Here is a 55603-nt window from a genome sequence, read left to right on the forward strand (position 1 = left end):
GTCGGCGAGCAGGCCGACGCGCAGCGGATCCTGCTCGCGCCCCGACTGCGCACCAGCGCCAGCGACAGGCTCGTCCTCATCGGCGACGCGGCCCACGCGATGAGCCCCAACCTCGGTCGCGGCGCCAACGAGGCCATGGAGGACGCCGTCGCCCTCGCCGAGATGATCCACCGCCACGGGACGAAGGGAGCGCCCCGCGCCTTCAGCAGACGCCGCCACCTGCGCGGCCAGGTCCTGCGGACCGCCGCCTCGATCGGGCTCCGCGCCGCGACGACGCGCCATGCCGCTCCGGCGCGCGATGCGCTGCTGCGCACCGTGGCGACCCTCTCCTGAGGGAGAGGACACAGGTGGAGCACGAGGAGCCCGCCAGCGGTTAGGTTTGCCGACATGCGACGACGTTCACTCCTTGCCGCCGTGCCCCTCGCCCTGACCCTCGGCCTGGCCGCCGGGTGCTCGGGGTCCGGCGACGCGACCCCACCGAAGCAGGCCCTCGAGACGGCCCGCACGACCTTCGTCGAGGCGGGGACCGTGGGCTTCGACCTCAAGCAGTCGGCTCTGCCCAAGGGCCGCAACGGCGTCAGCGCAGCCAGCGGCTCCGGCGTCATCGACAAGACGACCCCCAAGTTCCAGGGCCAGGTCACCGGTGTCATCGACGGCAACTCGGCCGGGGTCGAGATCATCGCCATCGACGCCAAGACGTGGATGTCCTTCTTCACCAAGGACTTCAACCCGGTCGACATGAAGGACCTCGGCGCACCCAACCCGGCCGAGTTCTTCCGCACCGGCAGCGGCGTCGACCAGATCATCGCGCACACGACCGACCCGGTGGCGGGCGAGCGCACCCGCAGCGGTGACACCGTCCTGCAGGAGTACACCGGCAAGGTCCCCAAGGCGGACGTCAAGCGCCTCTTCGGCCTCGGTGAGGGCGGGGACACCTTCGACGTCACCTATGCCATCGAGCCCGACAGCGGCGAGCTGCGCACCGTGAAGATCTCCGGTGACTTCTACAAGGAGGCACCGACCACCTTCACGCTCAAGCTCAAGGACTACGGCAAGAGCGTCACGATCGACAAGCCCGCCACCTGAGGTGGGCGGCCCCATGACCGGGACCAATCCCCGGACCCTGCTCGCGCTCGCCTCCACGGCCGTGGCGCTGGCCGCGGCTGACACCTATGTCGTCGTGCTGGCGCTCACCGACATGATGAGCGGCGTCGGTCTCGGCCTGGACAACCTGCAGCGCGCTGCCCCGATCATCTCCGGGTTCCTCCTGGGCTACATCGCGGTCCTGCCCCTCATCGGGCGCCTCGCGGACGTCATCTCCCGCTCGCGCATCCTGCTGGGCTGCCTCGTCGTCTTCGTCGTCGGCTCCGGGATCACCGCGCTGGCCGTCGACCTCGACATCCTCGTCGCCGGCCGCGTCGTCCAGGGCATCGGTGGTGGGGGACTGGTCCCGGCGACCCTGGCGCTCGTCGCCGACCTGTGGCCCCCGGGGCGACGTGGCCTGCCGCTCGGCATGGTCGGCGCCGTCCAGGAGCTCGGCTCCGTCCTCGGCCCTCTCCTCGGTGCGGCCGTCCTCGCCGTCGCCGACTGGCGAGCGATCTTCTGGCTCAATGTCGTCCTCGGCCTCCTGCTCTTCCTCGCGATCGCCCTCGTGACCCGCGGCGCGGCCTTCGAGACGGCCGCGGGTGGCCTCCGGGTCCTGAGGAGGCCGTCCGCGGCCGTCTCGAAGGGCAGGGACCGGGGGCGCGTGGTCACCACAGCGCTCGGGGTGCTCACCGTCGGCCTGCTCTGGCTGACGCTGGCGGCACCCCCTTCGCTCGCGTCGGACGTCTATCTCGGGCTGCCCTTCGTCCCCTTCGCCGGGGACAGCCGGCTGGTCACACCGATCGGTGTGGTGACGCTCGCCCTCGCCGTGCTGCTCGTCGTGCTGACGATCCGCCACTGGTGGCCGCCGCTGCGGGAGAGCGACCTGCCCGGCGCGCTGCTGCTCGGCACGGTCCTCGGGTGCATCGTGCTCACCTTCGCCTCGGCCGACCCGGAGTCAGAGGTCGTCGGCCCGCTCGGGTATGCCCTGCTGCCCGTCGCGGGCATCGCCGCGCTCGGTTATGTCTGGCGGCACCGCACCGCGGCCTCGCCGCTCGTCCCGCGCGGCACCGTCCGTGGCCGCACCGGCTGGGCGTTGGTCGTCTCGCTGCTCGTCGGCGTCGCACTCGTCTCGGTCGTCGTCGACGTCCCGCTGTTCTCCCGGCTGACCACGTCCGGGTCGCAGACCGATGCGGCGATGGAGCTGGTCAAGTTCCTCGTCGCCGTGCCTGTGGGCGCGCTCTTCGGCGGCTGGATCCTGCGCTGGGTCGGCGACGGTCTCTCCGCGGGTGTCGGGTTGCTGCTCGCCACCGGCGGCCTCGTCGTCATGTCCGGATGGGACCGCGGCTCGCTCACCGAGATCACCTCGACGATCACCCTCGCGGTCGTCGGTTTCGGCCTGGGCATGGCCCTCGCGCCGGTCAACGACGCGGCGCTCGCGGACTCCCCGCAGCACGCCCACGGGACGGCGTCGAGTCTCGTCGTCGTCGCGCGGATGGTCGGCATGGTCGTCGGCCTCGCCCTGCTCACCGGCGTCGGGCTGCACCGCTACTACCAGGCCGTCGAGGCGCTGCCGCGTGAGCAGCAGACGAGCGGTCAGGCTCTGCTCGATGCTGCGCTGCTGCAGGTGCAGACCGTCTTCGTCGGTGCTGCCGGGGCTGCGTTCGTGGGCGCGCTCGTCGCCTTCGTCTTCCTCGGTGTGCGTCGCCGGGAGGGCTCAGGCTCGCTGGCTCGTGGGTTCGGCGTCGAGGAGTAGCTCGATCTTGTCGGCGACCGTCGCGCTCGCCTCGTAGGTGATCATGTGGCCGACCCCGGGCACCATCCAGAAGTCCGACCCAGGGATGAGCGCGGCAAGGCGGCGCCCCGCGGAGACGGGGGTGAGCCGGTCCTTGCGGCCGGTGAGGACCACAGTGCGCACGTGGGCGAAGGGGGCGACCCCGGTCCGCAGATCGAGATCACCGATCGCGCGGTACCAGTCGGCGACCACATTGGCTCGGGTCTGGCTGGTCTGCTGGACCGTGGCGCGCACCGCCTCGGGGTCCGGGTTGTCCCCGAAGAGGTTGGCAGCCGTGAGCCGGGCCGTCGTCGGTAGGCCCGGGAAGCGTGCGGGGGCCTTGGCGAGCAGGCCCATGACGAGCACCTCGCCGGGCACGCCCCGACGGCCGGGCAGGTGTGCGGCGGTGCCGACGAGCGCGACGCCCCGCACCCGGGCGAGCACGAGGTCGGGGTCGACCTCGCCGAGAGCCATGACCGTCATCCCGCCCATCGAGTGGCCGCCGAGGACGACATCGCCCTCCGGGGCCGTCTCTGCAAGGACCTCGCGCAGGGCCGCGCCGAGGTCGAGCAGGGACACGTCGCGGTCGAGACCGGAGCTGGAGCGTCCGTGGCCGGGCTGGTCGTAGGTGACGACCCGCAGATGGGGCCGGCGCTGCTGCAGGTCGACGACCACCGGGTCCCACACCTCGTGGGTGCCGCACCAGCCGTGGGCGAGGACGAGTGTCGGTCCCTGCGCGAAGCCGCTGGGAGCCGGGTGCTCGAAGACTGCGAGGCGGGCACCGTCGGGAGCGGTGACCGTCCGTCGGGTGCCCGGGGCGGGGTGGGCCAAGGGGCTCACAGGTTGGTCCGCGAGTCACCGATGTCGCCGTCGAGGCCGACGATGACGGGGGCGTGGTCGCTGGCGCCCTTGCCCTTGCGCTCCTCGCGGTCGATCGACGCGCCGCTCACGCGAGCGGCGAAGGAGGGCGAGCCGAGGACGAAGTCGATGCGCATGCCGCGCTTCTTGGGGAAGGCGAGCTGCTGGTAGTCCCAGTAGGTGTAGGTGCCCGGCCCGGGGGTGTGCGGGCGGGTGACGTCGACGAAGCCGGCGTCGAGGAAGGAGTTGAAGGCTGCGCGCTCTGGCGCGGAGACGTGCGTCTTGTCGGCGAAGTACTCCATCGACCAGACGTCCTCGTCCTGGGGCGCGACATTCCAGTCGCCGCACAACGCGGTCGGGGTGCCGTCTGCGGTCCACTCGAGCGCACGCTGCTTGAGCTGCTCGAGCCAGGCGAGCTTGTAGGTCATGTGCGGGTCCTCGAGCGTGCGGCCGTTGGGCACGTAGAGCGACCAGACACGCACGCCACCGCAGGTCGCGCCGATCGAGCGCGCCTCAGGGGCGACGGGGTCGCCGAAGCCGGGGTCGCCGTCGAAGCCGATCGACACGTCCTCCAGACCGACGCGGGAGAGGATCGCCACGCCGTTCCACTGGTTGAGGCCGTGGTGGGCGACCTCGTAGCCCAGCTCGGTGAAGCGGTCATACGGAAACTGCTCCTCCTTGGCCTTGGTCTCCTGGATGGCCAGGACGTCGACGTCGCTGCGCTGCAGCCAGGCCTCGACGCGGTCGACGCGGGAGCGGATGGAGTTGACGTTCCAGGTAGCGATGCGCACGGCGCCACCCTAGCCATCGGGACTGACACCCTTGAGCCCATGGCCGACTTCGAGCTGTCCCGCACGACGCATGTCGTCGCCGACCCCGGGACCGTGCACGCCCTGATCGACGACTTCCGGCAGTGGACGCGCTGGTCGCCGTGGGAGGGCGCCGACCCCGACCTGCGGCGCACCTACGCAGGACCCGACCACGGCGTCGGCTCGACGTACCAGTGGTCCGGCAATGCCAAGGCCGGTGAGGGGCGGATGGAGATCGTCTCCTCGACGCCGAGCGAGGTCGTCGTCGACCTGCGCTTCGTCAAGCCCTTCAAGGCGACCAACGTCACGACCTTCTCCCTTCGTCCGATCGGAGGGGGCACGGACGTCACCTGGACGATGACCGGGCAGCGCAGCGCGGTGATGGGCCTGATGGGCACGCTGTTCTTCGACAAGGCGATCGGCAAGGACTTCGACAGGGGGCTCGCCGCGATGAAGCGGACGGCTGAAGCAAGCAGACCTCCCCGAAGCCATGCCCCCGGGAGCTACCGCTACGGCCTTGGCTGGAACGCCAGGCTGAAGAAGCCCAAGGAGGAGATCGACGAGCCAACGGCCAGGCAGCGCTTTGCGCAGGGCCCCATGTTTGCCGTCAGCAGGGTGGCCGAGGGGCAGGCCGTGGCTGACTTCACCCTGTACGTTGCGGCCGAGGGCTCCCACGTGAGGGTCCAGCGCTATGACGCGAACGGCTCCGTCGTGGAGGTCTACGACTTCGCCGTCGTCGAGGGTGACGACCGGCTGTTCATGGACAACTACACGGTCTACGTCTACGCCGACGATGCGAGGACGACGCGGACATTCAGCCAGTCCGTCGCCCACAAGTCGTGGGTCTTCCGCCAGGACGGCACCGCGACCTGCCGCGATGTGGTCACGTCCATGCCGGACGCCAGGATCTCGGAGTACCGCGACCTCGACGTCTCGGGGCACTGGCGGGCGCGACCGAGCTTCGGCGACTGGGACGGCTACGGCGAGCATCCCGAGCCGAGCGACGCGGGCTGAGCCCGCGGGTCTGGCCATGGCCGCGGCGGGTCGTTAGCGTCGGGCAGCATGCGACCCCTCATCGAGATCCCTGCCGCCGACGGAACCGCCGAGGCGCTCGTCGCCCGGCCCGACGACGGCAACCACCCCGGAGTCCTGCTGTGCATCGACGCCCTCGGCCTGCGCCCACGCATCCAGGAGATGGCTGATCGCATCGCCTCCTGGGGCTACATCGTCCTCGCGCCCAACACGATGTACCGGTCCGGGACCGCGGCGCAGACCACTCCGACGACTGACCTGCGCATCCCCGAGGAGCGGGCTGCCTACGGCAAGAAGGTCGGCCCCTACCTCGCCCTGCTCACGGGTGCGGCGATCGATGCCGACCTGCCCCACTACCTGTCCGCGTTGCGCGGTCTCGACGGGGTGGGCGAGGGCCCCGTGGGCGTCACCGGCTACTGCATGGGTGCCAAGCTCGCGACCCGGTGCTCCGGGTTGGACCCGAGCGTCGCGGCCTGCGGTGGCTTCCACGGGGCCATGCTCGCGACGGACGACGACGACAGCCCGCACCTCACCCTCGGTGGCGCGCAGGCGGAGTTCGTCTACGGCCATGCCGACAACGACCAGGCGATGACCCCGCAGATGGTCGAGCGGCTCGACGCCGCGCTCGCCGAGCACGGGCTGGTCGCCCAGAGCGCCGTCTACCCGCAGGCGCCCCACGGCTACACGATGAGCGACACCTCGAGCCACCAGCAGGCCGGCGAGGACCGCCACTGGAGCGAGCTGCAGGCCCTCTTCGCCCGGACCCTCGGCGCGTGAGCACCGCCCTCGTCACCGGAGCGACCGCCGGCATCGGCCGCGAGTTCGCCGTCCAGCTCGCGGCGAAGGGGGACGACCTCGTCCTCGTCGCCCGCGACAGTGCGCGCCTGGACGCGCTCGCCGCCGAGCTGGGTGGTGCTCACGGCGTCGCCGTCGAGGTGATCTGCGCGGACCTGTCCGACCGGGCCGCGCTGGAGCGGGTGGCCGAGCGGCTGCGCGACCCGGCCCGGGCCGTGGACCTGCTGGTCAACAACGCGGGCTACGGGCTGGGCTCTCCCTTCGTCGACACGACGGTCGAGGACGAGGAGCGGCTGCTCGACGTGCTGGTGCGGGCGGTCCTCGTGCTCAGCCATGCCGCGGCCGGGGCGATGGTCGTGCGGGGGAGCGGACGGATCATCAACGTCTCGTCCGTCGCCGGGCTGCTCACGAGCGGGACCTATGCGGCATCCAAGGCCTGGGTCATCACCTTCAGCGAGTCGATCGCGGCACAGCTGGCGCCGCGCGGGGTCGGGGTCACCGCGCTGCTGCCCGGGTACGTGCGCACCGAGTTCCACGAGCGCGCGGGGATCGACAAGAAGCGCAACGGTCCCTTCTGGCTCGACGCGCCGGACCTCGTGCGCCAGGCCCTCGCCGACTCCGAGCGTGGTCGCGTCGTGTCCGTCCCGAGCCCGCAGTACAAGGCGGTCGTCGGCGTCGTGCGCCACCTGCCCCGGGTGCTGCTGCGCAACCCGCGGGTGACCGCGCTGCACCGCAAGAACCCGAGTCCCTGACAGGCCCTCCCGCAATCGCCGTTCGTCTGCATTGCCCTATGGCAATGCAGACGAACGGTCACCCGGGTTGCATTGCCATAGGGGAATGCAACCTCAGAGGGGGCCGAGGGCGTCGGCTGGGTCCGCGTCGAGGTCCAGCGTCTCGAGGATCCGCAGCAGCGCCCGCTCCTCGAAGCGGAAGTGCGACTCCATGATCGCGCCGAGCCCGTCGAGGTGGGAGTGCACCCGCTCGGGTGGGTCGTCTCGGTCGAGAGCTGCCTCGAGCCCGCCGACCAGGTGACTCATCATCGAGTGGTCCTGGCTCAGCCGGCGCAGGGTGTCGGCCAGCTCGGGGTGCTCGGAGGCGATCGCGGGGAAGAGGTGACGGTCCTCCCCTTCGTGATGGCGGGTGAGGGCCGTGCAGAAACCGCGGCAGTACACCAGCAGGTCCCGGGCCACCTCGGGGTCTTCGCCGGCCGCCCGCACGAGGTCGAGCGCCTCGCGCAGGCGGGCGTGCACCGCCCGCAGCTCGTGTGCCCAGGCCACCAGCCTGGTCTGCTCGCCCTCAGTCACGAGAGGGCGAAGGGTGGGAAACGTGCATGACACGTCCTCCTTCGATCCGGCGCCTCCATGCCTGACACGGTCTGCCACCGGCACGCGACGCTGCGCCCAGCGTAACTCTGTCTTGGCGAAGCTACTTGCGGGTATGACGTGCAGTTGGCGAAGTGCTTCGGACGAGAGAGCTGATTTTCCGGGATTCTCCTACGCGTCGGGCGTGCACGTGCACGTCGTACCCGCAAGTAACCTCTGGCCACGGGCCGGCACCGCGCGCCCCATAGAATACGACTCGTGACTGACATCGCTGCCGACCGCGCCCGCCTGCTCGAGATCGTCAAGGACAAGGCCATCGTCCACGGACGGGTGACCCTCTCCTCCGGCGCCGAGGCCGACTACTACGTCGACCTGCGCCGCATCACGCTCGACGGCGAAGCCTCCCCGCTCGTCGGCCGGGTCATGCTGGACCTCGTCGCGGACCTCGACTTCGACGCCGTGGGCGGGCTGACGCTGGGTGCCGACCCCGTCGCCACCTCCATGCTCCACGCCACCGCGGCGAAGGGGGAGCGGCTGGACGCCTTCGTGGTGCGCAAGTCCGGCAAGGCCCACGGCCTGCAGCAGCGCATCGAGGGTCCGTCGATCAAGGGCCGTCGTGTCCTGATCGTCGAGGACACCTCCACGACGGGCAACTCGCCGCTCGAGGCGGCCACCGCCGCCCGCGAGGCGGGTGCCGAGGTCGTCGCCGTCGCGACGATCGCCGACCGGGCGACCGGTGCCGCCGACAAGTTCGCCGAGGCCGGTCTGGAGTACCGCCACGTCTTCGGGCTCGAGGAGCTCGGGCTCGCCTGAGGGCCTCCACGGCAACCGGTTTAAGTTAGGCTCTCCTAAGTTCAGCCGTCCCCGGTGTTAGGAGAGCCATGAAGATCGCCGAGCTCAAGGACCGCGTGGTCCTGGGTGCCGCCCGTGTCTACGCCCGTCGGACGATGGCCGACTACGCCGAGCGGACGGAGGAGTCGCAGTTCGAGGTCACGGTCGCCCGGGTCGTCGAGCTCAACCCGGTGATGCGACGAATCACCTTGGCAGCCCCCGAGATCCGCGACTACTCGCTGCTCGGCCCTGACGAGTTCTTCGGCCTGCTCATGCCGGGCGCCGACGGCCACCTGCACCTGCCTGACCCGGGGCGCAGCAATGTCCGTGCGGCCATCAGCGAGATGTCCGAGGACGAGCAGCCCGGCCTGCGGTGGTACACGATCCGCAGCATCCGCCGGCGCGAAGGGGAGGTCGACGTCGACATCGTGACCCACGGCGACTCCGGTCCGGGGTCGGCATGGGCGACGTCCGCGCAGGTGGGCGATGTCGCCGGGTTCCGCTCCGGGGGAGCGCTGTACTCCAGCTTCGACCAGCCGCGTCAGCTCCTCGTCGCCGACGAGACGGCCCTGCCCGCGCTGCTGGCGATCCTGGAGGAGCGGGACCGCCGTGGCCTGCCCGGCCTCGGCGCGGGCATCGAGGCACACGTCGAGGTCCCCTCGTCGAGCGTGCTCGACGGCATGGAGATGCCGTCCGACGTCGCCGTCCACCTGCGAGGCTCCGCCGCGCCGGGCACGGCAGTCCTCGCGGCCCTCGTCGACTCGCCCGGCTCGAGCGCCGACCTGGACTACGCCTGGCTCTGCGGCGAGTCCGGGCTGGCGACCTCCCTTCGTCGCCACCTCGTGCAGCAGGGCACGGACAAGCGGCAGATCACCTTCTCCGGCTACTGGAAGCTGGGCGCCGCACGCGGCTGACCGCCGGCCGGATAGCGTGATCCACATGGAGCCGCACCTCGTTGCCCTGGATGTCGACGGCACGATCCTGACCCACGACGGCGAGCTGCGAGAGGCCACCCGCGACGCGATCCGCGCGGTCGCCGACGCCGGCCACCAGATCGTCATCTCGACCGGGCGCTCGGTCGTCGCCACGACACCCGTCCTGGAGATGCTCGACCTCTCCCACGGGTGGGCCGTCTGCTCCAACGGTGCTGTGACGCTCGAGCTGGATCCCGCTGAGCCGCAGGGCTATCGGATCGCCGAGACGGTCACCTTCGACCCCCGCGAGGCGCTCACCCTCGTGATGGAGCACGCCCCCCACATCCTCGTCGCGGTCGAGGAGGTCGGGGTCGGCTTCAAGGTCGCTCGGCCCTACCCCGAGGGCGTGCTGATGGGCGAGCAGGTCGTCGTCCCCTTCGAGCAGCTCGTCGACACACCGACCACCCGCGTGTCCTTCCACGACCCCGAGGGCGCGAGCGAGGACTTCCTCGACCTCGTCGAGCGGATCGGTCTGCACGGGGTGAGCTACGCGGTCGGGTACACCGCCTGGCTGGACCTGGCCCCCGAGGGCGTGTCCAAGGGTTCGGCGCTGGAGCTGGTGCGCCGCCGACTCGGCATCGAGCCGCACCTGACCTTCGCGGCCGGTGACCAGCGCAACGACCTGGAGATGCTGCGCTGGGCTGCTCGAGGGGTCGCGATGGGCGATGCTCCGCCCGAGGTCGTCGCCGCGGCGGACGAGCAGACCGGCACGGTCTACGAGGACGGCCTCGCGGCTGCCCTCCGCCGCTTGTTCTAGGTGCAGGATGGGGTCGTGACCCGCGCCCCTGATCTTGATGACGCCCGCGACGCCGCCCGCAAGGTCGGCGACCACCCTGCCCTCGAGGCCTTGGCGCGGATCGGGTTCGTCGTCTCCGGACTCCTGCACGTCGTGCTCGGCTGGACCGCCGGGCGACTGGGCTGGGGCGGCGGTGGTCAGGCCGACCAGTCCGGCGCTCTCTCCGCGCTCGCGAGCAACCCCGCCGGCACGATCCTCATGTGGGTCATCGTCATCGGGCTCGCGGCGCTCGTCCTGTGGCAGGTGACGGTGGCGGTCGCGCCGGGCTTCGGCGATGGTGCCTTTGATCGGATCAAGGCGCTGGGCAAGGCCGCCGTCTACGCCGCGCTGGCGTACACGGCCTCGACCTTTGCCATGGGCTCCGGCTCCTCGTCCTCGTCCGAGCAGTCCTCGCAGGACCTGACGGCGACACTCATGCAGGCGCCGGCCGGGCAGGTCCTCGTCGGCGCGGTCGGCGTCGCGATCATCGCCGTCGGCGGGTACCACGTGTACAAGGGTGTGACCCGCAAGTTCCTCGACGACCTCGAGCAGGACCCGGGCACCTGGGCGACCCGCTCGGGCACGATCGGCTACCCGGCCAAGGGAGCGGTCCTCGCCCTCGTCGGCGTCTTCTTCGTCATCGCTGCCGTGCAGCACCAGTCGTCCGAGGCATCCGGTCTCGACGGCGCACTCAAGAGCCTGCGCGACCAGCCCTTCGGCCCGTACCTGCTCACCGCCGTCGCGGTGGGCCTGGTGGCCTTCGGCCTGTACTGCTTCGCCAGGGCACGCCACCAGCGGATCTGAGCGCTCCCCTTCGTCAGCAAACCGGTTGCCGGGGCGAAGGGAGAGCCCCTAGCCTTGTCGGGTCCGACCGGTCGGTGACAGCGCCCGGTCCCCTCGACCTCGAAGGTGATGACCCGCTCGATGCGGCACCAGATCTCCCGCGACTGAAGAGCGCGTCCGACCGCGGCCCACGCACCGCGAGTCCCGTCGGCGTGCGCACGCAGCGACGGTACGGAGATCTCCATGTCAGCACCCACACCGGGGGCGGACGCCCTCGTCACCCTCACCCACGTCACCCTCGACTGGCCCGACGGCACCCGTGCCCTCGATGACGTCAGCGGGTCCTTCGGTCACGGCCGAACTGGCCTCGTCGGCCGCAACGGCTCGGGCAAGACCACCCTGCTGCGGCTGATCACGGGCGAGCTGACCCCGATCGACGGGACGCTCCACGTCAGCGGCGCCGTCGCCACGCTCCCGCAGCAGCTGGGACTCGACACGCAGCGCACGGTCGCGCAGGCGTTGGGCGTCGCGCCGGCCCTCGCAGCCATCGCGGCGATCGAGGCCGGCTCGATCGACCAGGCGGACTTCGATGCGGCAGAAGGCCGCTGGGGCATCGAGGCCGAGGCGCTCTCGACCCTGACCACCCTGGGGCTCGGTGACGACGCAGACCTTCTCGACCGGCCGCTCGGCACCCTGTCGGGCGGCGAGGTCGTCACCGTGGGGCTCGCCGCGCTCCAGCTGCAGCGAGCCGACATCGCGCTGCTCGACGAGCCGACCAACAACCTCGACAGAGCAGCCCGCACGCGTCTGCTCGAGGCGATCGACGCGTGGCCGACCGGCCGCTCGCTCGTCGTGGTCAGTCACGACACCGACCTGCTCGAGCACGTCGACCGCATCGTCGAGGTGCACGGTCACGAGCTGCGCGGCTTCGACGGGCCGTGGTCGGTGTACCGCGCGGCGATCGAGGCAGAGCAGCAGGCGGCCGCCGATGCCGTCCGGGCCGCAGAGCAGGAGGTGCGTCGGCAGAAGCGTGACCGCGTCGAGGCGGAGCTCAAGCTGGCCGGGCGCAAGCGGATCGCCGATCGCGATCAGGCGAGCAAGCGGGCGCCCAAGATCGTCATGAACACCTGGGCCATGAAGGCAGAGAAGTCAGCCGCCAAGCACCGCCACCTCCACGACGATCGGCTCGATCGGGCCCGCACCTCCCTCACCGAGGCCGAAGGGATGGTCCGCGAGGACCGCTCGGTGCGCATCGAGCTGCCCGGCACGCAGGTGCCGGCCGGCCGGACGGTGCTGGAGCTACGGGAGGGGGAGGACCTCCCCCTTCGAGGCTCGGCCGTGGACGGCCTCACACCTCAGGACGGCGCCTTCGTCGTGCAGGGGCCGGAGCGGATCGCGCTGTCCGGCGCCAACGGTGCCGGCAAGACGACGCTGCTGCGCGAGGTCCTCGGGCTGCCCACGGCGGTGGCACCGGCCGCGCGGCTCGTCCGAAGGATCGACGAGGTCGGCCATCTGCCGCAGCGGATCGAGCTGGACGCCGAGCGGAGTGTCCTCGAGGCCGTCCGAGCGGCCGCGCCCACGGTGCCGCCGCAGCAGGTCCGGGCGTCTTTGGCGCGCTTCCTCTTCCGGGGCGCGCTCGCCGAGCGGTCCGTCGCGGGGCTGTCGGGTGGGGAGCGCTTCCGCGTCGCCCTGGCCAGCGTGCTGCTCGCGGACCCGGCGCCGCACCTGATCGTCCTGGACGAACCGACCAACAGCCTCGACGTCGACAGCGTCGACCAGCTCGTCGACGCGCTGGCCGCCTACCGCGGGGCGCTGCTCGTGGTCAGTCACGACGAGGGCTTCCTCGAGCGGATCGGCATCACCCGCCGCTGGGAGATCCGCGGCGGCCACCTTCGTGCATTGCCCTAGGGCAATGCCCGTCAACCCTGCATTGCCCTATGGCAATGTCCGTCGAAGTTGCATTGCCCTATGGCAATGCGTGGTCGTGGTCCTGGTCCTGGGGGCTCGCGGGCCGGGACGAAGGGAGCGACGAAGGGAGGACCACCAGGCCGAGGAGGGCGATGGCGGCGCCGAGCACCAGCCCCATCACGACGTCGCTGATGTTGTGCACACCGAGCAGGATCCGGTCGGCGGCGGTCACGCCGGCGCCGAGCAGGGCGAGGACCGTTGCGCCCCAGCGCATCCACGCAGATCGAATGACCTGCACCAGCGCGATGACCAGCACCGTGCCGACCGCGATGTTGGTCGCGTGACCGCTCGGGTAGGACCAGCCGCCGACCTCGACGACCGCGTCGAGGGGGCGGGGACGCTCGACGAGCAGCTTGCACCCGACGCCGAGCCCCCAGCCGGCGAGGCCGATGGCAACGGTGACGACGGCGGCACGCGCGGTGATGCGGCGGCGCACGGCAAGCACCCCGCCGAGGAGCGCGACGACGGGGTAGACGAACCACGGCCCGCTGAGCACGGCCCAGAGCACGGCCGCGTCGTGCCAGCGCGGGTGGCCGGCGAGCGCGGCGATGCCGTGGGTGACGCCCCAGGCGTCGACCTCGCGGACCGCGGAGGAGGGGATCAGCAGCCACTCACCGAGTGCCGCGACGGCCAGCGTGGCCGCCACCATGAGCAGCGCTGCCGACACGATTCGCAGGAGAGAGACGGGTCGGTCTGCAGGCATCCACCGATTGTGCGGCATGCTGGACCCGCCATGTTCGATCTCGTCATCACCTCCCCGGCCAACCAGCGCCTCAAGGACCTCGTCGCACTGCGTCGTCGTCGCATCCGCGAGAGCGCGGGTGTCACCCTCCTCGAGGGTCTCGAGGAGACCTCCCTCGCGCTGGACTCTGGCGTGCGCCCCGTCGCCCTCTTCCACTGCCCCGAGCTGATGCTCGACGAGCAGGCCGGAGCCGACCTCGTCGAGCGCGCTCGCGGTGTCGGTGCCGAGATCGTGGAGCTGGGCCGGATCGCCTTCGAGAAGGTGGCCTACCGCGAGGGCCCCGACGGCATCCTCGCCAAGGTCCCCGCGCCCGGTCTGGCGCTCGACGAGGTCGAGCTGCCCGACAACGCCCTCGTCCTCCTGTGCGAGGGCGTGGAGAAGCCCGGCAACCTCGGAGCCATGCTGCGCACCGCCGACGCCGCTGGGGTCGCGCTCGTCATCGCCGCCGACCCGGTCACCGACTGGGGCAACCCCAATGTCATCCGCTCGAGCAAGGGCACCGTCTTCTCGGTCCCGGTGGCTGCGGCGAGCACCGACGAGGTGTGGACCTGGTTGGCCGAGCGCGGCGTCGAGATCGTCGCCACGACTCCTGACACGGACATCGAGCACACCGATGCCGATCTGACCGGCCCGGTCGCGGTCGCCGTCGGTTCGGAGAAGTACGGACTGACCGATGCCGCGCTCGCCCGGGCGCACCACAAGGTGCGGATCCCCATGGTGGGACGGGCCAACTCGCTCAATGTCGCGACCTCGGCAGCGATCGTCGTGTACGAGGCCGTGCGCCAGCGACGGAGCATCTGAACCGACCCGATTACTGGGCGGAGTACGGCCTGTGTCACGATGCTCATATGCGCGTCGACCACGTCTCCTATGCCGCAGACCAGTCCGGTGTCAAGGCCACAGCCCAGCGTCTGGGCGAAGCACTTGGCGTGACCCCCGTCGATGGGGGGATCCACCCACGCTTCGGCACGCGCAACATGATCCTGCCGCTCGCCCACGAGCGCTACGTCGAGGTCGTCGAGGTCCTCGACCACCCGAGCTCCGACAAGGCCCCCTTCGGCCAGGTCGTGCGCGCCCGCTCCGAGGCCGGTGGCGGCTGGATGGGCTGGGTCATCCGCGTCGACGCCGAGATCGAAGAGGTCGAGGAGCGACTGGACCGCAAGGCGGTCGCGGGCAACCGTCGGCTGTCCGACGGCCGTGAGTTCCTGTGGAAGCAGATCGGCATCAAGGGCACGCTCGCCGACCCGCAGCTGCCCTTCTTCGTCAAGTGGGGCGAGGGCTCGCCGCACCCGAGCGAGGAGGCGTCCACCGACGTCACCATCTCCTCGCTGATGATCGCCGGCGACCAGGCGCGCGTCACCGACTGGCTCGGCGGCCTGCCCCCCGAGGAGACCTCCTCGGTCATCGACTTCGAGTTCGTCGCGCCGCACGGCACGCCCGGCCTGCTCTCGGTCACCTTCAACACCCCGGGCGGCCCGGTCACCCTCTGACCGGCTCCCCATGGCCTGGTCCGACCGCGTCGGTCGATTCTTCGCTCTCGACGACGACTGGGAGCGCCCCGGCGGCACGATCACCCGCGGCGACGCGCTCCTCACCTTGACGGTCGTCGCACTCTCCCTCTTCGTCCTGGAGCTCATGCGCGGGCTCGGCAGCCTGATCGAGGTCGATCAGCCGGTGTGGCAGCAGTGGTTGTTCACCGCGATCCCTGCCCTCTTCCTCCTCACCCGCCGTCGCTACCCCCTGCTCACCGTCGCCGCCGCGAGCCTGGCGTACTGGGCGATCGCCTCCTACGAGCCACTTCTGGTCAGCCTGCTGTCGACGCAGGTGTCCTACTTCCTCGTCGTCCTCGGCGGCGTGGCCTGGGCGCGCAACCGCCGCACCATGGCCGGGGTCTACGGCGTCATCCTCTTCGCGATGTTCCTCTGGCTCGTGTGGGGCTTCGCCGTGGGGCAGGCGACCAAGGGCATGGTGGGCTCGCCCGACCCGCAGGCGTGGATCGCGCCGACGGTCGCGGCGCCCGTGATGCTCAGCATCATCAACATCCTCTACTTCGGTGGTGCGGTGATCGGTGGCCAGGCGGCCTGGCGCTCGGCCCGCCAGCGTGCGGGGCTGCAGAGCCAGACCCAGACCATCCGCGAGCAGACCGGCCAGCTGCGTGAGGCGGCGGTCGTCGAGGAGCGGCTGCGGATCGCCCGCGAGCTGCACGATGTCGTCGCGCACCACGTCTCCGGCATCGGGGTGCAGGCAGCCGCGGCCCGTCGCGTCCTCGACAAGGACCCAGAGGCGGCGAAGGGAGCACTGCTGCGGATCGAGGGTGGCAGCCGGGACGCCGTCACGCAGATGCGTGGGCTGCTCGGCACGCTGCGGATGGGGGAGGCCCCCGTCGCGGACACCGACCACGCGCCCGAGCCCACCCTGGCGGATGTCGCCGACCTCGCGGCCGAGCGCGACGGCACGGCCCTGACCGTCACCCACGAGGTGGTCGAGGACTCGCCGGGCGCCCTCGAGGCAGTCCCCACGGCGATCGGCCACTCCCTCTACCGCACCGCGCAGGAGGCGCTGACCAATGTCGTGCGGCACTCGACGGCGCAGCGCGCCCGCGTGATCGTCCGCGTCGGTCACCAGCACGCGGAGATCGAGGTCACCGACGACGGCCGTCCGCGGCCGGGGACCTCCGGGACCGGTATGGGCCAGCTGGGGATCCGCGAGCGGGTCTCCTCGCACCACGGGAGCGTCGAGATCGGGCCCCGCCCACTGGGCGGCTATCGGGTCCGGGCGCGCATCCCCCTTCGGTCGGAGGAGACATGACGGACACGCTGCGGGTGCTGCTCGTCGACGACCAGCCGATCATCCGGTCCGGCTTCGCGATGATGCTCTCCGTCGAGGAGGACCTCGTCGTCGTCGGCGAGGCGGCCAACGGACGCGACGCGATCGACCTGGCCGAGCGAGAGCGTCCCGATGTCATCGTCATGGACGTGCAGATGCCCGTCATGGACGGCATCGCCGCGACCCGCGAGATCGTCGAGCGGGACCTGGGGCGGGTCATCATCCTCACGACCTTCGACGCGGACAACTACCTCTTCGATGCGCTCCAGGCGGGGGCGAGCGGCTTCCTGCTCAAGAACGCGGAGGCCGACCAGCTCGTCGACGCGCTGCGGGCGGTGGGGCACGGGCACGCGCTGCTCGCGCCCGAGGTCACCCAGCGGGTCATCGCCCAGATGAGCGTCCCGTCCGCCCCCGCGGGAGGAGGCGAAGGGAGGAGGCACGCCGCCCTGCTCGCCCACCTCACCGACCGTGAGCTGGACGTGCTGCGGCTCATGGGCGCCGGGCGGTCCAACTCCGAGATCGCCGCCGAGCTGGTCATCGGTGCCGCGACCGTCAAGACGCACGTGTCGAGCATCTTCGCCAAGCTGCAGGTGCGTGACCGGGTGGGTGCGGTGATCATCGCGCACGAGGCCGGGGTCGTCGGCGACTGATCTCCGCCCACGGGGGGAGACCCCCTTCGCCCCAAGACCACCCTCGGGGCGGATCCGCTGCCACCCTCCAGTCCATAGCGTTACGGGTATGGACAGAGCACCGCAAACCATCACCGTGGAGGGCCTGACCCGCCGCTTCGGGGACTTCACCGCCGTCGACCACGTCGACTTCTGCGTGCCGCAGGGCAAGATGACCGGATTCGTCGGCGGCAACGGCGCGGGCAAGACGACCACCATGCGGATGATCATGGGCGTGCTGTCGATCAGCGAGGGCCGCGTCATGTGGGGTGACCAGCCCATGACCGCCGCGCACCAGCGCTCCATCGGCTACATGCCCGAGGAGCGCGGCCTCTACCCCAAGCAGAAGGTCGCCGACCAGCTGATCTACCTCGGCCAGCTCAAGGGCCTGTCGCCCAAGGCGGCTCGCGAGTCCGTCATGACGCTGCTCGAGCGACTCGGTCTGGGCGAGCGCACCAGCGACGCCGTCGAGGCGCTCTCGCTCGGCAACCAGCAGCGGGTGCAGATCGCTGCCGCGCTGATGATCGAGCCCGCGGCGCTGATCCTCGACGAGCCCTTCAGCGGGCTCGACCCCGACGCGGTCGACTCGATGGCCGAGCTGCTGCGCGAGCACACGGCCCGCGGCGTGCCGGTGCTCTTCTCCAGCCACCAGCTCGACCTCGTCGACCGACTGTGCGACCAGCTCGTCATCCTCGCCAAGGGCCAGGTCCGCGCGACCGGGACGCCCACCAAGCTGCGGGGTGGCTCCCCGCGACGGCACCGTCTGGTCGCCGTCCGCGACGCCGGCTGGGTGCGAGAGGTGCCCGGTGTCTCCGCCATCGACGTGGACGGCCCCGTCGCGGTACTCGACCTGGTCAGCGACTCCGAGGCCGAGCGCCAACGGCTGCTCGGCGAGGTCCTCGCCGAGGGCTTGCGCCGTGGGGGAGTCACCGAGCTCTCCCCGATCATCCCGCCCCTGTCCGAGGTCTACCGAGAGGTGACGGCATGAAGACCACCAATGCCTGGACGCTCGTCGCGCGACGCGAGCTGTCCGTCCGCCTGCGCGACAAGACCTTCATCGGCTCCACCCTGCTCTCGCTCGTCATCCTCGTCGCCGTCTTCGGCTTCCAGGCGTGGAATGCCAACAAGGCGTCGACCTACGACCTCGCCGTCACCTCGCAGTCACAGCAGATGGGCCAGGTCGTCGTCGATGCGGCACCCGGCATCGACGACAAGGTGACGGTCACGCTCGTCGACGTCGCTGACGACCAGTCAGCCAAGGCCGCCGTCACCGATGAGTCCGCCGACGCCTGGCTGCACAGGACGAGTGACGGTTGGCAGCTCGTCGGCAAGTCGGACGTCAGCCCCGGCCTGCAGGACATCGCCACCCAGTCCATCGGCACCGCCGTCCTCGCGGCCAACGCGGACAAGGTCGGCACCGACGTGACGGCCCTGCAGAAGGGGACGGATGTCACCACCGACATCCTCGACGGCGATGCGGAGCAGGCCGGCATCGCCAAGGCCGTCGGCTTCGGCATGGCGATCCTCTTCTACATGTCCGCAGCGATCTTCGGCATGTACCTCGCGATGAGCGTCACCGAGGAGAAGCAGTCGCGGATCGTCGAGATCATCGCGACGTCCATCCCCCTTCGTCATCTGCTCTTCGGCAAGCTCATCGCGGCCGTGGCTCTGGCCGTGGGACAGCTGCTCCTCTACGCGGCCGTGGCGATCGTCGGGGCGAGCTTCACGGAGTGGGGCGACATGCTTCCCGGCCTCACCTCCGGGCTGATCTGGTTCATCGTCTTCTTCATCGCCGGCTTCACGATGATCGCGGCGCTCTACGCCGTGTCAGGCGCGCTTGCCTCGCGCCAGGAGGACATCCAGTCCACGTCCTTCCCCGTGACGATGCTGCTCATGGTGATGTTCTTCGGGGCGATGTTCGCCAGCGGACCGATCGTCGACGTCCTCGCCTGGATCCCGCCCTTCTCCGCGATCCTGCAGCCGATGCGGCTGGTGTCCGGTGAGGCGCAGTGGTGGGAGGCCCTGATCAGCCTCGGCATCCTCGCCGCGGTGACCGTCGGGGTCATCCTCGTCGCGGAGCGGATCTACCGCCGGGCGCTGATGCAGACCGGCGGCAAGCTGTCCTACAAGGACGCGTGGAACGCCGAGCTGTAGGGCCGGCCCCAGAAACTGGATCGGCCCGGGCGCCCGCAGGGGTGGTGCCCGGGCCGATCTGTGTCTGGCGGTCAGTCCTTGATGGCACCCCGCAGGCGAAGGGAGTTGAGCACCACGAGCACCGAGCTCAGAGCCATCGCGGCACCGGCGACCATCGGGTTGAGCAGGCCCGCCATCGCGAGCGGGATGGCGGCGATGTTGTAGCCGAAGGCCCAGCCCAAATTTTGCTTGATGACCTTGAGCGTCTCGCGGGAGAGGGCGATCGCGCGGGGCACGGACTCGAGGTCGGCGTGCACGAGGACGATGTCGGCGGACTCCATCGCGACATCGGTGCCGGTGCCCATCGCCATGCCCAGGTCGGCCTTGACGATCGCGGCCGCGTCGTTGACGCCGTCGCCGACCATGGCGACGACCCGGCCCTCCTCCTGGAGGCGCTCGATGACATCGTGCTTGTCCTGGGGACGCACATCGGCGATGACGTGCTCCGGGTCGATGCCCACCCGGGCGGCGATCGTCGTCGCGTTGTGCTCGTTGTCGCCGCTGAGCAGCCAGACCTGCAGGCCCTCGGCGCGCAGCGCACGGATGGCGTCACCGGAGGTGTCGCGCACCTCGTCGGCGACGGTCAGAGCGCCTCGGGCGACGCCGCCCCAGCCGACGAAGACCGTGGTGCCGGCCCGCTCGAGCGTCGACAGCTCGGCCGGCACCTCGTCGAAGAGGTCCGCACGGCCCACGGTGACGCGCATGTCCTTGATCATCGCGACGGCACCGGAGCCGGGGAGGTTCTCGAAGTCGCGGATCGCCGGGATCTTGATGCCCTTGTCGAGTGCACGGCGCACGATGGCCCGGGCGATGGGGTGCTCGCTGCCGGACTCGACGGCCGCGGCAGCGGTGAGCACCGCCGCGGGGTGCAGGCCGGGGGAGGCGGCCAGGTCGGTGACCTGGGCGACACCGGTCGTGATCGTGCCGGTCTTGTCGAGCACGAGGGTGTCGATGCGCCTGGTGTCCTCGAGGACCTGCGGGCCCTTGATGAGCACGCCGCGCTGGGCGCCGCGGCTGGTGCCGACGAGCAGGGCCATCGGCGTGGCCAGGCCGAGCGCGCAGGGGCAGGCGATGATCAGGACGGTGACGGCGACGCCGATGGCGGTCGTGGCCGAGCCGGACCCGATCCACCAGCCGAGGAAGGTCAGCAGCGCCAGACCCAGGACGACGGGGACGAAGACCGCGGAGACCCGGTCGGCGAGCCGCTGCACGTCGGCCTTGCCCGTCTGGGCCTGCTCGACGAGCCGGACGATCTGCGAGTAGGTGGTGTCGGTGCCGACGGCGGTCGCCTCGACGATCAGACGACCGGAGGTGTTGACCGTGCCGGCGTCGACCGTGTCGCCGGAGCGCACGTCGACCGGGACCGACTCGCCCGTGACGAGCGAGGTGTCGATGGAGCTGGTGCCGTCGATGATCAGGCCGTCGGTGGCGACCTTCTCGCCGGGTCGCACGATGAAGTGATCACCGACCTGCAGCTCGTCCAGGGGCAGGAGGACCTCGGTCGTCGCCCGGGTGCGGGAGTCGATCCGCTGGACGGCGACCCCCTTCGACCCCACGTCCATGAGGTCGGTGAGGGCGGAGCGGCCCTCGTCCTTGCTGCGGGCCTCCAGCCAGCGGCCACCGAGGAGGAAGGCGGTGATCACCGCGGCCGTCTCGAAGTAGTAGTGCCCGTCCTGGCCGCCGCCGGTGATGAGCGTGACGAAGGACCACAGGTAGGCAGCACTCACGCCGAGGCTGACGAGGGTGTCCATCGTCGAGGCCAGGTGGCGGGCGTTGAGATAGGCGGCGCGGTGGAAGGGCCACGCCGCCCACACGACGACGGGTGTGGTGAGCAGCCATTGCAACCACGGGTTGGCGGCGAAGTCCCACGGACCCATGGCGAGGACGACCACGACGAGGGCGAGCCCGCCCGCGACGATCGCACGGCGCTGCAGGTCGAGCCGGGCGATCGGCGTGTGCGTCGGCGGGGCCAGGCGCGACTCGGGCTCGATGACCGTCGCGCCGTAGCCCGAGGACTCGATGGTCGCGATGAGCTCGTGGACGTCGACGGAGCCGGGGTGGCGGACCGTTGCCTTCTCCGTCGCGAGGTTGACGCTGGCCTCGACCCCCTCGATCTTGCCGAGGTTGCGCTCGATCCGCGCGCTGCAGGAGGCGCAGGTCATGCCGGTGATCGCCAGGTCGACGCTGTGCGCGTCGGCCTCGGTCTCGAGGAGGGGGTCGGTCGCGGTGCTCATGGGGCCATCATCTCGCGGACTCGCAGGGGTCTGTGGAGGCGAAGGGGGCGCGTCGAGCCCCCGGGAGGGGTCAGGATCGGACGAGCCGCGCGATGGCGGCGCTGGCCTCGGCGACCTTGGCCGAGGCGGCCTCGTCGGACTCACGGGCCGCGTCGACGACGCAGTGGCCGACGTGGTCCTCGAGCAGGCCGAGGCTCACGGCCTGCAGGGCCTTGGTCGCCGCGGAGACCTGGGTGAGGATGTCGATGCAGTAGGTGTCCTCCTCGACCATCCGCGAGATGCCGCGGATCTGGCCCTCGACGCGCTTGAGGCGCTTGAGGTAGTCGTCCTTGCTGCCGCTGTAGCCGGCCATGGGTGCCTCCTGGTGGTGGTCGTCAACAGGCTCAACACCATACCCCCCGGGGGGTATTTCCGGCGTAGCTGGTCAGGCGTGCGTGGCGACGACGATGCTGGCCGACAGGCGACCGGTGAAGGGCTCGGGACCGAACCTCTCCTCGAGCACTCGTGCCACCTCGGACGTGGCGTGCGCCGGGTCCACCTGACGTTCCGCCAGGACATTGGCGATGGGCGTTCCCTGGCAGTGCGCGACGGCGATGTCCTGAGCGGACGTCGGCCTGCTGCGATGCTCCACCCACCGGGCATCGACCGAGGCGAAGCCCGCGCCCTCCAGCTCCTCCCGGATGAGGTCCAGATCGGTGTACCCGAAGGGAGTCCGCCGCAGGAACTGGGGTGGGTCGTCGGGGAAGAGCACGGCGAGGGCCTCATCCACGGCCAGACTCGCCTCGTTGTCCTCGATCCGTCCCCAGCTGGCGAGGACGAATCGCCCACCGGGGCGCAGGACACGGTGCGCTTCGGCGTAAGCGCGCGGACGGTCCGGGAAGAACATGACGCCGAACTGGCACATGACCGCATCGAAGTCGGCGTCCTCGCAGGGGAGATCCTGTGCATCGGCGAGCATCCACCGCACCCGGTCGGACGGGGGCAGGACCTCTGCGGCGCGATCCAGCATGGGCGGGTTGAGGTCGGTGGCGGTGATCTGGCCCGTGGGCAGGAGTCGGTGCAGGGCGCGGGTCACGGCTCCCGTCCCGGCCGCGATCTCGAGTACGTCGTGAGGCGTGGCCGCAGCGACGGCGGAGGCCACGTCCTCGGCATAGTCGAGGAACATCATCGGCACCAGGACGGTGTCGTACAGCTCGGGTATCGAGCCCGCGAATCTGCTGTCGGAGGACATCTTCCGAGTATGTTCCTGCCGCGCCGGGATGGATAGGCCCCGGCGACGAGGCTCAGCCGATCAGGCGGAAGAGCGGGCTGTCCGTCGGGATCCGCTCGATGCCCAGCGGGGAGGCGTCCATGCGCGCCAGGAGCGGGACCAGCTCGTCGGGGTCGCCGAGCTCGAGACCCACGATGGCGGTGCCGGTGTCGCGGTTGTTGCGCTTGATGTAGTCGAAGAAGGTGATGTCGTCGTCCGGGCCGAGGACCTCGTCGAGGAATCGGCGCAGGGCGCCCGGCTCCTGGGGGAAGTCGACGGTGAAGTAGTGCTTGCGACCCTCGTGGATCAGCGCCTTCTCGACGATCTCGGCGTAGCGGGAGACGTCGTTGTTGCCTCCGGAGACGACGGCGACGACGGTCGATCCGGGCTCGATCCGCAGGTCGGCCAGCACCGTGGTCGCCAGGGCCCCCGCGGGCTCGGCGATGATCCCATCGGTCTGGTACATCGCGAGCATCTCGACGCACAGCGCGCCCTCGGACACGGAGGTCAGGTGGGTGCCCGTGGCAGCGACGGCCGCGTGGGTGAGGGTGCCGGCCCGCCGGACCGCGGCACCATCGACGAAGGGGGAGACCTCGTCCAGGTCCACGGGGGCCCCTGCGGCGAGGGCGGCGGCCATCGAGGCGGCGCCCTCGGGCTCGACGCCGACGAGGCGGGTCGAGGAGGTGTGGGCGGCCATCCAGGTGGCCATCCCGCCGAGGAGCCCGCCACCACCGACGGGGACGGTGACGAGGTCGGGGATCTTGCCCAGCTGGTTGACGATCTCGATGGCGACGGTGCCCTGCCCGGCCATGGTGTCGAGGGCGTCGAAGGCGGGGACGACGACGGCGCCGGTCCGCGCGGCGTCCTCGGCGGCGGCCTTGGCCGCGTCGTCGTAGACCTCGCCGGTGACGATGACCTCGACCAGCTCGCCACCGAGGACGGCCACGCGGTCACGCTTCTGGCGAGGAGTGTTGCGCGGCAGGTAGATCCGCGACCGCACGCCGAGGCGCTGACCGGCGAAGGCGACGCCCTGCGCGTGGTTGCCGGCAGAGGCGGCGACGACTCCCTTCGCCCGCTCCTCGTCGCTCAGGTTGGAGATGAAGTTGAAGGCGCCCCGCAGCTTGTAGGAGCGCACCGGCTGCAGGTCCTCGCGCTTGAGCCAGACCTCGGCGCCGGTCGCGGCGGACAGGCGCTCGCTGCGGTGGAGCGGCGTCGGGGGCAGGACGTCGGCGAGGACCGTGGCGGCCGCGTCGACGGCGGAGGCGGTGAGGAGGGGGGCGGTCACCCGCCCACGGTAGTCCTCACGCCGGGGGTCCCACCGGGCCGACCCGGGGGCTGGACGCGCTCGCTCCATGGTCAGGACCGTGCCTGGCGTCGATGTGCGGGCCTGGCCCACGCAATACCGTCAGCCAAGCCCGCACAACGCCGCCACCCTTGCGCCGGTCACCCGCCCAGGGCGGCGTCGACGACTCCCTTGGCGTCCGCCTGCACCTGCGCGAGGTGCTCGGGCCCGCGGAAGGACTCGGCGTAGATCTTGTAGACGTCCTCGGTCCCTGAGGGGCGGGCGGCAAACCAGGCCGACTCGGTGACGACCTTGAGCCCGCCGATGGCCGCGCCGTTGCCGGGGGCTTGGGTGAGCTTGGCCGTGATCGGTTCTCCCGCAAGCTCGTCCGCGGTGACGGCGTCGGGGGTGAGTGCCTTGAGCGCAGCCTTCTGATCGCGGGTGGCCGGTGCGTCCACGCGGGCATAGGCGGGCTCGCCGTGCCGGGTCACGAGGTCTGCGTAGTGCTCGCTGGGGGAGCGGCCGGTCGTCGCGAGGATCTCGGAGGCGAGCAGCGCCAGGATGATGCCGTCCTTGTCGGTGGTCCACACGGACCCGTCGTGCCGCAGGAAGGACGCGCCCGCCGACTCCTCCCCGCCGAAGCCGACCGACCCGTCGAGCAGCCCGGGGACGAACCACTTGAACCCGACCGGCACCTCCCACAGCTCCTTGCCGAGGTCGGCGGCGACGCGGTCGATCATCGAGCTCGACACGAGCGTCTTGCCGATCCGCTCGCTCGACCACCCGGGCCGCGCGCCGCCGTAGAGGTACTGCAGCGCGACGGCGAGGTAGTGGTTGGGGTTCATCAGTCCGCCGTCCGGGGTGACGATCCCGTGCCGGTCGGAGTCGGCGTCGTTGCCGGTCGCGATGTCGTACCGGTCGCGCTGCTCGATGAGGCTCGCCATGGCTGCGGGCGAGCTGCAGTCCATCCGGATCTTGCCGTCCTTGTCGAGCGTCATGAAGCGCCACGTGGGGTCGACGAGCGGGTTGACGACGGTCAGGTCGAGGCCGTGGCGCTCGCCGATCTCGCCCCAGTAGTGCACGGCGGCGCCGCCCATCGGGTCGGCTCCGATCCGCACGCCTGCGTCCTTGATCCGTTGCAGGTCAACGACATCGGGCAGATCCGTGACGTAGGCGGCGAGGTAGTCGTGGTCGGTCGCGGCAGCCCGCGCCCGGGCGAAGGGGGTCCGCCGCACCTGCCGCAGTCCGTCCCGCAGGTGGGCGTTCGCAGCGTCGGCGATCGCGGTGGTCGCGTCGGTGTCGGCGGGGCCACCGTGGGGCGGGTTGTACTTGAAGCCGCCGTCGCTCGGCGGGTTGTGCGACGGGGTGACGACGATGCCGTCGGCCAGGCCCACCCCCTTCGCGCTGAGGTCCTTGCCACGGTTGGCCGTGAGGATCGCGTGCGAGATCGCAGGGGTCGGCGTGTAGCCGTCGCGGGAGTCGACGAGGACGGTCACGCCGCCCGCGACCAGCACCTCCAACGCACTCGTCCACGCGGGTTCGGACAGGGCGTGGGTGTCGCGTCCGAGGAAGAGCGGCCCGTCGATACCTGCGGCTCGACGGAAATCGACGATCGCCTGGGTGGTGGCGAGGATGTGCGCCTCGTTGAAGGACCCGTCCACCGACCGCCCACGGTGCCCGCTCGTGCCGAAGGCGACCTGCTGGTCGACATCGTCCGGGTCGGGCTGGACCGCGTAGTAGGCGGTGACGACGTGACTGACGTCGATGAGGTCCTCGGGCAGCGCGGGCGTCCCGGCACGATCAGCGGCTGAGCTCATGCTCCGACGCTACCGCCCAACCACCGCTCCCTGAGGAGGTCGCCCCGCGAGGGCGCCCACCGCTCCCTGAGGAGGTCGCCCCGCGACCGTCTCGAAGGGTCGCCCGTATCGTCGGGACCATGACCTCCGCAGCCGGCACCCTGACCTGGACCCCCGCGGCGCAGCGGCCCGATCTGCTCGCCGTCCCCGTGGCCGCAGCGATCGCGGCGCTGCCCTCCGCCCGCGTCGCCGAGATCGACCCGGAGCTGGCGGACACCGCCGCCTTCTGCGAGGCCTACGGGTCGCCGGCGGAGTTCTCCGCCAACTGCGTCGTCGTCGCCGGGCGAAGGGGAGGGGAGACCAAGCACGCTGCCGTCCTGGTCCTCGCGAGCGACCGGGCCGACATCAACGGCGTCGTGCGCCGTCACATCGACGCGCGCAAGATCTCCTTCGCGCCGATGGACGAGGCCGTCGAGATCACCGGCATGGAGTACGGCGGCATCACCCCGGTCGGCCTGCCCGCGGACTGGCCGGTCCTCATCGACGACGCCGTCCTGGCGGCCGGTGAGGTCGTCATCGGCTCCGGGGTCCGCGGGTCCAAGCTGCTCGTGGACGCGACCGAGCTGGCCGCGCTGCCGAGCGCCGAGGTGCTGGCGCTCGCGCAAGCCTGAGCTGCGCCTGCTGGGGCCAGCCCCAGCAGGCGCAGTCGATCACGCCTCGACGACCACCGGGATGACCAGGGGGTTGCGGCGGTGCTTGCGGCCGGCCCACTGGGTGACGGCACGCCCGATCCGCTTCTCGAGGTCGATCGGGTCACCCACCCCGTCTGATGCTGCGGCCGCGAGTGCCTTCTCGATGGACGGGATCGAGTCGTCGAAGAGGGAGTCGTCGGCGCCCAGGCCTCGGGTGAGGAACTCCGGCGGCTCGACCAGCTTGCCCGTGTCGATGTCGATCAGCGCGAGCACCGTGACGATGCCTTCCTGGCTCAAGGTGACCCGGTCGCGCAGGCTCTCCTCGGTCACGCCGCCGACATTGCCAGCGGAGACGTAGACGTACCCGGCGCGGACCTTGCCGACGACGTGCACCTCCCCGTCCTGCAGGTCGACCACGACGCCGTCGTCGACGACCGGGACGTGCTCGGGGTCGAGGCCGGTGGCGATCGCCAGGTCGGCATTGGCCCGCAGGTGACGCCATTCGCCGTGGACCGGCATGACATTGCGCGGCTTGACGAGGTTGTAGCAGTAGACGAGCTCGCCCGCGCTGGCGTGGCCGGAGACGTGCACCTTGGCGTTGCCCTTGTGGACGACATTGGCGCCCCGCCGGGTCAGGCCGTTGATGACGCGCGAGATCGAGGTCTCGTTGCCGGGGATGAGCGAGGAGGCCAACAGCACCGTGTCGTTCTCGGCGATACGGATCTGGTGGTCACCGCTGGCCATGCGGGACAGCGCGGCCATGGGCTCACCCTGGGAGCCGGTGCACACCAGGGTGACCTTGTTGTCGGGCATCTTGGACAGCTCCTTGGCGTCGACGACGAGCCCGCGGGGGACGTCGAGATAGCCGAGCTGTCGGGCGATGTCCATGTTGCGCACCATCGATCGGCCGACGAAGGCGACCTTGCGCTTGTGCCGGTGTGCCGAGTCCAGCACCTGCTGGATGCGGTGGACGTGACTGGCGAAGCTGGAGACGACGACTCGACCCGGGGCCGTGCGGAAGACGGTCTCGATGGCCGGCGCCAGGTCCTTCTCGGCGGTCGTGAAGCCGGGGACCTCCGCGTTGGTGGAGTCGGTGCAGAAGAGGTCGACGCCCTCGGCGCCCAGCCGAGCAAAGGCGGGCAGGTCGGTCAGCCGCTTGTCGAGCGGGAACTGGTCCATCTTGAAGTCGCCGGTGTGCAGCAGCAGGCCTGCCGTGGTGCGCACGGCGACGGCCAGCCCGTCGGGGATGGAGTGGTTGACCGCGATGAACTCGCACCCGAAGGGGCCCAGGTCGCGGTGGTCCCCCTCGACGACCTCGATTGTCGTGGGCTTGATCCGGTGCTCCTTGAGCTTCGCGGTGATCAGCGCCAGGGTGAGTCGCGACCCGATCAGCGGGATGTTGTTGCGCTGCTTCAGCAGGTAGGGGACGCCGCCGATGTGGTCCTCGTGCCCGTGGGTCAGGACGATGCCCACGATGTCGTTCATGCGGTCCTTCAGGTAGCTGAAGTCCGGCAGGATGACGTCGACGCCAGGCTGGTGCTCCTCGGGGAAGAGGACGCCGCAGTCGATCACCAGGATCTTGCCGCGGTGCTCCAGGACCATCATGTTGCGACCGACCTCGCCGAGACCTCCCAAGGGGATGACTCGTAGGGCGTCCTTGGCCAGTGCGGGTGGGGAGCCCAGCTCGGGGTGCGGGTGGCTCATTGATCTCCTTGGTGTGGGTGTGCGTGCTCGGTGGGGTGTTGACTACTCATGACATTACTCTTACGCAACGGCAGGTTTTTCAGCGTGAGATCTGCGCCAGCCGCTGGGTGAACGACTCGGCTCGTGCGGTGGCGTCCTTCATCTCGGTCACCTTGGTGAGCGCGTCGTCGCGGATCGCGTCGACCTTCGCTCGGGCTGACGACGCGTCGGCCGCGTTTGCTGCAGGGTCACCGAGGACATCGAGAGCGTCCACGAGCAGCCGCATCTCCTCGATCGAGAAGCCGAGCGGCTTCATCGGCTTGATCAGCAGCAGGCGCTCGATGTCAGCGTCGTCGTAGAGGCGAAAGCCGCCATCGGTCCGTGACGAAGGGGTGAGCAGGCCCATCTCCTCGTAGTACCGCAGCGTGCGGTGCGAGAGTCCGGTGCGGGCGACCACCTCGCCGATCTGGACGGGGGGCTGGTTCACGCCCCCACCTCGTCGTCGTCGACGGCGAAGATGGGCGGCAGGCTGCCGCCGGGCAGCCGCCCGGCGATGGCGTGCATCCGCCAGGTGTCGGCAAACAGCGCGACCACGACGCCGTCGGTCCGCTCGAGCACCTCTGCTCCGCGCTCGCGATCGACGATCGGCGCTGCCTCGGGAGTGACGCGGCTCGCGACGCTGTAGGCCAGGAGGTCCTGGCTGGCAGGCGCGCCGAACTCGTGCTCGAGACGGTGGGCCGCGACCTCGAACTGCATCGGCCCGACCGCGGCCAGGACCGGAGCCTGGACTCCGCGTCGGTCGGAGACGAGCACCTGGACGACGCCCTCCTGGTCGAGCAGCTCGATCCCGCGCCGGAACTGCTTGGCCCGACCCGTGTCGCGGGGCCTGAAGACGGCGAAGTGCTCCGGGGCGAAGCGCGGCAGGCCGGGGTAGGTGACCGGGCGGGAGTCGTAGAGGGTGTCGCCCACCTGGAGCGCCTGGGCATTGGTCAGGCCGACGACATCGCCGGGGTAGGCCTCGTCGATGGTCTCGCGCTCCCTGCCGAAGACCGACTGGGCGTACTTCGTCTGGAAGGGACGACCGCTGCGAGCCTGCGTGAGGACAGCGCCCCGCTCGAAGCGTCCGGAGCACACGCGCATGAAGGCCATGCGGTCCCGGTGGGAGGGGTCCATCCCGGTCTGGACCTTGAAGATGAACCCGGAGAAGGGCGCCTCGACCGGCCGCGGCTGCTTCTTGGTGTCGGTCCAGGCGCTCGGTGGCGGCGCGAGCTCGATCACGGTCTCGAGGAGCTCCGCGACCCCGAAGTTCGCGACCGCCGCGGCGAAGAGGACGGGCGTGGTCCGGGCGGCGAGGAACTCGTCCTGGTCATGGGTCTGGCCGGATGCGGCGAGCAGCTCGAACTCCTCGCTGGCCCGCTCCCAGTCGACGCCGTGACGTTCGGCGGCCTCTGCGGCCGTGAGCGCTTCCCTGACCGCGATCGTGGCTCCGCCGGGCGTACGCGTGAACTCCGTCATCCCACCGGTCTCCGCGTTGGTCACCCCGCGGAAGTCCCCGGCGATCCCCACGGGCCAGTTCAGCGGCGTGGGCTGGATGCCGAGACGGTCACTGATCTCGTCAAGGAGCGCCAACGGCTCATGACCGGGCCGGTCCCACTTGTTGATCACCGTGATCACCGGGGTCGCCCGTGCACGGCAGGCCTCGAAGAGCTTGAGCGTCTGCGGCTCCAGCCCCTTGGCCGCGTCGAGGAGCATGACGGCGCAGTCGACGGCCGACAGGACGCGATAGGTGTCCTCGGAGAAGTCTGCGTGGCCGGGGGTGTCGAGCAGGTTGATCACGACGTCCTGGACGCGGAACTGCAGCGCCGCAGACGTGATCGAGATCCCGCGCGCCTGCTCCATCTCGTTCCAGTCGGAGACCACGCCGCGACGCGACCCCTTGCCGTGCACGGAGCCGGCCTGGGCGATCGCGTGGGCGTGCAGCGCGAGGGCCTCCGTGAGCGTGGACTTGCCAGCATCTGGGTGGCTGATCACCGCGAAGGTCCGGCGCCTCGACGCCTCGGTGATCAGGGCATCACTCATCTGCACTCCTCGGCCGCGGCTCGGCGGCCCTGTCGGTGGTGGTCTGGAACCCAGCCACTCTAACGTTGCGGCAGAGTTAGACCTGCGCCGCCCCCTTCGTCAGTGGAGTCAGCCGAGCGAGGCGAGCAGCTCACCGACGCGACGCTTGATCTCGTCCCGGATCGGCCGCACGGCTTCGACCCCCTGGCCGGCGGGGTCCTCGAGCTGCCAGTCCTCGTAGCGCTTGCCGGGGAAGATCGGGCAGGCGTCGCCGCACCCCATCGTGATGACGACGTCGCTGGCCTGCACGGCCTCGGTGGTCAGCACCTTGGGCGACTCGGCGGACAGGTCGATCCCGTCCTCGAGCATCGCGGCGTGGACCGCCGGGTTGATCGAGTCGGCCGGCGCGGAGCCGGCCGAGCGCACCTCGACGGCGCCCTCGGACAGCACACGGGTGTATGCGGCGGCCATCTGAGATCGGCCGGCGTTGTGCACGCAGACATAGAGGACGGACGGACGGCTCATCGGTTGGCTCCTTGGTGTGTGGCCTCGACTGCGGACGAAGGGGGTGTGAACCGTCGGCGCAGCGCGAGGCTGACGTAGACCAGGCCGACGAGGACGGGGACCTCGATGAGTGGTCCCACGACGCCGGCGAGGGCCTGGCCGCTCGTGGCGCCGAAGGTCGCGATCGCCACCGCGATCGCCAGCTCGAAGTTGTTGCCCGAGGCGGTGAAGGCGAGGGTCGTCGTGCGCTCGTAGGACATGCCGAGCAGCCGGCCGGTGGCGTAGCCGATGCCCCACATGATCGCGAAGTAGGCGAGCAGCGGCAGTGCGATCCGGGCGACGTCGCCGGGCTTGGAGGTGATCGCCTCACCCTGCAGGGCGAAGAGCAGCACGATGGTGAAGAGCAGCCCGTAGAGGGCCCACGGGCCGATCTTGGGCAGGAAGGACTCCTCGTAGCGCTCACGGCCCCATCGGCGCTCGCCGCCCCGACGGGTGAGGTACCCGGCGAGCAGCGGGACCCCGAGGAAGATCAGCACGGACTTGGCGATCTGCCACGCGGAGACGTCGAGGTCTGCCTGGGCCAGGCCGAGCCAGCCGGGCAGCACCGTGAGGTAGAACCAGCCGAGCGCGGCGAAGGCGACGACCTGGAAGAGCGAGTTGATCGCCACGAGCACGGCCGCGGCGTCGCGGTCACCGCAGGCCAGGTCGTTCCAGATGATCACCATGGCGATGCAGCGGGCGAGCCCGACGATGATCAGGCCGGTGCGGTACTCGGGCAGGTCGGGCAGGAGCAGCCAGGCCAGGGCAAACATCAGGGCCGGGCCGACGATCCAGTTGAGGACGAGCGAGGAGCCGAGCAGGCGTCGGTCGCTCGTGACGGTGTCGAGCCGGTCGTAGCGGACCTTGGCGAGCACCGGGTACATCATCACGAGCAGACCGATGGCGATGGGCAGCGAGATGCCGTCGATCTCGATGGCGCTCAGGGCGGTGCCGAGCCCGGGGATGAGCCGGCCGAGGAGCAGCCCGGCGACCATGGCCAGGCCGATCCAGACGGGCAGCCAGCGGTCGAGGGTGGACAGCCGGGCCGGTGCCTGGGGCTGGGTGGCGGTGGTCATCAGGCGGCCTTCCGTGCGCGGACGAAGGCGCTGGCGAAGGACCCGTCGAGCGCGTCGAGCACGCCCTCGAGGGTCCATCCCTGCGGTAGCTCGTCGCCGATGAGTCCGGACATGTCCTCCAGGTCGGTCCGCTCGAAGCGCCGGGTCACCTCGACGCTCGCGTCGGCGAAGCCGGCAGCGGTGAGCTTGGTGACGTAGTCCGTGTCGAGCAGCGATCCGGAGACGCAGCCGGTCCACAGGCCGACGATCCCGCGCAGTGCGTCGGGGATCTCGCGCAGCAGCACGACATCGGAGACGGCGAAGCGGCCGCTCGGGCGCAGCACCCGGTGTGCCTCGCGGATCACGGCGTCCTTGTCGGGGGAGAGGTTGATGACGCAGTTGGAGATGACGACGTCGACGGACGCGTCCTCCATCGGGATCTCCTCGATCATGCCGCGCAGGAAGCTGGCGTTGTCGATGCCGGCCTCGGCCTGGTTGCGGCGGGCCAGCTCGAGCATCTCGTCGGTCATGTCGAGCCCGTAGGCGGTGCCGCCGGGCGCGACCCGTCGCGCGGAGAGCAGGACGTCGAGCCCGCCGCCGGAGCCGAGGTCGAGCACGTCCTCGCCGGGGGAGAGGTCGGCCAGGGCGGTCGGGTTGCCGCAGCCGAGCGAGGCGGCCAGCGCGGAGTCCGAAGGGGAGTCCGTCCCCTCGTAGAGCCCGATGGTGATCGGGTCGGTCGCGGTGTCACCGCAGCACGCGGAGGCCGTGTCGGGGTCGAGGGCAGCGCGGGCGGCGGTCGCGTAGCGATCGCGCACGGCGGCGTGGGTGTCCTGCTGGGCCACGGGGTGACTCCTGGTTTGATGGTGATCGAATCAATCTCGGGGCAAGCATGTCCCCCTGCTTTGACATGTGTCAAGATAGCGCAATGAGCATCCTCGAGTCAGTCCCGCAGGAGCAGGCCGTGACCTGCTGCGGCCTGGCGACGTCGCCGGTCACGCAGGAGGACGCGGCCCGTCTGGCGCCGGTCTTCAAGGCGCTCGGCGATCCGGTCCGACTGCGCATGGCCAGCCTCATCGCCGCCCAGCCCGAGGTGTGCGTCTGCGACATCACCCCCGCCTTCGACCTGTCCTCAGGCACGATCTCCCACCACCTCAAGCAGCTGCGCGAGGCCGGCCTGGTCAGCTGTGAGCGGCGCGGGACCTATGTCTTCTACTGGATCAACCCCGAGGCCCTCGGCGCCCTGTCTGCCCTGCTCGCGGTCTCAGCCCCCGTCCCGGCCCACGTTCCCTGAGGAGGCCGCCCGCGGCCGTCTCGAAGGGACGCACCCCACCGCTTTGACGCAGTGCCCTCCGGCGCGGTCCCATGGGGACATGACCGACCTCGCGATCGTCGACGCCGCTTCCACCCCGCTCCAGGCCCGGGTGGGGACCAAGTTCGCCTACGGCACCCGCGGCGTCCGAGAGGCGCTGCTCTCCTTCGCCGTGTCCAACGCGCACGACATCCTCGAGGAGGAGATCCTCATCCATGCCGGCGGCAAGCAGGTCGAGGCTCGTGAGCTCGCCGGCAACCACGGCACCCGACTGCACCTCGTCGAGGGCGTCGGCGACGGCTGGCTCGAGGTCACCTACTCCGCGCTCGTCGACATCACCCGCCCCACGGGCGACCAGGTCGGCCCCGAGATCGACTTCGACCGGTGGGTCTTCACCCGCCCGAGCCGCTACGCCGAGTCCGATCGGCTCGCGCCGATGGCGGCCCAGCTCTTCCCCGACCAGACCGGCTTCGAGCGGGTCAAGGCGGTGGCGCTCTGGGTCAACACCCACATGTCCTACATCTCGGGGGCGAGCCGCGGGACCGACGGTGCCGTCGACTCGATCCTGCAGGCGTCCGGCGTCTGCCGCGACTTCGCGCACGTCGTCGTGGCCCTGCTGCGCGCGCTCGGCACACCCGCGAGGCTGGTCTCGGTCTATGCCCCGGGTCTGCAGCCGATGGACTTCCACGCGGTGGCCGAGGTCTGGGTCGAGGGTGCGTGGCACATCGTCGACGCGACGAGCATGGCTCCGCGCGAGGCGATGGTCCGCATCGCGACGGGTCGCGATGCGGCGGACACCGCCTTCCTCACGACGCGAGGCGGCCTGACGACCTTCAACCGACAGCAGGTCACTGCGATCCTCACCGAGGGGCAGATGCCCCTCGAGGACTCGACCGCCCTGGTGCGCCTGGCCTGACCTCGGGTCAGAGCAGCTGCAGCGCGGCGGGGACGACGATCGCGCCGACGGCACCGATGATCATCGGCGGTCCGTAGGCGAACTCGTCGCGAGCGCCCTTGCGTCGCAACGCCATCAGGGCCGCAGCGATGACTCCGCCGAGGAGGAAGGTCGCGAGCGTCCCCTGCATCACGTGCGTCCACGAGAGCCACCCGAGGAGCATGCCGAGCAGGCCGGCAAGCTTGACGTCACCGAACCCGATGCCGCCCCCGGGGAGGAGCGCCAGCACGAGGTACAGGGCAAAGAGGGTCACCCCGGCGATCAACGACCGGGCGAAGGGGGTCCACTCACCGCTGGCGAGGCTGCACACCGCGAGCAGCACGACGAGCGTCGGGTAGGCCGGCAGCTGGATGCGATCAGGCAGTCGGTGGACGTCGATGTCGATCGCCATGAGGGCGACCAAGACGCACGTCGCGAGGACGTAGACGGCAGGCACGACGAACGGACGGTCGGGCGAGATCGCCCACCACACAAGGCCGCTCGCGATCGCGGTGGTCGGGATGGTCCACCAGGTCGTCAGTCGGGGGAGCGTGCCCTCGTCGGGTAGTCGGTACTCCCGGCGGCACAGTCGCAGGTGCAGTGTGACGCCAACCGCGAGGCCGACGAGGGCGGCCAGCAGGGCGGCGAAGGGGGCGGGCATGCGGGCACTGTATCCGGCTACCTGAGAGGTCGCTGAAAATTTTACTAACCAACCTCTGGTCAAATGCTTACCAAAGGCTTACGGTCATCTCACTGGGAACGAGCCCCGCGAGACCACACTTCGCGAGACGGCGGCCCGGGGGGTTTGTAGGCAGTCACGCCACCGATCGATCGACTGCCGAGCATCACGTCCTTGTGCCTCCTCACGGAGGCCATCTCAGCCATCACGGCGCACCTCAGGTTGCTACTCCTGAACCCGCACACCGTCGCCGACGGTCCTGGCCCTTGGGCCAACCCTGTGCACTACCGCCACTCGGCGGACCACTGCGGTACCCGAAATGTCAAAGGAGACATCTCATGCTCGAGCTTTACATCAACGTCCTGCGTCACCGGATCCAAGCGATCTCAGAGATGAGGGAGAAGGGCGCCACCGCGGTTGAGTACGGAATCATGGTGGCTCTGATTGCTGCTGTCATCATCGGCATTGTGGCGACCATCGGGACCAAGTTGTCGACCGCCTTCACTACTGTTCGCGACGCCCTCCCCGTGTGACCGAACCCACAATCTCCGTGGCGGGGGCGTCGATCCCCCTGTCCGCCCCCGTCACGGATTCCCTCCTGCAGTAGCCCGGACCAGGCGGATGGTCCATCCCTGATACCTACTGTCGACCCGGCGCGAGGGGTGAGCATGCGAAGCACGAGACGCCCCGGAGCAACTTGGCGCGAACGCGGCGCTGCCGCAGTCGAGATGGCCATCGTTCTGCCGCTGTTGTTGCTCGTCATCGCCGGCATCGTCGACTTCGGCCGGTTTTTCCTGACCGAGATCCAGTTGACCAATGCCGTCCGTGAGGGCGCGCGTGCTGCGGTCATCGGTGAGACACCCGCCAATATCATCTTGCGGACCCAGACGGCCGCACCCGTGGTCGCAGGCCTGGCCGTGACCACTCCTCAGTTGTGTCCTGGCACCGATGCCGAGGTCAGGGCTACTGCCGACTTCGACTGGATCCTTCTTGAACCGGCCATGAGCATGTTCGGCGCCGCCGGTGCGCTGCCCGAGGCCAAAGCTACGGCGGTGATGAGATGCGGTGGTTGACCTGTTTGCTCGACCGACTGGCCCCTGGCGCTGACCGCGAGCGCGGCGCCACCGCGACGATCGTCGCGATCCTGCTCTCCGGCGGCGTCATCATGGGCATGCTCGCCGTGAGTGTCGACCTCGGCAACCTCACCTACGAGCGCCGCCAGGTCCAAAACGGCGCCGATGCAACGTCGATGGCCCTAGCCGCTGAGTGCGCGGGTGACAAGAGCCTGGGGCAGCCTGCGTGCGACCCCGACGAGGTCGATGACCTGCTCGGTGCCAACTCCCGCGACGGCCTGAGCCAGTATGACGCGCGGCCCGGTGTACCCGACGGGGCCTGTGCTCGTCCCGGCGTCGCTGGCACCGGCAGCCTGTCGAAGTGTCCGTCCACCGGTGCCATCGACGATCTGGGAGAGTGCCCTCCACTGCCCGAGTGGCTCACCAACCAGCCGGCGATCCCTTATGTGGAGACCTACGCTGCGACCGAGGTCGCCGGGGGCGGGGACAAGCTCTTCCTCCCCTTCTCGCGGGTGCTCGCAGGCGGTGCCTCCGGTGATGCGGGCACGAGTGCTTGTGCACGGGCGGCCTGGGGGCAGCCTGCAAACTATTCCGCGACGGTCCCACTTACCTTTTCCTCCTGCGAATGGTGGTCGCAGACATCAAACGGAACCAACTACGTCGAAGACGGGCCCTCGGGAGCCCTGCCTGGTTATGGCGGTGCAGATCAGCCTGCGTGGCCCACGGGTAGAGAAGTCGCCATCCAGTTGCACGATCCAGGCAATGAGACCGAGGACTGCACGTGGAATGGCAAGGACACTGCTGGAGGCTTCGGTTGGCTGGATGAGAAAAGCGACGACTGCCAAGCAGAGGTCACGGACAACGGATGGGCGCACACAGATACAGGCAACAACGTGCCGCAGCCGTGCAAGGACGTCCTGCCCACCCTGTGGAAGACCGTCATCGAGATCCCCGTCTTCGACTGCATCGTCGATTCGAAGGATGAGCCGGCCTCCGTGCCGACCGACCCAGCAGCGTGTGATCCCACTCAGAAGCAGTCGAGCGGTAACAACACCTGGTACCACATCGAGGGTTGGGCGAAGTTCTACGTCAGTGGATACACCTTGCCCGGCGCCACTGAGTCCAGCGTGATGCCCGGCGGGCTGACCTGCGGAAGCGGCGGCAAGTGCATCACTGGTTGGTTCCTGACCGGGCAGCTTTCCGGTTCTCCAGATATCGCGCCACCGGGCAGCGGGACCGACTTTGGTACCTACGTCGTCAAGCCTGCGGGCTGATCAAGAAATGAGTCACGCATGAAGCGTCGCGTCATCGCCATCGTCGCCGCAGTCGCCCTGGCGATCGCGGGCGCCGGCCTGATCCTCGTCTACGTCAAGGGCGCGGACTCCCGTGCCCTGGCCGGAGCCCAACCGGTCTACGTCTACGTCGCGGACAAGCTGGTCCCGGCGGGCACGACGCTCAAGGACGCGCAGCGCACCGAGCTGATCTCCCGGACCAAGGTGGCCGAGGGTGCCCGCCCGGCAGGTGCGATCGATTGGGTGGGCCCGGACAACAACGCGCTCCTCGCGCTCAGCGACGTGCAGCCGGGCGAGTTCCTCATGGAGGCCCGATTTGGCACCACCCCCATCGGGGAGAAGGCGATCGAGGTCCCCGCTGGCAAGATCGCGATGTCCGTCGAGCTGTCCGACCCGGCGCGGGTCGGCGAGTTCGTCACCCCCGGCTCGCACATCGCCATCTATGCGACGCATAAGATCAAGCTCGTCGGTGAGGACAAGACGGTCAAGCAGCTCAATGAGCTCGACATCACTGGCACGAGCACCCTGCTGCCCGACGTCCAGGTCATCGCCATGGGCACCCAGCCGCTGGCGGCGCCGGTCAAGGCGCAAACCGATGAGGAGAAGTCCTCGGCCAACGGTGCCAACAACACGGCCGTGAGCTTCCTCGTCACCGTCGCGGTGACGCCAAAGGACGCGCCGCGTCTCGCCCATGGCATCACCGAGTACACCCTCTACGCCGGCCTGCGCGGTCCTGACGTCAAGATCTCCGAGGACGACGGTGCCAACGACCTCGATGTCTTCGGCAAGGACCCCGCCAGCCTGCTCAAGACGGTGCAGCAGTGACGATCCTGTGGGACCTCGACCCCCACGCGCAGGAGCGCTACGGCTTCGCCCTCGGTGACCGGGTCGACCTGCACGCCCACGGTCCCCAGGTCCTGCGGGTCCTCGAGGGGGGCTCACGCCATCGCCTCGTCGTGATCGGCCCCGACATCCCCGTCGACTCGGCCTGCCAGCTCGCCGAGCGGTTGCGCGTCGACCGCCCCGAGGTCGGCGTGCTGCTCCTGCGGCACCGCCTCGACGTCACCGTCATGGGACTGGCACTGCGCAGCGGCATCCGCGAGGTCGTCCAGGCCGACGACCAGACCGCGCTCGCCGACGCGGTCCGCCGCAGCGAGCAGCTCGCCGCACAGCTCGTCGGTGAGACCGGCCGCGAGTCCCGGGGCAAGGTCATCACCGTCTTCAGTGCGAAGGGGGGAGTGGGCAAGACGACCGTTTCCACCAACATGGCCGCGCACCTCGCGTCCACCGGCGCCAAGACCCTGCTCGTCGACCTCGACCTGATGTTTGGCGACGTCGCGATCAGCCTGCAGCTCATCCCGCAGGGCACGGTCACGGACCTCGTGGCCATGCGCGGTCACCTCGACCGGGCCGGTCTCGAGTCCGTCGTGGTCACCCACGAGCAGACCGGGCTCGATGTCGTCGCCCCCTCCAGTGACCCCGCCGACGCCGAGCGGATCCCCGCCGACGTCGTCCTCGAGCTGCTGCGCACGGCACGCGGCATCTACGACTACGTCGTCGTCGACACCCCGCCCGCCTTCACCGAGCACGTGCTCACCGCCCTCGACGTCAGCGACCTGGCCGTCCTCATCACCACCCTGGACATCCCGGCGGTGAAGAACCTGCGGGTCGCGATGAACACGCTCGACACCCTGGGCGGCTCGACGGACAACCGGGTCGTCGTGCTCAACAGGTCCGGGTTGAAGGTCGGCCTCGACTCCGGTGAGGTCGAGACCGCCCTCAAGCAGGCGATCGCCGTCAGCATCCCCAACAGCCTGAGCGTCCCCGCCGCGACCAACCGCGGCGTGCCGCTCGTCATGCACGACCCCAAAGACGCCGCGGCCATCGCGCTGCGCGAGCTCGCCGACCGTCAGGTGCGGGCCCGGTTCGGCGAGGTCATCCAGGAGACCCCCAGGCGCGGTGGCCTGGGCCGACGCAGGAGCCGGGTATGAGCAATCTCGCCGACCGTCTGGACCGGGTACGGCAGGCCACCGAGGCGACCCCGGCCGCCAGCACCCGCCGAGCGGGCGGACCGCAGCGGCGGCGACAGGACCCCTTCGCCGAGGTCAAGGCCCGGGTGCACCACGAACTACTCACGACGCTCGGGCCGCGCCTCTACGACCCCAACATGTCCGAGCACGAGCTCGCCACCCAGGTGCGCGCCACCCTGCAGTCCGTCCTCGAGGCGGAGGACACGCCGCTGTCGCAGTCGGACCGGACCCGGATCGCGCAGGACGTCTCCGACGACATCCTCGGCCACGGCCCGCTCGAGCCCTATCTGCGCGACCCGGACGTCACCGAGATCATGGTCAACGGACCCGACGACATCTATGTCGAGCGCGGTGGCCGGATCCACTCCGTCCCCGCACAGTTCGTCGACGACGCCCACCTACGTCGGACCATCGACAAGATCGTCTCCCGCGTGGGGCGGCGCGTCGACGAGTCGAGCCCGATGGTCGACGCGCGTCTGCCCGACGGCTCACGTGTCAACGCAGTGCTCCCGCCGGTGGCTATCGACGGGTCGATGCTGACGATCCGCAAGTTCGCCGCCGAGCCCTTCACCGACGACGACCTCATCGCCATGGGCACGATGTCGCCGATGGTGCGTGACTTCCTCTCGGCGTGCGTGCGGGGTCGGCGCAACATCGTCATCTCGGGAGGCACCGGCTCGGGCAAGACGACGACGCTCAATGTCATCAGCGGGTTCCTCCCAGAGGACGAGCGCATCGTGACGATCGAGGACGCCGCCGAGCTGCAGCTGCACCAGCGCCACGTGCTGCGCATGGAGTCACGCCCGCCCAACATCGAGGCCCGCGGTGAGATATCCATCCGCGACCTCGTGCGCAACTCCCTCCGTATGCGCCCGGACCGGATCATCGTCGGTGAGGTCCGTGACGGGGCCGCCCTCGACATGCTCCAGGCGATGAACACCGGCCACGACGGCTCGCTGACCACCATCCACGCCAACTCGCCCCGAGACAGCCTCTCTCGCCTCGAGACCATGGTGCTCATGGCCGGCATCGAGCTGCCCGTGCGCGCCATCCGCGAGCAGGTTGCCGGCGCCGTCGACCTCATCGTCCAGCAGAGCCGGCTCAAGGACGGCTCGCGCCGGATCGTCGCCATCACCGAGGTCATCGGGATGGAGGGCGAGATCGTCACCCTGCAGGACCTCTTCACCTTCGACTACGCCGCTGGCAGGGACGAGAGCGGCCGGTACCGCGGCACGATGATCCCGACCGGGATCCGACCCGCCTTCACCCAGGACCTGTCGGACCTGGGGGTCGAGCTGCCGATGCACCTCTTCGCCAGGATGTCGATGTGAAGGGGGCGGGCCGACTGCTGGCGACGATCGGCCTGGGTCTGGCCGTTGTCCTGCTCGGCGCGGCTCCGGCCGGTGCCGCGACCAAGGTGTCGATCAGTGACGTCGCGTCGGCCGGGCAGGACCTCACCGGTGTCCTCACCTTCCGCAGCGAGCAGGTCGTGCAGGTCGACAACGACAGCCTCAAGGCCACGGTCGACGGGGAGGACCGGCCCGCCAGCGTCTCCTCGTCCACGAGCATCAAGCGCACCGCCATGCTCGTCATCGACACCAGCGGCTCGATGGGCGCCGAGGGCATGACGACCGTGCGCGAGGCCACGCGCACCTATCTCGCCGAGGCGCCCGACGACGTGCGGGTCGGGGTGGCGACCTTCGCCGACACCGCCGGCGTCGACCTGGCGCCCACGACGGACCGGGCCAAGGCGCAGCGCGTCGTCGACGGTCTCGCCTCCCGGGGGGACACCAGCCTCTATGCCGGTGTCACCGCAGCGGCCAAGGTGCTCGGTGCCTCGGGCGACCGCAGCATGGTGCTGCTCAGCGACGGCGCCGACACGATCAGCACGGCCAAGGCCGCCGACCGCAAGCGCGCGACACAGGCGCTGCGCACGCAGGGCATCCGGGTCGACGTCGTCCGGTTCAAGACCGACGACCCCGACGCCAGCACTGCCCTGCGAGGCTTCGCCAGGGCCGGAGGTGGGTCGGTCATCGCCGCCGCCGACGCCCAGGCGGTCGGCGCGGCCTTCAAGACCTCGGCCCGTGCCCTGCGCTCCCAGGCGAAGTTCCTGATCACCACGCCCCAGCAGCTCACCGGGTCGCACCTGCTGCGCCTCGAGGGGACCACCGGGGGCACCCCCTTCGTCGTGGAGCAGACCGTCGACCTGGGAGGTGGCGGGGGCGCCGTCCAAGCCACCGGCGCCGTGGTCGACGGGCAGAGCGGGACCGACGCGGTCACGCCGATCGGTGCTGCCTCGCTCCTCGCCTCGCCGTGGCCCTGGCTGGGAGCCATGGCCGTCGCCGCAGCGGTCTTCCTCATGTCGGCTGCGCTCTTCGTCCCCCGGGTGCAGACCCGACGCGAGCTGCGGGTGGCCGGGATCGAGGGCTACGTTCTGCCGAGCGTGGTGACCCGGGCCGACAACCGGCGGTCAGCGACTCCCTTCAGCCAACGGCTCGTCGACGCCGGCGAGCGGCAGATGGAGGGGCGACGCTCGACCCCCCGCACCATGCAGCTCATCGCCCGGGCCGACCTGCCGCTGCGCGCTGGCGAGTGGTTCGTCCTGTGCGCCCTGGCCGTGATCGTCGGGGTCATGCTCGGCCTCGTTCTCGTGCCCGGACCGTGGCTGCTCGGTGCCGTCCTCGGGCTCGTCATCGGTATCTCCCTGCCGCAGCTCGTGCTGCGCTTCCTCGCGAGCCGACGGGCCAAGGCCTTCGAGCGAGTCCTCCCGCAGTCGCTGATCCTCGTCGCCACGACGCTCAAGAGTGGCTTCGGTCTGCCGCAGGCGCTCGCGGCGGTCGCGCAGGACTCGCCCGCCCCGGTCGACAAGGAGTTTTCGCGGGCCCTCGCCGAGACCCGGATCGGCACCGACATCGCCGATGCCCTCGAGCGGGTGGCCGAGCGGATGGGCAGCGACGCGATGCACATGGCGATCATGGCCATCCGCATCCAGCGCGACGTCGGCGGCAACCTCGCCGAGACCATCGAGACGACCGCGCGGACCCTGCGTGATCGGGAGATCCTGGAGCGACAGGTCGCGGCCCTCTCGGCAGAGGGGCGGCTGTCGGCGCAGATCCTCATCGCCCTGCCGATCTGCCTCTTCTTCTACATGCTGCTCGTCAACTACGACTACGTCTCGCTGCTGTGGACGACTACCCTGGGGATCCTCATGTCCGTCGGCGCGATCGTCATGCTGATCATCGGCGTCTTCTGGATGCGTCGCGTCATACGGATCGAGGTGTGACATGACTGCTCTGTACCTGGGTGTCGGACTCATCGCGCTGGCGGTGCTCGTCATCGCACTCGTCCTCGCCCTCGGGATCGGCAGCCGCGAGCCGACGGGCGTCGCCAAGAGCCTGGCCCTCATCGACGGCTCGGTCGGCAGCCAGTACGTCGGGCGCAACGAGCTGCCGACCAAGGACCGGTTCGTCACTCCCTTCATCGACGCGTGCCGACGACTCGCGGTGCGGCTCTCCCCTTCGGGGACCGTGGACCGGCTGACCCGCAGCCTGGACCGGGCCGGCAACCCGGCCCTGTGGACCGTCGACCGGATCATGGGGGTCAAGGGCCTTGCCCTCCTGCTGGGGGTGGCCCTCGGGTTCCTCTACGTGGGGCTCTCGCTGGCGGGTCTGCTCCTCGCGGTCGTCCTGGGCGCGGTGGGCCTCTTCGTCCCTGACCTGCTGCTCTACAACGCGGCGCTGCGCCGGCAGGAGAAGACGTCGAAGGGCCTCGCCGACACCCTCGACATCCTCACCGTGTGCGTCGAGGCCGGGCAGGGCTTCGACTCCGCCCTGCTGCGGGTCGCCCGTGAGGGCGAGGGGCCGATGGCGGACGAGTTCGCCCGGGTCCTGTCCGAGATGCAGCTCGGCACCTCCCGCGCAGACGCCTTCTCCGCCCTCGGCGAGCGGGTCTCCCTGCCCGAGGTGAAGAACTTCGTCTCCGCCATCGTCCAGGCCGACCGGCTCGGCATCCCGATCGCCAAAGTGCTGCGCGAGCAGACCTCGGCGATGCGCGTGACGCGACGGCAGAAGGGTGAGGAGAAGGCGCAGAAGGTGACGGTCAAGATCCTCTTCCCGCTGCTCTTCTGCATCTTCCCAGCACTCTTCGTCGTCATCATCGGTCCCGGCATGATCCGGATCATGACGAACCTCTTCGGCGCCGGCGGGCTTGGGGGATAAGGCGCACAGCGGAGAGGGCGAGGGGGGCCCCCTTCGTCGCAAGGCACCACGACCACCGGCCGAGGACTAGCCTCGGTCCACGTCCCGCTCACTGTCGAGCGGCACCGGGGAGGAACATCATGCGAGCTCGTCGTCGTCTGTCCATCGCCATCACGTCTGTGGCCGTCGGTCTGGCCGGGATCGGGCTGACCGCCCCGTCCGCCACGTCGGCGCCGCCCCTGCAGTACGTCACCCTCGGTGACTCGTACTCGGCGGGCAACGGCTCGGGGGAGTACACCGAGACCACCTGCTGGCGCTCCCCGCAGACCTACGGCGCGCGCGTCGCCGCCCACGACGGGGCGCAGCACATCAACGCCGCGTGCAGCGGTGGCGTCGTCGCCGACATCCTCAACCCGAGGACCATCGGCACCGCGACGACGGCGACCGCCACCTACGAGGTCGCCGGCAACGAGCGGGTCCGTCAGGACAAGTGGCTGGTCCAAGCGCGGTCGCAGGAGCTGTGCGGCACGACGACCCAGCCGGACTTCAGCTACGCCATGGCCATCACGGCGAGCTCGACCGCGGGCAAGTCGCTGGCCGCCACGGTCTCCTGCCAGCTGACCATCGCCCCGCAGATCGACTCGGTCGACCAGGACACCGACGCCGTCTTCCTCACCGTCGGCGGCAACGACATCGGCTTCTCCAACATCGTGGCGATGTGCCTGGTGCTGCGCAACGCCGCCGGGTGCCAGGGCACGATCGCGCAGGCCAACAGCAAGGCGCCCGCGATGGTCGAGGCGACGCAGCAGGCGCTGCAGGCCGTGCACGAGCGCTCGCGCGGCAATGCCGAGATCTATCTGGTCGGCTACCCCAACCTGATCAACACCGACAGCTACTCGATCCCCGAGGCCGCTCAGACCTTCGACGCCGGCGCTGCGCTGCACGCGATGCAGGCTCGTGGCGACGAGCTGCAGTCCGCGGGGATGGCGGCGCTGGACGCGCAGGCCACGGGGCCGCACGGGTACACCTTCGTCGACGTCAAGCCGGCCTGGGGCGGGATGGCCCACGGCCTCGACCCGCACATGACCCCGGACAACAGCGAGGCGTGGCTGGTCCCGGCACTGGCGCCCGGACGGCAGGTGCCCGAGTGGGTGCACCCCACGCCGGAGGGATACGCGGCCACCGCCTCGGCCGTGATCGGGGCGATGCGCTGAGGCATTCCGTCGGGGGCGTCCTGACGCTGGGGCCCTGACGGCTGGCCCGGGTGGATGCCAACTCGCTGGTGAATCGTCCGCGCGCACACCTCCACCCGGCCGGTGTCCATCTGTACAACCTTCGTATAAGGTTTGGTCATGGTCTCTCCCGCACGCTCCGGCTCCCGTGTACGGGTCATCGCCGGCATCGTCGTCCTCCTCTGGTTTGCCCTCGCCGGGATCGGCGGCCCGCTCGTCGGGCAGCTGTCCAGCGTGCAGAACAACGACCAGGCGTCCTTCCTCCCGCAGTCGGCGGAGTCCACTCGCGTGGCCGAGCAGCTCCCGGGCTTCGACGCCGACGCGACCCTGCCGCTGATCCTCACCGTGGAGAGCGACGGGGAGCTGTCGCCGGCGGCGCTCGGAGAGCTGCAGTCGTGGGCCAAGCAGCTCCCCAGTCAGTCGGCCGAGGGAGTGCCCGGCACCGTGGCCGACTACCTGACCGCGCAACGCATCCCGGTCATCCCGTCGCAGGATGGTCAGGCGGCGATCGCCGTCGTCAGCCTCGACGCCAAGGCCGTCGAGCAGACCGTCGACGAGACGAGCATCTCCAACCTGCTCGTCGAGGACCTGCGCGCCGACCTCGGTCCGGAGGTCTCGGGGGCGAGCGTCATGGTGACCGGCCCGGCAGGGTTCGCCGCGGACCTCGGTGAAGCCTTCGCCGGTATCGACGGCCTGCTGCTGCTCGTGACGCTGGCCGTCGTCCTGATCATCCTGCTCGTCGTCTACCGCAGCCCGGTGCTCCCCTTCGTCGTGCTGCTCACGAGCATCTTCGGACTGTCTCTCGCCGCGGTCCTCATCTATCCGATGGCCAGCGCCAACTGGATCCAGCTGTCGGGGCAGAGCCAAGGGATCCTCTTCATCCTCGTCGTCGGTGCCGCGACCGACTACTCACTGCTGCTCGTCGCTCGCTATCGCGAAGAGCTGCACTCACGCGACCCGATGCCGGCGCTCGCGATCGCGTGGCGTCAGACGCTCGGTCCGGTCCTCGCCAGCGGCGGGACGGTCATCGCCGGGCTGCTCTGCCTGCTGCTGTCGGACCTCGGCAACATCTCCGGGCTCGGCCCCGTGGGGGCCCTGGGCATCCTCGGTGCCATGGTCGCCTCGCTGACCCTCCTCCCGGCCGCGCTCGCCCTGCTCGGTCGGGCCGCCTTCTGGCCGTCGGTGCCCAAGCGCGGGACGCAACCGCAGCACCGCTTCTGGTCCTCCGTCGCTCGCCGCGTCACGCGACGACCGCGCCTGACCTGGGTCGTCACCACCGCGGTGCTGCTCGTGGCCGCTGCGGCAGCGCTGACCTTCCCCACCTCGGGGATCACCCAGGCGCAGTTCTTCACCACCCAGGTCGAGTCGGTCGACGGCCAAGAGGTCCTCGACCGGCACTTCGACGGTGGTGACCAGCAGCCGGTGCGGGTGATCGTGCCCAATGACGTCGTGGAGGAGGCCACGGGAGTGCTCACCGACAACGCGGACGTCACCGAGCGGATCGAGGCCAAGGAGTCGACGACCGGGGCCGGCACGACGCTCCTGTCGGCGACGCTCACCGTGGGCTCGGAGTCCGAGGAGGCCCGCGATGTCGTGCGCGACCTGCGCACCCAGCTGCAGGAGGTCGACGCGGGGATCCTCGTCGGCGGATCGACGGCGACGACCGTCGACACCGACGACGCGAGCACCCGTGACTACCGAGTCGTCGTGCCCGCGATCCTGCTCGTCGTCACGCTGATCCTCATGGCCCTGCTGCGATCCGTCACTGCCGCAGTGCTGCTCGTGGCGGTCAACGTGCTGACCTTCGCCGCGACGCTCGGCGTCTCAGCGGTGCTCTTCACCAAGGTCCTCGACCAGCCGGGAGCCGACCCGTCGACGCCCGTGCTCGGCTTCGTCTTCCTCGTCGCGCTCGCGGTCGACTACTCGATCTTCCTCATGACGCGGGCCCGCGAGGAGTCCCTGCAGGTCGGGACACGGCGCGGTATCCGGCGCGCGGTGGCCGTCACGGGTGGCGTCATCACCAGTGCCGGGGTCGTGCTCGCCGCGACCTTTTCCGCGCTGTGGGTGATCCCGCTGCTCTTCCTCGCGCAGATCGCATTCATCGTCGCCTTCGGCGTCCTGCTCGACACGATCGTGACTCGCTCGATCCTCGTGCCGGCGATCGCCGCGGACCTGGGCAACCGCATCTGGTGGCCGCAGGCCGGCCGGATGGCGCCGGACGACGAGGTTGCCGACGCTGGGGTGACGGGGCGCGAGGACTGAGGGTCCACCCTTCGCCCCCGCCAGCTGAGTGGAGGTAAACGCGCGGGTGAATCGCCCGCGTGTCTGAGTCCACCGGCGAGGTGGGCCGCTCGGGTGGATGCCAACTCGCCGATGAATCGTCCGCGGGTATACCTCCACCCGGGTGCGGGGCCCCCCGGCTGCTGCGCGGGCGCGGCGGCTCAGTCGAGCAGGTCGACCAGCTGCGGCGCGACGCCGATGTAGGTGGCGGGGGTCATCGCGGCGACGCGCTCCTCGACATCCGCCGGCAGGCCCAGGCCCTTGACGAACTCGACGAGCTCCGGCTGACCGATGCGACGACCGCGGGTGAGCTCCTTGAGGCGCTCGTAGGGCTCGTCCATGCCCTCGACACCGCGAGCGCCGAGCGCGCGCATGACCGACTGGATCGGCTCGCCGAGCACCTCCCAGTTGCGGTCGAGGTCGGCGGCCATGACCGCGGGGACCGCGTCGAGGCCGGCGAGCCCGCGGCCCGCGTTGTCGATGGCGAGGAGCGAGTGGCCCAGCGCCGTGCCGATGTTGCGCTGCATCGAGCTGTCGGTGAGGTCGCGCTGCAGGCGGGAGGTGACGAGCGTCGAGGCGAGGACGTCGAGGAGGGCATTGCTGACCTCGAGGTTGGCCTCGGCGTTCTCAAAACGGATCGGGTTGACCTTGTGCGGCATCGTGCTCGACCCGACGGTGCCCTGACCGCGGACCTGCGCGAAGTACCCCATCGAGATGTAGGACCACAGGTCGGTGCACAGGTTGTGCAGCACGCGGTTGTAGCGCGCGATGTCGGCGTAGATCTCGGCCTGCCAGTCGTGCGACTCGATCTGGGTGGTCAGGGGGTTCCACGTCAGACCGAGGCCCTCGACGAAGCTGCGCGAGATCTCGACCCAGTCGGCCTCGGGCACGGCAGCGAGGTGCGCACCAAAGGTGCCGGTCGCGCCGTTGAGCTTGCCCAGGTACTCGTCGGTCTGGATGCGGCGCAGCTGGCGCATCAGGCGGTGGGCCAGGACCGCGAGCTCCTTGCCCATGGTCGTCGGCGTCGCCGGCTGACCGTGGGTGTGGGCGAGCAGCGGCACCTCGCGCAGCTCGTCGGCCATCGTCGCGACGGCCTCGGCGAGGGCGTCGGCGCGGGGGAGCCAGACCTGCTCGACGGCGCCCTGGACCATCAGGGCGTAGGAGAGGTTGTTGATGTCCTCGCTGGTGCAGCAGAAGTGGATCAGCTCCGACAGGCCGGCGTCCTCGGGAGCCGGCGCGATCTTGCGCAGCCGCTCCTTCAGGTAGTACTCGACCGCCTTGACGTCGTGCTGGGTGACCTTCTCGGTCGCCGCCAGCTCGGCGATGTCCTCGGGGCCGAAGTCCTCGACGGCCTGGCGCAGCGCCGCCTGCTCGCTCTCGGTGAGCGAGCGCACGCCCGGCACGACCTGCTGGGTCGTCAGGTGGATCAGCCACTCGACCTCGACATGCACGCGCATGCGGTTGAGCGCGGGCTCGCTCAGGTGGTCGATGAGCGGGGAGACGGCAGGACGGTAGCGACCGTCGAGCGCGCCGAGGGCGATCTGGGGCGTGGCGTCAGCGAGGCTCTGCATGGGCACATCCTCCCATCAGGCGAAGGGAGGCGGCTCCCGTGTCCGAGGTGGCCCACGGCCCCCGCCCGAGGCGGCCCACGGTCCCCGCCCGAGGCGGCGGACCTCCCCCTTCGCGCCGTTATCGATTTGAGATCTTGGGTGTACCTGTGCTTACCGTGGAGCATCCCCGGCAGCAGGATCGCCGGGGAGACCGATGCGGTCTCGAACCGCTCGCGGCCCCGGCCGCGTACCTATCGACGAGGAGGAGTCCCCATGACATCCACCACCCGTCAGAGCACCACCCGCCGCGCCGCCCAGACGCTTGCCGTCGCTGGGCTGCTGAGTCTCGCCGGCACCACGACCGCGATGGCGGCCCCCGGAGCGGGCCCCGCCGCCGAGCACGCCAGTGAGCAGGCCCAGCCCTCCGGCGAGGCCAAGGGCCTCACCGGCCTGCCCACCGACCGCGGTCAGGGCGCGGATCACGCCTCCGAGCGCGCCCTCGAGCAGGCCTCGGACAACAGCTCGCTGAAGCGTGACGCGGCCCCGGCCCAGAGCGCGCCGGAGGAGGCCCCGGCCACGGAGACGACGACCACCGACGCCACCACGGCCGACACCTCCACCGAGACGACGACGGACACCACGACCACGGACACGGCCGACAGCACGACCGCCGGTAGCTACCCGTCCGTCTGGGACTCCGTCGCCGAGTGCGAGTCCGGCGGTGACTGGGACATCAACACGGGCAACGGCTACTACGGCGGCCTGCAGTTCAGCTACGACACATGGCTCGCCTACGGCGGCGACCAGTACGCCCCGACGGCTGACCAGGCGACCACGGCCCAGCAGGTCGAGATCGCGCAGAAGGTCCTCGAGGGCCAGGGCCCGGGCGCCTGGCCCGTCTGCTCGCAGGAGGCCGGTCTCACCACGACCAACGGCGCCTGACGTAGCACCCATATGCCCGACGGGCGGCCGGCTCTCAGGGGAGAGCGGGTCGCCCGTCGTCATGTCCGGGGCGGACGCGGTGGGCTACTCCTCCAGCTGGCGTCGAACGTGCTCCACGACCCCGTCTGCGGCGGCCGTGATCTCGGCGTAGGTCTGGTCGAATGACGTGTCGTCGCCGTACCAGGGGTCGTCGATGGCGAGGTCGCTTCCCTTGAGCCCGGCCGGGTCGAAGGAGCGGATCATCGTGACCCGGTCCTTGGCCTCGTCGGTGGCCGCGAGGCGGCGCAGCACCGTGTGGTGCCCGTGATCGGCGACGAGGATCAGGTCGCGGTCCTCGAACCACCGCCTGTCGAAGACTCTCGCCCGGTGACCGGAGTAGTCCCCGGTGTGCCCGTGGCGCTGCATCGCGGCGATGGTCCGGTCGTCGGCAGGGTTGCCTTCTTCCCAGGCCGTGGTGCCGGCGGAGTCGATGACCACCCGGTCGCCGAGCCCCGCGGCCTCGAAGCGCTCACGCAGCACCCACTCGGTCATGGGAGAGCGGCAGATGTTGCCGGTGCAGACCACCGTGATCCGATATGTCATGGCGTCATCGTCGCCCACGAGTCCGAGGAGAAGGCGGGAGCAGCCTGTGAGCCGAGTGACGACGGGTCGTCGCTCGCGAGGTCGCCGGGCAGCACGGCGAGCAGCGGCGCCCCTGCGGCAGCAACCAACCGGGCCGGGCTCGTCACCTCGCCGTCTGCGTGCGCGGCGCGCACGACGACGACGCCGATGACGGGCAGCTCGCGTCGGGTCAGGGCCTCTGCGCTGAGCGCGAGGACATTGGGCGCGGCGAGCCCACCGGTCGTCACGAGGACCGCGCCGGTGGAGATCCCCTTGTAGCGAAGGGCGGTGCCCACGTCGGCGAGCGTCCCACCTCGCTCGTCGAGCGGGACGAGCAGGCCGGCGGCGGCGTCGATGATGAGCACGTCGTGGTCGCCGCCCACCGCTGTGACGGCCTGACGGACGACGGGAGCGCTCCCTGCCGAGAGCCGGAGGGAGCCGACGGCCGTGCCGGTGGCGGCGAGCACCGCGGTGAGGGCGACCGCCGCGAGTCCTGCATCGGCGCCGTCCGTGTCGGCGACGAGCACCGCGCGGGGGAGCGAGAGCTCCTCGAGGGTGCTCACAGGCCCACCGCCCGTCGCAGCTGCGCGCCGCTCCAGCGCTGCCGGTCGGCTCCAGCCGCCTCGGCCTCGCGCACGAGCTCGACGATGCGCGCGCAGACGGGTGTCGGGACACCGTGGTCCCTCGCGAAGTGGACGACCGCACCCTGCAGCTCGTCGATCTCGGTCGCTCTCCCGGCGTCGAGGTCGTCGGCCATCGACGAGCGCGCGGTCGGCGACACCTTGAGCGCGGAGCGCGAGAGGTTGGTGAAGACCGGGGTGGGGGAGCGCAGCAGGGCCGGCATCGCGGCCGGGGGTAGCGGCGTGAGCCGGGCGGGAGTGATCGAGAGCCGTCGCGCCAGGGCGAGCGCCTCCTCCTGGCAGGCCGCCAGGACCACCCGGCAGTCCCGGTCGCGCAGCTCGACCGCCAGCGGCAGCCCCGTCAGGGCGTTGATCGCGTTGTTGAGGTTGAGCAGGAGCTTGCCGAAGAGGACCGAGCGCATGTCGGGCTCGACGTCGATGTGCAGCCCACCACCAAGGGCCGCGCGGACGAAGGGGTCGACCCGTGGGTGGTCCTTGACCTTGAGCCGGCCCACGGTGGCCTGGGTCCAGTGGCTGTCGTCGGAGCGCACGACGTTGAAGGGGACCATCCCGGACAGCACGAGCGGTCGCGAGGCCCGGCTGGGGAAGGCCGAGGCGAGCGCGTCGTCGATCTGCGAGGCATTGCGCAGACCATTTTGGAAGGAGATGACGATCGAGTCGTGCTGCAGGTAGGGCGCGATCTGGCGTACGGCCTGAGCGGTGGCGAGGGTCTTGGTCGTCAGCAGCACGTAGTGGGCGCCCTCCACCGCGCTGGCGTCCGTCGCCAGCGTCAGCCCCTCGGGGCGCACGGTCCGGGTGCGGCCGCGCAGATCGGTGACGGTGAGCCCGTCACGCTGCACGGCGTCGATCAGTGAGGGGCGACCGACGAGCGTCACGTCAGCAGCAGCGGCCAACCAGCCGCCGAGGTGGCAACCGACGCTGCCCGCACCCATGATGGCCACTCTCGTGCGATCCACCCTCGTCACCCCTTGCGCGAGTCGGTCCGGACCGGTCGTGCCCGGTGTCGCGATCCTATGTCGTTCACCGGGAGGTGAGCAGACCCGCCGCTGCGGTGCACGCCGATGGCCGCATCTCCTTGAGGTCGTGCGGTTCTCGAGATGACGAAGGGGGTCCGACCAGCTGGCCGGACCCCCTTCGCTCTCGTGGTGTCAGCCCGCCGGGACCAGCTCCTCCGCGTCGGTGGCGGAGGTGTGCCTGGTGAGTGCCTCGCCCTCGACGTCGACATTGGGCAGGAGCTTGTCGAGCCAGCGGGGCATCGACCAGGCCGTGTCGCCGAGCAGGTACATCAGGGCGGGGATGAGCAGCATCCGCACGACGAAGGCGTCCAGCAGGACGGCCGCGGCCAGCGCGAAGCCCATCGACTTGATGAGGTTGTCCGGCTGCAGCATGAAGGCGGCGAAGACCGAGATCATGATGGCCGCGGCAGCGGTGACCACGCGGGCGCCGTGGCGGAACCCGTCGACGATGGCCTCGCGAGCGCTGTCCCCGTGGATGTAGGCCTCACGCATCCGGGTCACGAGGAAGACCTGGTAGTCCATCGCGAGGCCGAAGACGATCCCGATCATGAGGATCGGCAGGAAGCTGACGAGTGGTGCCCCGTCGACCAGCCCGAAGGCGCCCTGTTGGAAGATCGCGACCGTGGCGCCGATGGTGGCCAGCGTCGACAGCACGAAGCCCAGCGTCGCGGTGAGCGGCACGAGGACCGAGCGGAAGACGAGCATGAGCAGGATGAAGGCCAGGCCGACGACCACCGCGAGGTAGGGGAGCAGCGCGTCCTGCAACTTCTGCGACACGTCGGTCTGGATCGCGGTGAGGCCGGTGACGCCGATGGTCGTGCTCGACGCCTCCTCCTGCGCGGGGATCCCGTCGCGGATGGTGTGGAGCAGGTCCTCGGTGGCCGCGTCGCTCGCGCCGGTGGTCGGGGTGACCATCAGCTGGGCGCCGGTGCCGTCCTTGTTCATCCCGACGACCTGGGCGTTGGCGACACCGTCGAGTCCGCCGAGCCAGGTGGTGACCTCGCCGTAGGCAGCCGGGGCCTGGCGCGGGTCCGTGATCTCGCGACCGTCGACGACGACGATCATCCGGGCCTCCTGACCGGGGCCGAAGCCGTCGGAGATGAGGTCGGCGGCCTTGCGCTGCGAGGTGTCCGCCGAGGCGGTGGAGTCGCTGGGCAGGGCGAGGTGGAGGTCCTTGGCCGGGATGGCCAGGGCGCCCAGGGCGATGACCGCGATGAGCGCCGCGATCACCGGGTGGGAGCCGACCATGCGGGCCCAGCGGGTGCCGCCGTTGTCGATGCGCTGTCCCTCGTCGACGGAGCGGTCCCCCCGGATCTGCCCCGCGAAGGCCCGCTTGCCGAGCGCTCCGAGGATGGCCGGGAGCAGGGTGAGGGCGACGAGGACGGCGACCAGGACGGTGCCGGCGGCAGCCAGGCCCATCGCGGTGAGGAAGGGGATCTTGACGACGGACAGCGCGACGAGCGCGATGATCACGGTCAGCCCGGCGAAGACGACGGCGGACCCGGCGCGGCCCACGGCCAGACCGATCGCGTGGCCTCGGTCGGAGGTGTGCCGCAGCTCGGTGCGGTAGCGGGAGAGGATGAAGAGGGCGTAGTCGATCCCGACGGCCAGACCGAGCATCGAGGCGAGGATCGGGGTCGTCGTGCCGAGGTCGAAGAAGGCCGTCGAGGCGGTGATGCCCGTGATGCCGATGCCCACACCGACGAGCGCGGTGAGGATCGGCAGGCCGGCCGCGACGAGCGAGCCGAAGGTCAGGACGAGGACGAGCAGCGCGATGGCGACACCGATGAGCTCGCTCGTCATCCCCATCTCGGGCATGCCCTGCATGCCGCTGCCGGAGACCTCGACGGTCAGGCCGGAGTCGCGGGCGTCGTCGACGGCCTTGACGACGGCGTCACGGGTGGGCTGCTCGACATCGGTGATGGTGGGGACGTCGAAGGTCCACTGGATCAACCCGGTGCGTCCGTCTGCGGTGAGCGGGGAGACCGCGGCCGCGTTGGCCTTGGCGACGGCGGCGGGCTGGTCGTTCTTCGTGGCGTTGTCGAGATAGGTCTTCTCCACCCCCTTCGCGGCGTCGACGGGGTTGACGAACTGCTCGGGGTCGCCGACCTGCGGGACCTTGCGCAGGTTCGTCAGCAGATCGTTGACGGCTGCGGTGTTGTCCGGGTCAGCGAGCACTTCGCCCTTCGGTGCCTGGACGACGACCGTGGCGGTGGCCTGGTCGAAGGCGTCCTGGGTGCCGGGGAAGAGTTCCTGCTGCAGGTTCTGGGCCTGCTCGGACTCGATGCCGGGGATGGAGAACTTGTCGCTGAGCGGCTTGGAGAGGGTGCCGGCGGCGGCACCGACCCCGATGAGGACGATCAACCAACCGACGAGGAAGGCGGGCCAGCGCCGGTGCGCGAGCCGGCCGAGCCGGTAGAGGGCGTGAGCCATGTCAGGTGCCTTTCGAGGCGTCGTGGTGGTCGGCCGCGTCGTCGGGACCGGTGGTGCTTGAGGCGAAGCGCTGTTGGGGCGAGCGCTGTGCGGCGAAGGGGGTCACCCCCGGGCGGTGAGGATCTCCCGGGCGAGCGTGAGGTTGGCCTGGATGCGTTGCTGGAGAGGGCCCCTGGTGGGGTCGGTGATGCACTCCTCGACGGAGCGCTGGACGATGCCACCGACGAGGGTGAGCGCCATCCGGGCCCGGGTCGGGTCCACGCCGTCGCGGGTCGACAGGTGGGTGACGATCTCCTCGGCGAGCTCCTCGACGTGGGTCTTGACCCGGATGAAGAGCTCGGGGTTGCGCTCGATGACGTGGTGCAGCTGCTGCCAGTCGTCGAGGTTGTCCTCCTCGGCGCGCAGGCACTGCAGGGTCGTGATGAGCAGGTCCTCGAAGGGGTCTCCCGTCGGCCCGCCGCTGCGCAGGGTCTCGGCCTGCTCGTCGGTGAGGACCGGCAGGACGCCGAGGACGGCTTCTTCCTTGGAGGTCACGTGGTTGAAGAGAGTGCGACGCGAGACGCCGACGGCCGAGGCGAGGTCCTCGACGGTGAACCCGGAGTACCCGCAGCTGATCGACAGGCGCTGCGCGGCCGCGACGATCGCGTCGCGGCGGCTTCCGCCGGCCCGAGGCGCGGCGGCACTGGTGGTTGCACTATTGATCACGAAGTGCAGTTTTGCACTATCTCGCGTTCAGTGCAAAACATAGGGACCTGCATTGCCCTATGGCAATGCAGACGAGCGGTACGACGAAGGGGGCCGGCCGTCCGCTCTCGCGGTGGCCGGCCCCCTTCGGGCTGTTGCGTGTGGCTCAGGCGTGGACCGGCGCCAGACGGCCGACGAGTGCGCGAAGGGAGGCGTCGGCCTCCTCGTCGACGAGCCGGCCCTCGGCGAAGGCCTCGAAGGAGGAGCCCAGGCCGAAGGTGTCCTCGACGACGTCGGCGCCGGCGATCTTGAGGGTGCGCACGGCGTCCTGGCGGGCCCACTCGGCGGCGCGCGGGGAGCCGGAGGCGGCCATGACGACGGCCGGGGTGCCCGTGATCGATGCGACGCCGTAGGGGCGGGAGGCCCAGTCGATGGTGTTCTTGACGACGCTGGAGAGCGTGCCGTTGTACTCGGGGGTGACGACGATCAGCCCGTCGGCAGCGGCGACGGCGGCGCGCAGCTCGGCGGCGACCTCGGGCAGCTGGCCCTCGAGGTCGAGGTCCTCGGAGTAGTGGGGCAGCTCCGCGCCGCGGTCGAAGACGCTCGCGGTGCAACCCTCGGGCAGGTGGGCGACGGCCGCGTCGGCGAGCGCGCGGTTGGTGGAGCCTGCACGCAGGCTGCCGAGGA

General features: G+C 70.4%; 54 protein-coding genes (2 of these 54 only partly in view). 31 read left to right on the forward strand and 23 right to left on the reverse strand.

Going from position 1 to position 55603, the window contains the following annotated elements:
- The 3 genes in view from ASG73_RS03505 to ASG73_RS03515 are tightly spaced (at most 54 nt apart) and all read left to right on the forward strand, a layout consistent with a single transcriptional unit that may run on beyond the window.
- Positions 1-333, forward strand: partial view of an FAD-dependent oxidoreductase gene (locus ASG73_RS03505; protein ID WP_055990760.1) — the 3' end only. Its footprint begins 699 nt before the window's first position; 333 of the gene's 1032 nt are visible here — the last part of the coding sequence; its start codon lies off the left edge, out of view; its stop codon occupies positions 331-333.
- A gap of 54 nt (positions 334-387) precedes the next feature.
- Positions 388-1086 carry an LppX_LprAFG lipoprotein gene (locus tag ASG73_RS03510; RefSeq protein WP_055990763.1) on the forward strand — a complete coding sequence of 233 codons (699 nt, stop codon included), beginning with the start codon at positions 388-390 and terminating at the stop codon, positions 1084-1086.
- A 13-nt stretch (positions 1087-1099) separates the two neighbouring features.
- Positions 1100-2839 carry an MFS transporter gene (locus ASG73_RS03515; RefSeq protein ID WP_055990765.1) on the forward strand — a complete coding sequence of 580 codons (1740 nt, stop codon included), beginning with the start codon at positions 1100-1102 and terminating at the stop codon, positions 2837-2839.
- On the opposite strand, the gene ASG73_RS03520 is transcribed toward ASG73_RS03515, so the two are convergent.
- Positions 2801-3697, reverse strand: a complete 897-nt coding sequence (locus ASG73_RS03520) for an alpha/beta fold hydrolase (protein ID WP_055990768.1) — start codon at positions 3695-3697, stop codon at positions 2801-2803. The genes ASG73_RS03515 and ASG73_RS03520 overlap by 39 nt on opposite strands.
- Positions 3694-4506 (reverse strand): exodeoxyribonuclease III, encoded by an 813-nt coding sequence (locus ASG73_RS03525; protein ID WP_055990771.1) that lies wholly within the window; start codon positions 4504-4506, stop codon positions 3694-3696. The genes ASG73_RS03520 and ASG73_RS03525 overlap by 4 nt, the downstream gene beginning before the upstream one ends.
- A gap of 39 nt (positions 4507-4545) precedes the next feature.
- Between ASG73_RS03525 and ASG73_RS17405 the strand changes: the two genes are divergently transcribed.
- From ASG73_RS17405 to ASG73_RS03540, 3 genes are read left to right on the forward strand one after another with little or no spacing between them, the layout of a single operon-like run.
- Positions 4546-5538, forward strand: a complete 993-nt coding sequence (locus ASG73_RS17405; protein WP_082566959.1) for an SRPBCC family protein — start codon at positions 4546-4548, stop codon at positions 5536-5538.
- 48 nt (positions 5539-5586) lie between these two features.
- A complete protein-coding gene (locus ASG73_RS03535; protein WP_055990774.1) occupies positions 5587-6333 on the forward strand; it encodes a dienelactone hydrolase family protein in 747 nt (248 codons plus the stop codon).
- Complete coding sequence (locus ASG73_RS03540; RefSeq protein WP_055990777.1) at positions 6330-7103, forward strand: SDR family NAD(P)-dependent oxidoreductase; 774 nt, start codon at positions 6330-6332, stop codon at positions 7101-7103. Before ASG73_RS03535 ends, ASG73_RS03540 begins: the two co-directional genes overlap by 4 nt.
- Before the next feature lie 93 nt (positions 7104-7196).
- Here ASG73_RS03540 and ASG73_RS03545 read toward each other — a convergent pair whose 3' ends face one another.
- Positions 7197-7655: a hemerythrin domain-containing protein gene (locus tag ASG73_RS03545; protein WP_055990781.1), complete on the reverse strand. Its 459-nt coding sequence runs from the start codon at positions 7653-7655 to the stop codon at positions 7197-7199.
- A gap of 276 nt (positions 7656-7931) precedes the next feature.
- Here ASG73_RS03545 and pyrE point away from each other — a divergent pair, with 276 nt between their 5' ends.
- The 5 genes from pyrE (at position 7932) to ASG73_RS03570 (ending at position 12944) form a co-directional block, all read left to right on the forward strand.
- Positions 7932-8486, forward strand: coding sequence for an orotate phosphoribosyltransferase (pyrE, locus tag ASG73_RS03550; RefSeq protein ID WP_055990784.1), 555 nt, complete (start codon positions 7932-7934; stop codon positions 8484-8486).
- 68 nt (positions 8487-8554) lie between these two features.
- Positions 8555-9418 (forward strand): siderophore-interacting protein, encoded by an 864-nt coding sequence (locus ASG73_RS03555; RefSeq protein WP_055990787.1) that lies wholly within the window; start codon positions 8555-8557, stop codon positions 9416-9418.
- Positions 9419-9443: 25 nt separating this feature from the next.
- On the forward strand, positions 9444-10235 hold the full coding sequence (locus ASG73_RS03560) for an HAD family hydrolase (protein ID WP_055990790.1): 792 nt from the start codon (positions 9444-9446) through the stop codon (positions 10233-10235).
- Between the two features lie 15 nt (positions 10236-10250).
- Positions 10251-11057 carry a DUF1206 domain-containing protein gene (locus ASG73_RS03565; protein WP_055991439.1) on the forward strand — a complete coding sequence of 269 codons (807 nt, stop codon included), beginning with the start codon at positions 10251-10253 and terminating at the stop codon, positions 11055-11057.
- A 222-nt stretch (positions 11058-11279) separates the two neighbouring features.
- Positions 11280-12944, forward strand: a complete 1665-nt coding sequence (locus tag ASG73_RS03570; protein ID WP_055990793.1) for an ABC-F family ATP-binding cassette domain-containing protein — start codon at positions 11280-11282, stop codon at positions 12942-12944.
- A gap of 58 nt (positions 12945-13002) precedes the next feature.
- On the opposite strand, the gene ASG73_RS03575 is transcribed toward ASG73_RS03570, so the two are convergent.
- Positions 13003-13707 carry a phosphatase PAP2 family protein gene (locus ASG73_RS03575; RefSeq protein ID WP_162253958.1) on the reverse strand — a complete coding sequence of 235 codons (705 nt, stop codon included), beginning with the start codon at positions 13705-13707 and terminating at the stop codon, positions 13003-13005.
- Positions 13708-13737: 30 nt separating this feature from the next.
- On the opposite strand from ASG73_RS03575, the gene ASG73_RS03580 reads away from it, so the two are divergent.
- The 6 genes from ASG73_RS03580 to ASG73_RS03605 all read left to right on the forward strand — a co-directional run bounded on the left by ASG73_RS03580 (position 13738) and on the right by ASG73_RS03605 (position 19394).
- Positions 13738-14547 carry a TrmH family RNA methyltransferase gene (locus ASG73_RS03580; RefSeq protein ID WP_055990799.1) on the forward strand — a complete coding sequence of 270 codons (810 nt, stop codon included), beginning with the start codon at positions 13738-13740 and terminating at the stop codon, positions 14545-14547.
- A gap of 47 nt (positions 14548-14594) precedes the next feature.
- The gene (locus ASG73_RS03585; protein ID WP_055990802.1) at positions 14595-15236 is read left to right on the forward strand and encodes a VOC family protein; all 642 of its coding nucleotides are present in this window, start codon (positions 14595-14597) and stop codon (positions 15234-15236) included.
- A 10-nt stretch (positions 15237-15246) separates the two neighbouring features.
- On the forward strand, positions 15247-16554 hold the full coding sequence (locus tag ASG73_RS03590) for a sensor histidine kinase (protein WP_055990805.1): 1308 nt from the start codon (positions 15247-15249) through the stop codon (positions 16552-16554).
- Positions 16551-17222: a response regulator gene (locus tag ASG73_RS03595; protein ID WP_055990808.1), complete on the forward strand. Its 672-nt coding sequence runs from the start codon at positions 16551-16553 to the stop codon at positions 17220-17222. The genes ASG73_RS03590 and ASG73_RS03595 overlap by 4 nt, the downstream gene beginning before the upstream one ends.
- An 88-nt stretch (positions 17223-17310) precedes the next feature.
- Positions 17311-18228 carry an ABC transporter ATP-binding protein gene (locus tag ASG73_RS03600; RefSeq protein ID WP_055990811.1) on the forward strand — a complete coding sequence of 306 codons (918 nt, stop codon included), beginning with the start codon at positions 17311-17313 and terminating at the stop codon, positions 18226-18228.
- Positions 18225-19394 carry an ABC transporter permease gene (locus tag ASG73_RS03605; protein ID WP_055990814.1) on the forward strand — a complete coding sequence of 390 codons (1170 nt, stop codon included), beginning with the start codon at positions 18225-18227 and terminating at the stop codon, positions 19392-19394. The genes ASG73_RS03600 and ASG73_RS03605 overlap by 4 nt, the downstream gene beginning before the upstream one ends.
- Positions 19395-19465: 71 nt before the next feature.
- Here the strand turns inward: ASG73_RS03605 and ASG73_RS03610 are convergent, their stop codons facing one another.
- The 5 genes from ASG73_RS03610 to pgm form a co-directional block, all read right to left on the reverse strand.
- Positions 19466-21667 (reverse strand): heavy metal translocating P-type ATPase, encoded by a 2202-nt coding sequence (locus tag ASG73_RS03610; protein WP_055990817.1) that lies wholly within the window; start codon positions 21665-21667, stop codon positions 19466-19468.
- 70 nt (positions 21668-21737) lie between these two features.
- Positions 21738-22019 (reverse strand): metal-sensitive transcriptional regulator, encoded by a 282-nt coding sequence (locus ASG73_RS03615; RefSeq protein ID WP_055990820.1) that lies wholly within the window; start codon positions 22017-22019, stop codon positions 21738-21740.
- A 72-nt stretch (positions 22020-22091) separates the two neighbouring features.
- The gene (locus ASG73_RS03620; protein ID WP_055990823.1) at positions 22092-22898 is read right to left on the reverse strand and encodes a class I SAM-dependent methyltransferase; all 807 of its coding nucleotides are present in this window, start codon (positions 22896-22898) and stop codon (positions 22092-22094) included.
- Positions 22899-22950: 52 nt separating this feature from the next.
- Positions 22951-24201: a threonine ammonia-lyase IlvA gene (gene ilvA / locus ASG73_RS03625; RefSeq protein ID WP_055990826.1), complete on the reverse strand. Its 1251-nt coding sequence runs from the start codon at positions 24199-24201 to the stop codon at positions 22951-22953.
- 158 nt (positions 24202-24359) lie between these two features.
- Positions 24360-26015 carry a phosphoglucomutase (alpha-D-glucose-1,6-bisphosphate-dependent) gene (pgm, locus tag ASG73_RS03630; protein WP_055990829.1) on the reverse strand — a complete coding sequence of 552 codons (1656 nt, stop codon included), beginning with the start codon at positions 26013-26015 and terminating at the stop codon, positions 24360-24362.
- A gap of 119 nt (positions 26016-26134) precedes the next feature.
- On the opposite strand from pgm, the gene ASG73_RS03635 reads away from it, so the two are divergent.
- Positions 26135-26665, forward strand: a complete 531-nt coding sequence (locus tag ASG73_RS03635) for a YbaK/EbsC family protein (RefSeq protein WP_055990832.1) — start codon at positions 26135-26137, stop codon at positions 26663-26665.
- A gap of 39 nt (positions 26666-26704) precedes the next feature.
- Here ASG73_RS03635 and ASG73_RS03640 read toward each other — a convergent pair whose 3' ends face one another.
- The 6 genes from ASG73_RS03640 to arsM form a co-directional block, all read right to left on the reverse strand.
- Positions 26705-28390: a ribonuclease J gene (locus ASG73_RS03640; protein ID WP_055990834.1), complete on the reverse strand. Its 1686-nt coding sequence runs from the start codon at positions 28388-28390 to the stop codon at positions 26705-26707.
- 79 nt (positions 28391-28469) lie between these two features.
- Entirely contained in the window at positions 28470-28856 is a 387-nt protein-coding gene (locus tag ASG73_RS03645) for a MerR family transcriptional regulator (protein ID WP_055990837.1), read from the reverse strand.
- On the reverse strand, positions 28853-30448 hold the full coding sequence (locus ASG73_RS03650) for a peptide chain release factor 3 (protein WP_055990840.1): 1596 nt from the start codon (positions 30446-30448) through the stop codon (positions 28853-28855). The genes ASG73_RS03645 and ASG73_RS03650 overlap by 4 nt, the downstream gene beginning before the upstream one ends.
- 108 nt (positions 30449-30556) lie before the next feature.
- Positions 30557-30952, reverse strand: coding sequence for an arsenate reductase ArsC (locus tag ASG73_RS03655; RefSeq protein WP_055990843.1), 396 nt, complete (start codon positions 30950-30952; stop codon positions 30557-30559).
- Positions 30949-32046: an ACR3 family arsenite efflux transporter gene (arsB, locus tag ASG73_RS03660; protein ID WP_055990847.1), complete on the reverse strand. Its 1098-nt coding sequence runs from the start codon at positions 32044-32046 to the stop codon at positions 30949-30951. Before arsB ends, ASG73_RS03655 begins: the two co-directional genes overlap by 4 nt.
- Positions 32046-32867 carry an arsenite methyltransferase gene (arsM, locus tag ASG73_RS03665; protein WP_055990850.1) on the reverse strand — a complete coding sequence of 274 codons (822 nt, stop codon included), beginning with the start codon at positions 32865-32867 and terminating at the stop codon, positions 32046-32048. Before arsM ends, arsB begins: the two co-directional genes overlap by 1 nt.
- Positions 32868-32950: 83 nt before the next feature.
- Here arsM and ASG73_RS03670 point away from each other — a divergent pair, with 83 nt between their 5' ends.
- Positions 32951-33316, forward strand: coding sequence for an ArsR/SmtB family transcription factor (locus tag ASG73_RS03670; RefSeq protein ID WP_055990854.1), 366 nt, complete (start codon positions 32951-32953; stop codon positions 33314-33316).
- A gap of 79 nt (positions 33317-33395) precedes the next feature.
- The gene (locus ASG73_RS03675; RefSeq protein ID WP_055990857.1) at positions 33396-34250 is read left to right on the forward strand and encodes a transglutaminase-like domain-containing protein; all 855 of its coding nucleotides are present in this window, start codon (positions 33396-33398) and stop codon (positions 34248-34250) included.
- 7 nt (positions 34251-34257) lie between these two features.
- Here ASG73_RS03675 and ASG73_RS03680 read toward each other — a convergent pair whose 3' ends face one another.
- Positions 34258-34929 carry a prepilin peptidase gene (locus tag ASG73_RS03680; RefSeq protein WP_055990860.1) on the reverse strand — a complete coding sequence of 224 codons (672 nt, stop codon included), beginning with the start codon at positions 34927-34929 and terminating at the stop codon, positions 34258-34260.
- A 356-nt stretch (positions 34930-35285) separates the two neighbouring features.
- Between ASG73_RS03680 and ASG73_RS03685 the strand changes: the two genes are divergently transcribed.
- The 10 genes from ASG73_RS03685 to ASG73_RS03730 all read left to right on the forward strand — a co-directional run bounded on the left by ASG73_RS03685 (position 35286) and on the right by ASG73_RS03730 (position 47032).
- The gene (locus tag ASG73_RS03685) at positions 35286-35480 is read left to right on the forward strand and encodes a Flp family type IVb pilin (protein ID WP_055990863.1); all 195 of its coding nucleotides are present in this window, start codon (positions 35286-35288) and stop codon (positions 35478-35480) included.
- Between the two features lie 135 nt (positions 35481-35615).
- Positions 35616-36020 (forward strand): TadE/TadG family type IV pilus assembly protein, encoded by a 405-nt coding sequence (locus ASG73_RS03690; protein WP_082567001.1) that lies wholly within the window; start codon positions 35616-35618, stop codon positions 36018-36020.
- Positions 36008-37294 carry a TadE/TadG family type IV pilus assembly protein gene (locus tag ASG73_RS03695; RefSeq protein ID WP_082566961.1) on the forward strand — a complete coding sequence of 429 codons (1287 nt, stop codon included), beginning with the start codon at positions 36008-36010 and terminating at the stop codon, positions 37292-37294. The genes ASG73_RS03690 and ASG73_RS03695 overlap by 13 nt, the downstream gene beginning before the upstream one ends.
- A gap of 18 nt (positions 37295-37312) precedes the next feature.
- On the forward strand, positions 37313-38137 hold the full coding sequence (gene cpaB / locus ASG73_RS03700) for a Flp pilus assembly protein CpaB (protein WP_055990872.1): 825 nt from the start codon (positions 37313-37315) through the stop codon (positions 38135-38137).
- On the forward strand, positions 38134-39303 hold the full coding sequence (locus ASG73_RS03705) for an AAA family ATPase (protein ID WP_055990875.1): 1170 nt from the start codon (positions 38134-38136) through the stop codon (positions 39301-39303). The genes cpaB and ASG73_RS03705 overlap by 4 nt, the downstream gene beginning before the upstream one ends.
- The gene (locus ASG73_RS03710; protein ID WP_055990877.1) at positions 39300-40673 is read left to right on the forward strand and encodes a CpaF family protein; all 1374 of its coding nucleotides are present in this window, start codon (positions 39300-39302) and stop codon (positions 40671-40673) included. Before ASG73_RS03705 ends, ASG73_RS03710 begins: the two co-directional genes overlap by 4 nt.
- On the forward strand, positions 40670-42625 hold the full coding sequence (locus ASG73_RS03715) for a type II secretion system F family protein (RefSeq protein WP_055990880.1): 1956 nt from the start codon (positions 40670-40672) through the stop codon (positions 42623-42625). The genes ASG73_RS03710 and ASG73_RS03715 overlap by 4 nt, the downstream gene beginning before the upstream one ends.
- A 1-nt stretch (position 42626) precedes the next feature.
- Positions 42627-43559 (forward strand): type II secretion system F family protein, encoded by a 933-nt coding sequence (locus ASG73_RS03720; RefSeq protein ID WP_055990883.1) that lies wholly within the window; start codon positions 42627-42629, stop codon positions 43557-43559.
- Positions 43560-43678: 119 nt separating this feature from the next.
- Positions 43679-44752, forward strand: a complete 1074-nt coding sequence (locus ASG73_RS03725; RefSeq protein WP_082566962.1) for an SGNH/GDSL hydrolase family protein — start codon at positions 43679-43681, stop codon at positions 44750-44752.
- Between the two features lie 138 nt (positions 44753-44890).
- Complete coding sequence (locus tag ASG73_RS03730; protein WP_055990886.1) at positions 44891-47032, forward strand: MMPL family transporter; 2142 nt, start codon at positions 44891-44893, stop codon at positions 47030-47032.
- A 179-nt stretch (positions 47033-47211) separates the two neighbouring features.
- Here ASG73_RS03730 and purB read toward each other — a convergent pair whose 3' ends face one another.
- On the reverse strand, positions 47212-48621 hold the full coding sequence (gene purB / locus ASG73_RS03735) for an adenylosuccinate lyase (protein WP_055990889.1): 1410 nt from the start codon (positions 48619-48621) through the stop codon (positions 47212-47214).
- Between the two features lie 252 nt (positions 48622-48873).
- Between purB and ASG73_RS18525 the strand changes: the two genes are divergently transcribed.
- Complete coding sequence (locus ASG73_RS18525) at positions 48874-49542, forward strand: transglycosylase family protein (RefSeq protein WP_327077475.1); 669 nt, start codon at positions 48874-48876, stop codon at positions 49540-49542.
- An 84-nt stretch (positions 49543-49626) separates the two neighbouring features.
- Here the strand turns inward: ASG73_RS18525 and ASG73_RS03745 are convergent, their stop codons facing one another.
- The 6 genes from ASG73_RS03745 to ASG73_RS03770 all read right to left on the reverse strand — a co-directional run.
- Positions 49627-50124 (reverse strand): low molecular weight protein-tyrosine-phosphatase, encoded by a 498-nt coding sequence (locus ASG73_RS03745; protein ID WP_055990892.1) that lies wholly within the window; start codon positions 50122-50124, stop codon positions 49627-49629.
- The gene (locus tag ASG73_RS03750; RefSeq protein WP_055990895.1) at positions 50121-50705 is read right to left on the reverse strand and encodes an AAA family ATPase; all 585 of its coding nucleotides are present in this window, start codon (positions 50703-50705) and stop codon (positions 50121-50123) included. The genes ASG73_RS03745 and ASG73_RS03750 overlap by 4 nt, the downstream gene beginning before the upstream one ends.
- The gene (locus ASG73_RS03755; protein WP_156466111.1) at positions 50702-51739 is read right to left on the reverse strand and encodes a 2-dehydropantoate 2-reductase; all 1038 of its coding nucleotides are present in this window, start codon (positions 51737-51739) and stop codon (positions 50702-50704) included. Before ASG73_RS03755 ends, ASG73_RS03750 begins: the two co-directional genes overlap by 4 nt.
- A gap of 192 nt (positions 51740-51931) precedes the next feature.
- On the reverse strand, positions 51932-54232 hold the full coding sequence (locus ASG73_RS03760; RefSeq protein WP_055990898.1) for an MMPL family transporter: 2301 nt from the start codon (positions 54230-54232) through the stop codon (positions 51932-51934).
- 102 nt (positions 54233-54334) lie between these two features.
- Positions 54335-54937 carry a TetR/AcrR family transcriptional regulator gene (locus ASG73_RS03765; protein ID WP_055990902.1) on the reverse strand — a complete coding sequence of 201 codons (603 nt, stop codon included), beginning with the start codon at positions 54935-54937 and terminating at the stop codon, positions 54335-54337.
- Positions 54938-55082: 145 nt separating this feature from the next.
- On the reverse strand, positions 55083-55603 hold the 3' portion of the coding sequence (locus ASG73_RS03770) for an NADPH-dependent FMN reductase (RefSeq protein ID WP_055990905.1). 16 nt of this gene lie beyond the right edge of the window; 521 of the gene's 537 nt are visible here — the last part of the coding sequence; its start codon lies beyond the right edge, outside the window; it ends in the stop codon at positions 55083-55085.

This window comes from Janibacter sp. Soil728, assembly GCF_001428305.1.
Taxonomy (GTDB): domain Bacteria; phylum Actinomycetota; class Actinomycetes; order Actinomycetales; family Dermatophilaceae; genus Janibacter.

Excerpts from the sequence above, each read along its gene's own strand:
- ASG73_RS03510 (WP_055990763.1), top strand. The coding sequence starts at position 388 with ATGCGACGACGTTCACTCCTTGCCGCCGTGCCCCTCGCCCTGACCCTC.
- ASG73_RS03515 (WP_055990765.1), top strand. The coding sequence starts at position 1,100 with ATGACCGGGACCAATCCCCGGACCCTGCTCGCGCTCGCCTCCACGGCC.
- ASG73_RS17405 (WP_082566959.1), top strand. The coding sequence starts at position 4,546 with ATGGCCGACTTCGAGCTGTCCCGCACGACGCATGTCGTCGCCGACCCC.
- ASG73_RS03535 (WP_055990774.1), top strand. The coding sequence starts at position 5,587 with ATGCGACCCCTCATCGAGATCCCTGCCGCCGACGGAACCGCCGAGGCG.
- ASG73_RS03555 (WP_055990787.1), top strand. The coding sequence starts at position 8,555 with ATGAAGATCGCCGAGCTCAAGGACCGCGTGGTCCTGGGTGCCGCCCGT.
- ASG73_RS03560 (WP_055990790.1), top strand. The coding sequence starts at position 9,444 with ATGGAGCCGCACCTCGTTGCCCTGGATGTCGACGGCACGATCCTGACC.
- ASG73_RS03570 (WP_055990793.1), top strand. The coding sequence starts at position 11,280 with ATGTCAGCACCCACACCGGGGGCGGACGCCCTCGTCACCCTCACCCAC.
- ASG73_RS03575 (WP_162253958.1), bottom strand. The coding sequence starts at position 13,707 with ATGCCTGCAGACCGACCCGTCTCTCTCCTGCGAATCGTGTCGGCAGCG.
- ASG73_RS03580 (WP_055990799.1), top strand. The coding sequence starts at position 13,738 with ATGTTCGATCTCGTCATCACCTCCCCGGCCAACCAGCGCCTCAAGGAC.
- ASG73_RS03585 (WP_055990802.1), top strand. The coding sequence starts at position 14,595 with ATGCGCGTCGACCACGTCTCCTATGCCGCAGACCAGTCCGGTGTCAAG.
- ASG73_RS03590 (WP_055990805.1), top strand. The coding sequence starts at position 15,247 with ATGGCCTGGTCCGACCGCGTCGGTCGATTCTTCGCTCTCGACGACGAC.
- ASG73_RS03595 (WP_055990808.1), top strand. The coding sequence starts at position 16,551 with ATGACGGACACGCTGCGGGTGCTGCTCGTCGACGACCAGCCGATCATC.
- ASG73_RS03600 (WP_055990811.1), top strand. The coding sequence starts at position 17,311 with ATGGACAGAGCACCGCAAACCATCACCGTGGAGGGCCTGACCCGCCGC.
- ASG73_RS03605 (WP_055990814.1), top strand. The coding sequence starts at position 18,225 with ATGAAGACCACCAATGCCTGGACGCTCGTCGCGCGACGCGAGCTGTCC.
- ASG73_RS03610 (WP_055990817.1), bottom strand. The coding sequence starts at position 21,667 with ATGAGCACCGCGACCGACCCCCTCCTCGAGACCGAGGCCGACGCGCAC.
- ASG73_RS03615 (WP_055990820.1), bottom strand. The coding sequence starts at position 22,019 with ATGGCCGGCTACAGCGGCAGCAAGGACGACTACCTCAAGCGCCTCAAG.
- ASG73_RS03620 (WP_055990823.1), bottom strand. The coding sequence starts at position 22,898 with ATGTCCTCCGACAGCAGATTCGCGGGCTCGATACCCGAGCTGTACGAC.
- pgm (WP_055990829.1), bottom strand. The coding sequence starts at position 26,015 with ATGAGCTCAGCCGCTGATCGTGCCGGGACGCCCGCGCTGCCCGAGGAC.
- ASG73_RS03635 (WP_055990832.1), top strand. The coding sequence starts at position 26,135 with ATGACCTCCGCAGCCGGCACCCTGACCTGGACCCCCGCGGCGCAGCGG.
- ASG73_RS03640 (WP_055990834.1), bottom strand. The coding sequence starts at position 28,390 with ATGAGCCACCCGCACCCCGAGCTGGGCTCCCCACCCGCACTGGCCAAG.
- ASG73_RS03650 (WP_055990840.1), bottom strand. The coding sequence starts at position 30,448 with ATGAGTGATGCCCTGATCACCGAGGCGTCGAGGCGCCGGACCTTCGCG.
- ASG73_RS03655 (WP_055990843.1), bottom strand. The coding sequence starts at position 30,952 with ATGAGCCGTCCGTCCGTCCTCTATGTCTGCGTGCACAACGCCGGCCGA.
- arsB (WP_055990847.1), bottom strand. The coding sequence starts at position 32,046 with ATGACCACCGCCACCCAGCCCCAGGCACCGGCCCGGCTGTCCACCCTC.
- ASG73_RS03670 (WP_055990854.1), top strand. The coding sequence starts at position 32,951 with ATGAGCATCCTCGAGTCAGTCCCGCAGGAGCAGGCCGTGACCTGCTGC.
- ASG73_RS03675 (WP_055990857.1), top strand. The coding sequence starts at position 33,396 with ATGACCGACCTCGCGATCGTCGACGCCGCTTCCACCCCGCTCCAGGCC.
- ASG73_RS03680 (WP_055990860.1), bottom strand. The coding sequence starts at position 34,929 with ATGCCCGCCCCCTTCGCCGCCCTGCTGGCCGCCCTCGTCGGCCTCGCG.
- ASG73_RS03685 (WP_055990863.1), top strand. The coding sequence starts at position 35,286 with ATGCTCGAGCTTTACATCAACGTCCTGCGTCACCGGATCCAAGCGATC.
- ASG73_RS03690 (WP_082567001.1), top strand. The coding sequence starts at position 35,616 with ATGCGAAGCACGAGACGCCCCGGAGCAACTTGGCGCGAACGCGGCGCT.
- ASG73_RS03695 (WP_082566961.1), top strand. The coding sequence starts at position 36,008 with ATGCGGTGGTTGACCTGTTTGCTCGACCGACTGGCCCCTGGCGCTGAC.
- cpaB (WP_055990872.1), top strand. The coding sequence starts at position 37,313 with ATGAAGCGTCGCGTCATCGCCATCGTCGCCGCAGTCGCCCTGGCGATC.
- ASG73_RS03710 (WP_055990877.1), top strand. The coding sequence starts at position 39,300 with ATGAGCAATCTCGCCGACCGTCTGGACCGGGTACGGCAGGCCACCGAG.
- ASG73_RS03720 (WP_055990883.1), top strand. The coding sequence starts at position 42,627 with ATGACTGCTCTGTACCTGGGTGTCGGACTCATCGCGCTGGCGGTGCTC.
- ASG73_RS03725 (WP_082566962.1), top strand. The coding sequence starts at position 43,679 with ATGCGAGCTCGTCGTCGTCTGTCCATCGCCATCACGTCTGTGGCCGTC.
- ASG73_RS03730 (WP_055990886.1), top strand. The coding sequence starts at position 44,891 with ATGGTCTCTCCCGCACGCTCCGGCTCCCGTGTACGGGTCATCGCCGGC.
- purB (WP_055990889.1), bottom strand. The coding sequence starts at position 48,621 with ATGCAGAGCCTCGCTGACGCCACGCCCCAGATCGCCCTCGGCGCGCTC.
- ASG73_RS18525 (WP_327077475.1), top strand. The coding sequence starts at position 48,874 with ATGACATCCACCACCCGTCAGAGCACCACCCGCCGCGCCGCCCAGACG.
- ASG73_RS03745 (WP_055990892.1), bottom strand. The coding sequence starts at position 50,124 with ATGACATATCGGATCACGGTGGTCTGCACCGGCAACATCTGCCGCTCT.
- ASG73_RS03760 (WP_055990898.1), bottom strand. The coding sequence starts at position 54,232 with ATGGCTCACGCCCTCTACCGGCTCGGCCGGCTCGCGCACCGGCGCTGG.